36 protein-coding genes are annotated in these 41,474 nt (G+C 65.1%); 12 read left to right on the top strand and 24 right to left on the bottom strand.

What is annotated here, in order from left to right; all coding sequences use genetic code 11:
- The first annotated feature begins 196 nt into the window (after positions 1-196).
- Positions 197-901, top strand: a complete 705-nt coding sequence (locus tag FVW27_RS11670) for a queuosine precursor transporter (protein ID WP_167125337.1) — start codon at positions 197-199, stop codon at positions 899-901.
- 212 nt (positions 902-1,113) lie between these two features.
- Here FVW27_RS11670 and FVW27_RS11665 read toward each other — a convergent pair whose 3' ends face one another.
- The 3 genes from FVW27_RS11665 to xsc all read right to left on the bottom strand — a co-directional run bounded on the left by FVW27_RS11665 (position 1,114) and on the right by xsc (position 4,960).
- Entirely contained in the window at positions 1,114-1,908 is a 795-nt protein-coding gene (locus FVW27_RS11665; protein WP_167125335.1) for a GntR family transcriptional regulator, read from the bottom strand.
- Positions 1,909-2,121: 213 nt separating this feature from the next.
- On the bottom strand, positions 2,122-2,964 hold the full coding sequence (phnX, locus tag FVW27_RS11660; RefSeq protein WP_167125333.1) for a phosphonoacetaldehyde hydrolase: 843 nt from the start codon (positions 2,962-2,964) through the stop codon (positions 2,122-2,124).
- Positions 2,965-3,217: 253 nt separating this feature from the next.
- Positions 3,218-4,960: a sulfoacetaldehyde acetyltransferase gene (xsc, locus tag FVW27_RS11655; protein ID WP_167125331.1), complete on the bottom strand. Its 1,743-nt coding sequence runs from the start codon at positions 4,958-4,960 to the stop codon at positions 3,218-3,220.
- A 310-nt stretch (positions 4,961-5,270) separates the two neighbouring features.
- On the opposite strand from xsc, the gene FVW27_RS11650 reads away from it, so the two are divergent.
- The 7 genes from FVW27_RS11650 to FVW27_RS11620 all read left to right on the top strand — a co-directional run bounded on the left by FVW27_RS11650 (position 5,271) and on the right by FVW27_RS11620 (position 12,414).
- Complete coding sequence (locus tag FVW27_RS11650; RefSeq protein ID WP_167125329.1) at positions 5,271-6,650, top strand: aminotransferase family protein; 1,380 nt, start codon at positions 5,271-5,273, stop codon at positions 6,648-6,650.
- A 29-nt stretch (positions 6,651-6,679) separates the two neighbouring features.
- Positions 6,680-7,789 carry an alanine dehydrogenase gene (ald, locus tag FVW27_RS11645; protein ID WP_167125327.1) on the top strand — a complete coding sequence of 370 codons (1,110 nt, stop codon included), beginning with the start codon at positions 6,680-6,682 and terminating at the stop codon, positions 7,787-7,789.
- Between the two features lie 185 nt (positions 7,790-7,974).
- Positions 7,975-8,730 (top strand): ATP-binding cassette domain-containing protein, encoded by a 756-nt coding sequence (locus FVW27_RS11640; protein ID WP_167125325.1) that lies wholly within the window; start codon positions 7,975-7,977, stop codon positions 8,728-8,730.
- A gap of 76 nt (positions 8,731-8,806) precedes the next feature.
- The gene (locus tag FVW27_RS11635) at positions 8,807-9,871 is read left to right on the top strand and encodes an ABC transporter substrate-binding protein (RefSeq protein WP_167125323.1); all 1,065 of its coding nucleotides are present in this window, start codon (positions 8,807-8,809) and stop codon (positions 9,869-9,871) included.
- A 71-nt stretch (positions 9,872-9,942) separates the two neighbouring features.
- Positions 9,943-10,740 carry an ABC transporter permease gene (locus FVW27_RS11630; RefSeq protein WP_167125321.1) on the top strand — a complete coding sequence of 266 codons (798 nt, stop codon included), beginning with the start codon at positions 9,943-9,945 and terminating at the stop codon, positions 10,738-10,740.
- Positions 10,741-10,743: 3 nt separating this feature from the next.
- On the top strand, positions 10,744-11,622 hold the full coding sequence (locus FVW27_RS11625) for an ABC transporter permease (protein ID WP_167125319.1): 879 nt from the start codon (positions 10,744-10,746) through the stop codon (positions 11,620-11,622).
- Between the two features lie 42 nt (positions 11,623-11,664).
- Positions 11,665-12,414 (top strand): ABC transporter ATP-binding protein, encoded by a 750-nt coding sequence (locus FVW27_RS11620; protein ID WP_167125317.1) that lies wholly within the window; start codon positions 11,665-11,667, stop codon positions 12,412-12,414.
- 200 nt (positions 12,415-12,614) lie between these two features.
- Here FVW27_RS11620 and mgtE read toward each other — a convergent pair whose 3' ends face one another.
- Positions 12,615-14,012: a magnesium transporter gene (gene mgtE / locus FVW27_RS11615; protein WP_167125345.1), complete on the bottom strand. Its 1,398-nt coding sequence runs from the start codon at positions 14,010-14,012 to the stop codon at positions 12,615-12,617.
- 337 nt (positions 14,013-14,349) lie between these two features.
- Between mgtE and nadC the strand changes: the two genes are divergently transcribed.
- From nadC to nadB, 3 genes are all read left to right on the top strand, one after another.
- Positions 14,350-15,258, top strand: coding sequence for a carboxylating nicotinate-nucleotide diphosphorylase (gene nadC, locus FVW27_RS11610; RefSeq protein WP_167125316.1), 909 nt, complete (start codon positions 14,350-14,352; stop codon positions 15,256-15,258).
- Between the two features lies 1 nt (position 15,259).
- Positions 15,260-16,309, top strand: coding sequence for a quinolinate synthase NadA (nadA, locus tag FVW27_RS11605; RefSeq protein WP_167125314.1), 1,050 nt, complete (start codon positions 15,260-15,262; stop codon positions 16,307-16,309).
- Positions 16,310-16,620: 311 nt separating this feature from the next.
- Positions 16,621-18,213: an L-aspartate oxidase gene (nadB, locus tag FVW27_RS11600; RefSeq protein WP_167125312.1), complete on the top strand. Its 1,593-nt coding sequence runs from the start codon at positions 16,621-16,623 to the stop codon at positions 18,211-18,213.
- 114 nt (positions 18,214-18,327) lie between these two features.
- On the opposite strand, the gene larB is transcribed toward nadB, so the two are convergent.
- From larB to FVW27_RS11585, 3 genes are all read right to left on the bottom strand, one after another.
- Positions 18,328-19,080, bottom strand: coding sequence for a nickel pincer cofactor biosynthesis protein LarB (gene larB, locus FVW27_RS11595; protein WP_167125310.1), 753 nt, complete (start codon positions 19,078-19,080; stop codon positions 18,328-18,330).
- 319 nt (positions 19,081-19,399) lie between these two features.
- On the bottom strand, positions 19,400-20,956 hold the full coding sequence (larC, locus tag FVW27_RS11590; RefSeq protein WP_341806131.1) for a nickel pincer cofactor biosynthesis protein LarC: 1,557 nt from the start codon (positions 20,954-20,956) through the stop codon (positions 19,400-19,402).
- A gap of 200 nt (positions 20,957-21,156) precedes the next feature.
- Positions 21,157-22,359, bottom strand: coding sequence for an aldo/keto reductase (locus tag FVW27_RS11585; protein WP_167125308.1), 1,203 nt, complete (start codon positions 22,357-22,359; stop codon positions 21,157-21,159).
- Positions 22,360-22,679: 320 nt separating this feature from the next.
- Between FVW27_RS11585 and FVW27_RS11580 the strand changes: the two genes are divergently transcribed.
- Positions 22,680-23,558 (top strand): AraC family transcriptional regulator, encoded by an 879-nt coding sequence (locus tag FVW27_RS11580; protein WP_167125306.1) that lies wholly within the window; start codon positions 22,680-22,682, stop codon positions 23,556-23,558.
- 127 nt (positions 23,559-23,685) lie between these two features.
- Here FVW27_RS11580 and FVW27_RS11575 read toward each other — a convergent pair whose 3' ends face one another.
- The 17 genes from FVW27_RS11575 to FVW27_RS11495 form a co-directional block, all read right to left on the bottom strand.
- Positions 23,686-24,108 carry a DUF4079 family protein gene (locus FVW27_RS11575; protein ID WP_167125304.1) on the bottom strand — a complete coding sequence of 141 codons (423 nt, stop codon included), beginning with the start codon at positions 24,106-24,108 and terminating at the stop codon, positions 23,686-23,688.
- A gap of 47 nt (positions 24,109-24,155) precedes the next feature.
- Positions 24,156-25,241, bottom strand: coding sequence for a UbiA family prenyltransferase (locus tag FVW27_RS11570; protein ID WP_167125302.1), 1,086 nt, complete (start codon positions 25,239-25,241; stop codon positions 24,156-24,158).
- Positions 25,242-25,255: 14 nt separating this feature from the next.
- The gene (coxB, locus tag FVW27_RS11565; protein WP_167125300.1) at positions 25,256-26,473 is read right to left on the bottom strand and encodes a cytochrome c oxidase subunit II; all 1,218 of its coding nucleotides are present in this window, start codon (positions 26,471-26,473) and stop codon (positions 25,256-25,258) included.
- A 6-nt stretch (positions 26,474-26,479) separates the two neighbouring features.
- Positions 26,480-26,842, bottom strand: a complete 363-nt coding sequence (locus FVW27_RS11560; protein ID WP_167125298.1) for a cytochrome C oxidase subunit IV family protein — start codon at positions 26,840-26,842, stop codon at positions 26,480-26,482.
- A 10-nt stretch (positions 26,843-26,852) separates the two neighbouring features.
- Positions 26,853-27,449, bottom strand: coding sequence for a cytochrome c oxidase subunit 3 family protein (locus FVW27_RS11555; RefSeq protein WP_167125296.1), 597 nt, complete (start codon positions 27,447-27,449; stop codon positions 26,853-26,855).
- A complete protein-coding gene (gene ctaD / locus FVW27_RS11550; protein WP_167125294.1) occupies positions 27,442-29,067 on the bottom strand; it encodes a cytochrome c oxidase subunit I in 1,626 nt (541 codons plus the stop codon). Before ctaD ends, FVW27_RS11555 begins: the two co-directional genes overlap by 8 nt.
- Positions 29,068-29,158: 91 nt before the next feature.
- Positions 29,159-30,169: an SCO family protein gene (locus FVW27_RS11545; RefSeq protein ID WP_243838384.1), complete on the bottom strand. Its 1,011-nt coding sequence runs from the start codon at positions 30,167-30,169 to the stop codon at positions 29,159-29,161.
- Between the two features lie 256 nt (positions 30,170-30,425).
- A complete protein-coding gene (locus FVW27_RS11540; protein ID WP_167125292.1) occupies positions 30,426-30,734 on the bottom strand; it encodes a c-type cytochrome in 309 nt (102 codons plus the stop codon).
- Positions 30,735-30,804: 70 nt separating this feature from the next.
- Positions 30,805-31,131: a c-type cytochrome gene (locus FVW27_RS11535; protein WP_167125290.1), complete on the bottom strand. Its 327-nt coding sequence runs from the start codon at positions 31,129-31,131 to the stop codon at positions 30,805-30,807.
- Between the two features lie 257 nt (positions 31,132-31,388).
- On the bottom strand, positions 31,389-32,474 hold the full coding sequence (gene secF, locus FVW27_RS11530) for a protein translocase subunit SecF (RefSeq protein ID WP_167125288.1): 1,086 nt from the start codon (positions 32,472-32,474) through the stop codon (positions 31,389-31,391).
- A gap of 15 nt (positions 32,475-32,489) precedes the next feature.
- The gene (secD, locus tag FVW27_RS11525) at positions 32,490-34,088 is read right to left on the bottom strand and encodes a protein translocase subunit SecD (protein ID WP_167125286.1); all 1,599 of its coding nucleotides are present in this window, start codon (positions 34,086-34,088) and stop codon (positions 32,490-32,492) included.
- A 125-nt stretch (positions 34,089-34,213) separates the two neighbouring features.
- A complete protein-coding gene (gene yajC, locus FVW27_RS11520; protein ID WP_167125284.1) occupies positions 34,214-34,615 on the bottom strand; it encodes a preprotein translocase subunit YajC in 402 nt (133 codons plus the stop codon).
- Positions 34,616-34,833: 218 nt separating this feature from the next.
- Complete coding sequence (locus tag FVW27_RS11515; RefSeq protein ID WP_167125282.1) at positions 34,834-36,756, bottom strand: cation:proton antiporter; 1,923 nt, start codon at positions 36,754-36,756, stop codon at positions 34,834-34,836.
- A 216-nt stretch (positions 36,757-36,972) separates the two neighbouring features.
- A complete protein-coding gene (locus FVW27_RS11510; RefSeq protein WP_243838383.1) occupies positions 36,973-37,818 on the bottom strand; it encodes a GltB/FmdC/FwdC-like GXGXG domain-containing protein in 846 nt (281 codons plus the stop codon).
- Entirely contained in the window at positions 37,815-38,924 is a 1,110-nt protein-coding gene (locus tag FVW27_RS11505; RefSeq protein WP_167125280.1) for a class II glutamine amidotransferase, read from the bottom strand. The genes FVW27_RS11510 and FVW27_RS11505 overlap by 4 nt, the downstream gene beginning before the upstream one ends.
- A gap of 354 nt (positions 38,925-39,278) precedes the next feature.
- Complete coding sequence (locus FVW27_RS11500) at positions 39,279-40,802, bottom strand: glutamate synthase-related protein (RefSeq protein WP_167125278.1); 1,524 nt, start codon at positions 40,800-40,802, stop codon at positions 39,279-39,281.
- A gap of 357 nt (positions 40,803-41,159) precedes the next feature.
- On the bottom strand, positions 41,160-41,474 hold a 315-nt coding region (locus FVW27_RS11495; protein ID WP_424991870.1), incomplete at its 5' end, for an alpha/beta hydrolase.

The raw sequence follows: 41,474 nt of genomic DNA, 5'->3' as shown, positions 1-41,474 counted from the left end.
ACCGCGCGCCGTGACCTGACCGCCCCCCTCGCGGCTTGACCCGGCGCGCGGCGTGGCGTAAGCCCCCCGTTCCGCCGCCCACCTCCCGCAGCCCGTACCCTCCGCCGCCTTACGCGCCGCCTTCCGGCCACCATTCGGCCACAATCCGACCTCGCGGGCTCGGTTCGCGGCCCATCTCGCTTTTCCGGAGTTCCGCATGAACGAACTGCTCTGGTTGTGCTTCGCCCTGTTCGACATGGGCATCACCGTACTCATGCACCGCCTGTTCGGCGCCGCCGGGCTGCATGCCCTCATCGTGCTCAACCTGATGGTGTGCAACATCCAGGTGCTGAAAACCGTGACCCTGTTCGGCATGACCACCACCCTCGGCAACATCGTGTACGCCGGGGTGTTCCTGGCCACCGACATGCTGGGCGAATTTCACGGCAAGGCAGAGGCGCGCAAGGGCGTGCTGCTCGGCTTCATCACCCTGCTGCTGGGCACGGCCTACATGCAGGCCTCGCTGTTGTATGCCCCGGCCCCTTCGGACTTCGCCCAGCCGCACCTGGAAGCCCTGTTCGGCCTGCTGCCGCGCCTGGCCGGGGCCAGCCTGCTGGCCTACCTGGTCTCGCAATACCACGACGTGTGGGCCTACCACTTCTGGATGCAGCGCACCGGAGGCCGCCACCTGTGGCTGCGCAACAATGCCAGCACCCTGGTCAGCCAGGTGCTCGATTCCTCGGTGTTCTGCCTGGCCGCCTTCACCGGGGTGTACCCGTTCGAGGTGGTGCTGGAGATCATGCTGACCACCTACCTGTTCAAGGCCGTGGTGGCCCTGCTGGACACCCCGTTCATCTACCTGGCCCGCCGCCTGCAGCGCGCACGCCCGGCGGACGCCCGCGCAGCCGCTGCGGCTGGATGAAAACCGGGCTACCGGCACTGCCTGCCCGCCAGCCGCCAGTGCTGCCACGGCATGGCGAGCGTCCATGGCACGCAATGCGCCGCCCCGCGTTCCAATGTGAAAAGGCCGGGCTCCTCAGGGAGTCCGGCCTTGTGTTTGTCTGTCCGCTGTGCGGTCGTGAACGGTCTCTCGTCCGCACGACCAGGCGGACCTTGCCGCCTGCTGATGCGGCCCTACCCGCCAGCACCGGAAGGGTCCACCAGGGTGCCAACAAGCGGCGCCTGCCCGGCGGTGCCATCCTTGTCGTACACGTACGCGCCAATGGCGCAGCGGAAGCGGTACTTGTCGCCCCGGTGCAGGGCGCGGCCGAATTCCACGGCCCGCCCCGTATCGGTGTAGACTACGCTCTCCACCCAGATGCACGGGCAGTTGTCGCCGATCTTCAGGTACTTGCGCTCATTCTCCGTGGGCATCACCGCCCCCAGTTCCTGCCGTGAATGCAAAAGGCGTATGCCGTAATCCTCGTGCAGCACCTTGTAGAGCGCGGTATCCAGCTTCTTTTCCAGAAAGTCCGGAACCATGTCCGTGGGCAGGATGGAGCGTTCAAGCACCAGCGGCACGCCGCTGGCCAGCATCAGCCGGTACAGGAAGATCACCGGCTGACTCACGGCAAGGTTCAGGTGGGCGGCCACCTCCGCATCGGCGAATTCTATGCCCGCCGCAATGGTCTTGTAATGCGGCTCCAGCCCGGCGTTGACGATGTCGTCGTAGTACGTGGTGATGCTTTCCAGCGAACGGGTGAGCACGGGGTTCTTTTCCGAAAGCAGGAACGTGCCCTTGCTGCGCTTGCGCACCACCATGTGGTCGTTGACCAGTTTGTCGATGGCCTGGCGCACGGTCATGCGATGCACACCGAACATGGCGGCCAGGTCGTTCTCGTTGGGAATCTTGTCCCCCGGCTGGTACACCTTGTTCCGTATCTGCTCCGAAAGCCATTCGTAGATGACGAGATACTTCGATTTAGCCATGTCCTTTCCGTGGCCGGGCACGGTGCAGACACCGTACCCCGCGTATTCCCCCTCATTTCGCTTGTTGCAGTCCGCAGGGGAGCAAACAGCCTCACCCGTCAGCAGCGGACACAGCCCGCGTACCACGGAAGCGTTCGCCAGGCCAGCCCCAGGGCGTATTTTGTCCGTTTTCATCCGGCATCCCCCGGCATGGCACGTCCGAGCGCGGCGGCCTCAGGTGGGATACGGCGCCTCGCCTCGGGCAAGGCGCGCCTCTATGGCTTCGATGACGGAAAAACAGTCGGCGATGGAATCCACCACATAGTGCGCCCCGGCCTCGCGCAGCCGAGCGGTGACCACGGCCATGCGCGCGGCCAGCTGATCAGGGGGCATGCGCGCGGCATCCGCCTCGGAAAGGCCCATGTCATTGCCGGTGCGCACCACGCCCACGGTCCACATGCCCGCGTTGCGCCCCTCGTGCATGTCGGCCACCGTGTCGCCGATCTTGACCATGGATTCCATGGGATGCACACCCAGCCGCATGGCGTTCAGATAGCACATCCACGGATACGGACGCCCGGCGGGCACCTCGGACGCATGCACCACCACGTCGGGGCTGTAGCCCTGGCGGGCCGCCTCGGGCACCAGCACTTCCATCATGGGGCCGGTGTAGCCGGTACACGAGCCAAGGCCCATGCCTCGGCCCCGCACCCGGTCCACGAATTCCCCAAGGCCGGGAACCGGCACGGCATGGGCGGCGATGGTTTGCAACATCAGCGGCTCCACGTCGCGGTACACGGCGTCCACCGCCACCTCGCCGGGCACATGCCCGTGCGCGGCGCGCCAGCGGGCCGCCACGCCATCCATGCCCAGCATGCGGCGCACGTGCTCGCGCTTTTCGGTGCCCATGGGTTCGCGAGCCTCGGACACGGTCACCTCTACTCCATGCAGGGCAAAGGCCTGCACGAAGACCGCCGCCGGCCCCAGGCAGCCGTGGTCCACGGCGGTGCCAGCCCAGTCCAGCACCACGGCCCGCACCGGGCCGTGGTACACGCGGGTACGAAGAAACGGCTTCATGTTCACCTGCCCACAGTTTTGAAAGGCTGGCAACCTTCCAGAGGAACAATACCGGCCAGAGGAACGGTACCGGCACCCCTGCAAGGATGCCGGTACACGCCCTGTAACCGAGGAAGGGGGAGTACCCGCCCTTCGGGTTTATCTCGAATGGCACTGGCGGCGCGCCGTTCCGGGCTTGGGCCATGGCCTGTCCGGGTTCATTGCTGCGCACCGTACGGTGCGCCGCCCATGCCGTATTACCCTGCTGGGGCGGCTACTTGGGGAAGTGCCGCTTGTCCAGGTGTTCGTACTTGGGCAGGTGCCGGGTGGGCAGGGCCAGGGCATCGCGCCGGAAGGGCGGAGCCAGGCGGGTGCCGTCGGTCATGATCTCGATGACGGCAGGCTTGCGGCTCTTGCGGGCAGCGTCCAGCGCGTCGGCCAGGTCGGCCTGGGTGTTCACCTTGTAGCCCGTGGCGCCCATGGCTTGCGCGATGGCCGCGTAGGAGTTGGACCAGATGTCCGCGCCAACGAAGCGGTTGTTGTAGAAGTCCACCTGGTTCTTCTTTTCCGCGCACCACGCCCCGTTGTTGTACACGGTGGCGATGACCGGCAGGTTGTACTGCACGGCGGTGGGCACCTCGAACAGGCTCATGCCCCACGCGCCGTCACCCACGATGGCCACCACCGTGTCCTCGGGGCAGGCCAGCTGCGCGCCAAGGCCCGCCTGATAGGCGAAACCGGTGTTGCCGAAGGTCAGCGTGGCCACCGAACGCTTGGCGTTGCGGAAGCGCAGGTAGCTGTTGGCCGTGGACGAGGTGTTGCCGATGTCGGTGGTGGCGATGGCGTTGTGCTCGGTGACGAAGCGGCCCACCACGTCCAGCGCCTTGCGCGGATGCATGCGGCCTTCCATCACCGGTTCGTCGGCGATGGCGGCGATTTCCTTGTACCAGTCCTCCAGTTCCGCCTTGACCATGCCGTACACGGCATCGTCGCGCTTGGGATTCGGCATGGCTTCTCGCACGCGGGCCAGCAGTTCCACGGCGGCGTCCTTGGCGTCGGCGCACAGGCCCACGGCCACGGGATGGGTCTTGGCGATGTGGCGGGGATTGATGTCGATCTGGACGATCTTGGCGGTCTTCGGGAAGTAGTTGATGTCGTACTGCGGCAACGTGCCGAAGTAGGACAGCCGGGTGCCGATGGCCAGGATGACGTCGGCCTGCTGCAGGATGCGCATGGCCGCCTTGGAACCCATGTACCCGATGGGGCCGGTCCACAGCGGGTGGTCGCAGGGGAAGGCGTCGTTGTGCAGGTAGGTGCAGGCCACGGGGGCATTCAGGTGTTCCGCCAGGGCCTTCACGGTTTCCAGCGCGTCGGAATCCACCACCCCGCGACCGGAGACGATGACCGGACGCTTGGCGGCCTTCAGTACTTCCACCGCCTCGCGGAACTGCTCCGGATTGCCGATGCCGCCAGGGGCCACGCGATACTGCGACGGGGTCAGAATGTCCTCGTCCAGTTCGCCGTAGAAGAAGTCGCGCGGGATATCCACCAGCACCGGGCCGCGTTCGGCGTAGGCGATGCGGAAGGCGGTGCGCAGGATGTCGGCGGCGCGCTTGGGGTGCGGCACGCGAAGTGATGCTTTCGTGATCGGCTTGAACATGTTCCAGGTGTCACATTCCTGAAAGCCGTCCCAACCCACAGAAATGCTGCCCGCGCTGGGCGAAATGAGCACCATGGGCGTGTGAGCCATGTTGGCAGTGGCCACCGCCGTGGCGTAGTTGGTGATGCCGGGGCCGTTCTGGCCGATGCAAACGCCCGCCCTGCCAGTCATTCTGGTAAAGGCGTCCTCCATGTGGCCTGCCGTCTGTTCGTGACGCACCGAAATGAAATCGATGCCCGCCGCCGGAAACAGGTCCAGCAGATCCATGAAAGCGGAGCCGAGAATGCCGCTGACATGGGTGACGCCTTCCTGCACCAGCACTTCCGCCATTGCTTCACTGGGGGTCATCTTGGGCATTTCAAAGCCTCCTCGGGGGCATGCCGTGCCGTCTTTGCCTGACAATGCACGGTGTTGAAGTAGTTTTACGCCGAGTTCCCGCCCGTCGTAAAAAACGCTTGACAGAAAAATAACAAAGCCTCATTTCTTTGTCTAGACAAAGCGAAAAAGAAGACCGCAATCTTCGAAGTTTCGCAAAATTTCCTGGAGGACCGCCCGGAACACTGCCCATTGACGGATCATATCCGCACTATTCCCGCCCGGAGGTACACTTCCTGCGGTCCGCATCACAGGTGCCATCATTTTTCCTGACAACCTCAAGGAGCAGGACATGAGCCCCAGTCTGAAGCATGACCCAGCGGCATACGCAGCGGCCGACATGGCCCACGTGTGGCATCACCTCGTCCAGCACCAGGCCCTCGCCGGAAAAGGCCCCATGATCGTGGTCGAAGGCGAAGGACTGAAGCTGCGGGACATCAACGGCAAGGAATACCTGGACGCCACCTCTGGCGGCGTGTGGTGCGTGAACGTGGGCTACGGCCGCGAACGCATCGCCAAGGCGGTGTACGAACAACTCAGGGCCATGCCCTACTACGCGGCCACTGCCGGCAACATTCCCTACATCGAATTCGCCCGTAAGCTGGTCTCTCACATGCCCGGCCTGTCGCGGGTATACCTTTCCAACAGCGGGTCCGAGGCCAACGAAAAGGCCTACAAGATGATCCGGGCGCTGGCCCACATTTCGGGCAACACCACCAAGAAGAAGATCCTGTTCCGCGCCCGCGACTACCATGGCACCACCCTGGGCGCCCTCAGTTCCACCGGTCAGGCGGAACGCAAGGAATGGTTCGGCCCGTTCGTCCCCGGCTTCGTCGAATTCCCCCATGCCTGCTGTTACCGCTGCGCCTTCGGCAAAACCTATCCCGGCTGCGACCTTGACTGTGTCAAGGCGGTCGACCGCATCATTCGCGAAGAAGGTCCGGAAACAGTCGGCGGCCTCATCGTCGAACCCATCACGGCGGGCGGCGGGGTCATTCCCCCGGTGGCCGAGTACTACACCGAACTTGCGGCGGTCTGTCGCAACCACGGCGTGCTGCTGATCATGGACGAAGTGGTCTGCGGCATGGGCCGCACCGGCACCATGCTCGGCTACCAGCACTACGGCGTCACGCCCGACATCGTGACCATGGCAAAGGGTGTGGCCAGCGCCTACATGCCCATCTCGGTCACCGTCACCACCGAAGACCTCTTCACATCCTTCCTGCACGACCCGGGCGACAAACTGGCCTACTTCCGTGACATCAGCACCTACGGCGGGTGCGCCGCCGGGTGCAGCGCCGCCCTGGAGAACATGGCCATCATCGAGGAGGAAAACCTGCTCGATAACGTCAGGGCCATGGGCGACTACCTGCTGGCGGGCCTGAAGGAACTGGGCAAGCTGCCTTATGTGGGGGACGTGCGAGGCAAGGGTCTGTTGTGTGGTGTGGAACTGGTGGAAGACAAGGCGAGCAGGAAACCCCTGCCCGAAGGCAAGGTCATCCAGGTGGTGGGCGAAATGGCGGCCAACGGCGTGCTGGTGGGCCGCACCAACCGCAGCCTGCCCGGCCACAACAACATCATCAATATCGCCCCGGCCTACGTGGTCACCCGGGATGACATCGACGTCATTCTCCGCGCCCTGCGCGCGGCCATGACCAAGGTGCTCGGTTGATACCCGCAATCACCTCACAGGAGCACCCCATGCAGGTCGGCATTCTGAAAGAGATCAAGGTACTGGAGAACCGCGTGGCCATGACGCCCGCGGGTGTGGTGGCCATGCGGTCGCACGGGCACTCGGTGCTGGTGCAGGCCGGTGCGGGCGAAGGCGCGGGCTTTGGCGATGACGAATACGTGGCCGCGGGCGCGGTCATGGCCGATGCGCGGACCATCTTTGCCGAATGCGGCATGGTCATGCACGTCAAGGAACCGCAGCCTTCGGAATACGGCATGCTGCGCAAGAATCAGATACTGTTCACCTACCTGCACCTGGCCGCCGACGAGGAACAGACCCACGCGCTGGTGGCCGCGCGCAGCGTGAACATCGCCTACGAAACCATCCAGAAGGCGGACGGCTCGTTGCCGCTGCTTACCCCCATGTCCGAGGTGGCGGGCCGCATGGCCATTCAGCAGGCCGCAAAATACCTGGAAATACCCACGGGGGGCATGGGCAAGCTGATGGGCGGCGTGCCCGGCGTGGAACCCGCCGTGGTGGTGGTCATCGGCGGGGGCACCGTGGGCATCAACGCGGCCAAGATGGCCTGCGGCCTTGGCGCAACGGTGTACCTGCTGGACAAGAACCTGGACCGGCTGCGCTACCTCAGCGACGTGATGCCCCCCAACTGTATCACCATGATGTCCGGCCCCTACGCCATCCGCAAGCTGCTGCCCCAAGCCGACGTGGTGGTGGGCGCGGTGCTGGTGCCCGGCGCCAAGGCGCCCCACCTGGTCACCCGCGAAGACCTGAAACAGATGCGCAGGGGCTCCATCCTGGTGGATGTGGCCATCGACCAGGGCGGCTGCTTCGAAACCTCCCGCCCGACCACCCATGCCGACCCGGTATACGTGGTGGACGGCGTGAGCCACTACTGCGTGGCCAACATACCCGGCGCGGTGGCCATGACCTCCACCGCCGCGCTGACCAACGCAACCCTTCCCTACGCCCTGACCATCGCGGACATGGGGTGGAAGGAAGCCTGCCGCCAGCACGCGGACATCCGCAAGGGGCTGAACGTGGTGGACGGCAAGATAACCTACCCGGCCGTGGCCGAAGCCTTCGGGCTGCCGCACGCGCCGGTTGAAGAGGTGTTGTAGTCGGGGCAATCCGGGCACGGCCGGTCCCCGCACGGGGGTCGGCCAGGTACGCCCCGCCCCCGGAAGCATGACGACGACGCGGAATCCGCCGCCCCTGTCAACGCGGCAGCCCGTTTCCTGCGCGCCCGCCCCCTCCCCCAAGGGCGGGCCGCAGGAGACGGCCACCCCGCCGATGGAGCGTACCCGTGCAAAACGCCGCCAGACCACGGAACAAGATCGAAGTATGCAATCTCACCAAGCGGTTCGGAGAACTGCTGGTGCTCAACGACATCTCCTTCTCGGTGGCCGAGGGCGAGTTCGTGGCCATCGTCGGCCCCACGGGCTGCGGCAAGACCACCTTCCTCAACACCCTGTCCTGCCTGCTGCCCGCATCGAGCGGACAGATCCTCATCGACGGCACCCCCGCCAACCCCAAGCGCCACAACATCTCCTACGTCTTCCAGGAACCCACCTGCCTGCCCTGGCGCACCGTGCGCGAAAACGTGGCCTACGGCATGGAGGTCAAGGGACGCCCCCGGAAGGAGATCGACGAGCGGCTCGACCATATCCTGGACATGGTGGGGCTGACCCAGTGCGCGAACCTATATCCCAACCAGATATCCGCCAGCATGCAGCAGCGCATCGCGGTTTCGCGCGCGTTCGCCGTTGACCCGGACCTGCTGCTGATGGACGAGCCGTACGGCCAACTGGACGTGAAGCTGCGGTTCTACCTGGAGGACGAACTGGTCAACCTGTGGCGCAAGCTGAAAAGCACGGTGCTGTTCATCACCCACAACATCGAGGAAGCGGTCTACGTTTCCGAGCGCATCCTGGTGCTGTCCAACAAGCCCACCCGCATCAAGGCGGAGGTGAAGGTGGACCTGCCCCGCCCGCGCGACTTCATGGACCCGGAATTCGTGCGCATCCGTGAACACGTCACGGACCTCATCAGATGGTGGTAACCCCCCAAGGGGACACGCAATGGCAAGAACATACGCCCAGACAGTCTACCGTAACCTGCTTCAAGGAGGTCTGACCATGCTCCAGATGAAACGTTGGGTTGGATTTGCGGCTGCCGTGATGGCTCTTCTTGCCATGGCGGTGACGGCCCTTGCCGCCGAGGTGAAGCCCCTGGACACCACCTGGCAGGCCGAGCACGAAACCTTCGTGCCCTGGTACGCCAAGCAGCAAGGCTGGGACAAGGCCGCCGGTTTCGACTTCAAGCTGCACATGTTTGATTCGGGCATGGCCCAGATCGAGGCCCTGCCCGCCAAACAGTGGGTCGTGGGCGGCACGGGCGGCGTGCCCATGATGTTCGGCGCGCTGCGCCAGAACGCCTACCTCATCGCCATCGCCAACGATGAGTCGGTGACCAATGCGGTGCTGGTGCGCCCGGACAGCCCCATCCTGAAGACCAAGGGCTTCAACCCCAAGCACCCCGACGTGTTCGGCTCGCCTGAAAGCGTCAAGGGCAAGACCATCCTCGCCACCACCATCTCGTCCGGCCACTACGCCATGAGCCTGTGGCTGAAGTCGCTTGGCCTGACCGACAAGGACGTGACCATCAAGAACATGGACCCCGCCCAGTGCGTGGCCGCGTTCGAAAAGGGCATCGGCGACGCCGTGGTGCTGTGGGCCCCGCAAATGTACAACGGCCTCAAGAAGGGCTGGAAGGTTGCCTCCGACGTCAAGACGGCGGGCGGCTTCGTGCCCATCGTGCTCATCGGCGACAAGGAATACTGTGACAAGAACCCCGAAGAAGTGGCGCGTTTCCTCAAGGTGTACTTCCAGGGCATCGACGCGCTGCGTGCCGAAGGCGTGAAGCTGGCCCCCGAATACACCCGTTTCCTGAAGTGGGCCGGGCTGAACATGACCGAAGAAGAAGCAAAGATGGACCTGGAACTGCACCCGGTGTTCACCTTGCAGGAACAGCTGAAGATGTTCGATGCCTCCACCGGTGAAAGCCAGGTGCAGGCATGGCAGAAGGACCTGGTGAAGTTCTTTACCGAACTCGGCAAGCTGAAGCCTGCTGAAGGCGAGAAGCTGCTGACCGGCTACTACATCACCGACAAGTTCCTGAAGCTCGTGCCCACCGTGAAGTAACCGTTTCCGCACGGCGCCCGCCCGCGCGGGGCGGGCGCCGCTCCCCTCCACCGCCGACACCGGAGGCATGCATGACCGCATATCGCGAGGTTGTCGTAAGAACGCCGCTGGCGCTGAAAATACTGCCCATCGTCAGCGTGGCCACGTTCTTCATCGCATGGGAGATCGTCGTGCGCACCGGGGTCGTGCCGGACACCATGCTGGCCGCGCCCACCACCGTGACGCAACTGCTGTTCGACAAGTTCACCAACATGGACCCCGACGGCGCCCTGCTGCACCAGCACGCCTGGGTCAGCATCCAGGAGGCCTTCGGCGGCTATTTCCTGGCCCTGGCCGTGGGGCTGCCGCTGGGGCTGGCCATGGGCTGGTTCAACGTGGCCGAGGGCCTTGCGCGGCCCATCTTCGAGATCATCCGGCCCATTCCCCCCGTGGCGTGGATACCCCTGACCATCTTCTGGTTCGGCATCGGGCTGCCCGGCAAGATATTCATCATCTGGCTGGGGGGGCTGGTTCCGTGCGTCATCAACGCCTACGTGGGGGTCAAGATGACCAATCCCACGCTCATCCAGATGGCCCGCACCTACGGGGCCAGCGACTGGCAGATTTTCAGGCAGCTGTGCATCCCTTCCGCCCTGCCCATGGTCTTCGGCGCCCTGCAGATCGCGCTGGCCTGCTGCTGGACCAACCTTGTCGCGGCGGAACTGCTGGCCGCCGACGCGGGCCTGGGGTTCATGATCACCATGGGCCGTCGCCTGGCCATGCCCGAAATGGTGGTGCTGGGCATGTTCATGGTGGGGCTGACCGGCGCCTTCATCGGCGTGATCATCGACAGGGTGGAAAAGCGGCTGCTGGCCGGAATCAGGAGGTAGACCATGTCGCAGGAAGCCACGTGCAGCGCCGCAAGCTCTTCCATCGCCAACGAGACCGTGGGGCAGGTGGTGGACCGCGGCCCCATCAGCCTGGGGCGCATCCTCACCAACCGCTGGTTCCTTCATACCGTGTCCATCGTAGCGTTCTTCTGGTTGTGGGACTGGCTGGCCCGCTCCAACGTGCTGGGCGCGGGCAGCAGCGTCCTGGCCCGCCCGCATGAAGTGCTGGAACAGCTGGCGGTGCTCACCCGCGAGGAACTGGCGGAACTGACCCTTTGGGGCCACGTGTGGGCCAGCACCCAGCGCGTGGTGATAGGCTTTTCCATCGCCGCCGCCATCGCCGTTCCGCTGGGGCTGTTCATGGCGCTGAACCGCTACGTCAACGCCATCGTCAAGCCCCTGTTCGACCTGCTGAAGCCCATGCCGCCCATCTCGTGGATATCCATATCCATCCTGTGGTTCGGCATCGGCGAAACGTCCAAGGTGTTCATCATCGTGCTGGGCACCTTCGTGCCGTGCCTGCTCAACGCCTACAACGGCGTGCGCCTGGTGGAGCCGGAACTGTACGATGTGGTGCGCATGCTGGGCGGCAAGCGGCGCGACGAGATATTGCACGTCTGTTTTCCCGCCTCGTTCCCGGCCATCTTCGCTGGGCTGCAGATATCGCTCAGCATCGCCTGGACCTGCGTGCTGGCGGCGGAACTGGTCAGCGCCCGTTCGGGCATGGGGTACATCATCGTGCAGGGCATGAACCTGTCGCAACCGGCCATGGTCATCGGCGGCATGGCGGTCATCGCGGCGGCGGCGTGGGGCACCACGCTGCTGGTCACCGCGCTGGAACGCAAGCTGTGTCCGTGGAAGCGCAAGATCGTGGGCCTGTAGCCCCACCGCCGGAACCCCAGCCCCAAAGGAAGGGACGACGCCGTGATCGAATGCCGCAACGTGAGCAAGACCTTCATCCAGAAGGGCAGTCAGGAAGTCCCGGTGCTCGAGGACGTGAGCATCGACGTGCAGGCCAACGAATTCGTGGTCATCCTCGGCCCCGGCCAGAGCGGCAAGAGCACGCTGCTGCGCATCATCGCCGGACTGGAAACGCCCACCACCGGCACCGTCATCCTTGACGGCGAGCCAGTGACCGGGCCGGGGGCCGACCGGGGCCTGGTGTTCCAGGGGTACATGCTGTTTCCGTGGAAGACAGTGCTCGGCAACGTGGAAATGGGGCCGAAGCTATGCGGCCTGCCCAGGGACGAAGCCCGCGACATCGCCATGCACTACATCGACCTGGTGGGGCTGAACGGCTTTGAAAAGCACTACCCGCATCAGCTTTCCGGCGGCATGAAGCAGCGCGTGGGCATTGCCCGCGCCTACGCCAACAAGCCACGGGTGATGCTGCTGGATGAACCCTTCGGCCAGTTGGACGCCCAGACGCGCATCTTCATGGAACAGGAAACAGAGCGCATCTGGCAGACCGACAAGCGCACCGTCCTTTTCGTGACCAACAACACCGACGAGGCGCTGTTTCTGGCCGACCGGATCGTGACCATCGAGGGCAAGCTGCCCGGACGGGTGCAGCGCACCTACACCGTGGACCTGCCCCGCCCTCGCGACCTGACGGGCAAGCACTTTCTGGAGATGCGCCGCGAGATCATAGACGCCTCGGTGCTCACCCTGTAGCCCGCGCGACGGCGGGCTGCCGCACCGAACGGCCAAGGGCCGGTCCCACCATGGGGGACCGGCCCTTCTTGTTTGCAGTAGAGCAATGCCTTGCAACAACGCTAAAGGGGATCACGGCACACAGGCAAACGGATGACGACCGCAGCGCGCAGGATTCCGTCCGCAGGGTGCCCACGCTCCTAAGCCACGCGACACGTCCCCTAAAACAATACCAGCGTCGCCAGCCCCAGAAAGATGAAAAAACCCGCACCGTCGGTGATGGCCGTCAGAAAGATGCTGGACGCCTGCGCCGGGTCACGCCCCACGGCCCGCAAAATGAGCGGAATGGACGCACCGGCCAGCGCGCCCAGCAGCATGTCCAGCAGCAGCGCCAGCGACATCACCGAGGCCAGCTTCCACGACCCGGCAAACGCCCACACCGCGCACAGCACCAGCAACGCGACAATGGCCCCGCTGGACAGGCCTATCTTGGCCTCGCGCAGCACGGCCCACCATGCCTTGCGCCGGTCGAACCGCTCCACCGCCAACTGCCGGATCATCACGGCCAGCGCCTGCTGCCCGGTGTTGCCCGCCTGGTTGGCCACCATGGGCATCAGCACGGCCAGCACCGCCATCTGGGCGATGGACCCTTCGAACATGTACACCACGGACGCCGACACCGCCGAATTCAGCATGTTGATGACCAGCCACGGCAGACGCTTCAGCACCGATTCGTGCCACGGCGTGTCCACGGTTTCGTCCGTGCCCGCGCCCACCATGCCCAGCATGTCCTCGGACGCCTCGTCATGGATGATGTCGATGATGTCGTCGTGGGTGACCACGCCCAGCAGGCGGCCTTCGTAGTCCACCACGGGCATGGCCATGAAGTTGTAGTGGCCCAGCAGGTGCGCCACCTCTTCCTTGTCCTGGTCGAACAGCACGGAAATCAGGCCCTGGCCGCGCACCTCGTCCCGCAGCCTGGTGCCGGGCTTGCACAGCATGATGTCGCGCAGCGAAAGCACGCCCACCAGCCGATCCTGCTCGTCCACGACATAGGCGTAGTAGGGAATTTCCTTGTCTTCGATCTCGGCGCGGATTTGCAGGATGGCCTGGTCGGCGGTCAGGCCGTGGTCGAGGATGATCACCTCGGTGTTCATGACCCCGCCCGCCGTGTCCGGGTCGAAGCCCATGAGGTGGCGGATTTCCTCGGCGTCCTCGGTTTCCAGGCTGCTCAGCAGGACGTCGCGGTGGTCCTCGTCCAGTTCGTCCAGCACGTCCGCCGCGTCGTCGGGCGACATTTCGGACAGGATCTGGGCGGCCACGTCGGCGTCGAGGTTTTCCAGCAGATCGACGCGCACATGCTCGTCAAGCTCGGCCAGTGCGTCGGCGGCATCCTCGGCGGGCAGGTGGCGCAGCACGCACACCTGCCGTTCCAGCGAAAGATTCTCCAGGTGGTCGGCAACGTCTGCGGGGTGGGCGAACTCGGCGTCTTCGCCGGGCGTGGCGGGGTCGCGGCATTCCTCGGGCAGCACGATGGTGCGGCAGGCGTCCCCATCGTCGCGGGGGACGCCATCCACGCACTCGTGCCCGCGCTCTTGCCCGTGTTCCTGCCCGGCCATGAAATACCCTTGTCCCTGTTCTGTGAAGCACATGATGCGCATGAAATGCGCGAAGGCGTGAAATGCGCACGAATGGAGATTATGCCCGGATCTGCCCGTGCGGCGTTGGCGAGCATGCCACGCACATGCCCGTTCCGTGTGGCGACGCGGCGTCGTCGGCTTGACGAAAGCGGGGCAGCCTCCTACTACACGGCATGCGCCCCGGTCGCAGCACCTCGTGGCATGCCTCGTGGTGCACCCCGTATCGCGCATCATATGGCGCCGGCAAGACACCACGCGGCGCAGGCTCGGCGCGGGGCACCCTGCGTGTATCATCTAGCCAGTGACGGCACAATCCATGTCATCGCATATCGTACCGGATTTCGACGCCTTCTTCGCGGGGCAGCCCCGCGAGCACCTGCTGGCCGCCATAGACCTGGCCCTGCTGGAAGACGGCCCCGACCTGACCAGCGACGCCGTGTTCGGCCCCGTGGACCGGCTGGCCGCCCAGATCGTGGCCAAGCAGCAGACCCTGGTGGCCGGGCTGTCCATTGCTCCGCTGGTGATGGAGCGTTGCGCCGCCCTGCTGGAAAGTCCGGTGGTGGGCGGCTGGACGTGGACACCGCACACCGCCGACGGCGACGAACTGCCCCCCGGCTCCATCGCCGCCGACATCGAAGGCCCGGCGCGGCTGGTGCTGAAGGCGGAACGGGTCATCCTGAACTTCGTCTGCCACCTGTCCGGCATCGCCAACCTTACCCGCCGCTACGCGCGCGAACTGGACGGCACCGCCACCCGCCTGCTGGATACGCGCAAGACACTGCCGGGGCTGCGCTTTCCTGAAAAGTACGCGGTGCTGGTGGGCGGCGGGCAAAACCACCGCCGCACCCTGGCCGAAATGCTGATGCTGAAGGACAACCACATCGACGCGGCCGGGTCCATCACCGCCGCCGTGGCGGCGCTGCGCGCGGCCTACGCGCCCTGCCCGCCCATAGAGGTGGAATGCCGCACCCCGGACGAAGTGCGCGAGGCCGTGACCTGCAAGGTGGACCGCATCATGCTGGACAACATGGACCTTGCGCTCCTGCGCGAGTCGCTTGCATTGGTGCCCCCCGGCATCGAAACAGAGGCCAGCGGCGGCGTCACCCTGGAAACGTTGCGGCAACTGGCCGAGGCATCCCCCCACGGGCCGGATTTCGTCTCCGTGGGCAGGCTTACCCACTCCGCCCCGGTGGCGGACTTCAGCATGCGCATACGCAAGGCATGACATGACCGTACAACCTTCCCAGAAAGAGCGCATCGCCGCGTTGCGCGTCGCGCTCGGCCCCAACCTGACCATCATGGGCCACCACTACCAGCACGAATCGGTCATCCGGCACACCGACCTGCGTGGCGATTCGCTGGAACTGGCCCGCCGCGTGGCCGACACGGACGCCGCGAGCATCGTGTTCTGCGGGGTGTACTTCATGGCGGAATCCGCCGCCCTGCTGGCGCGGCCCGGCCAGAAGGTGTACCTGCCGGAGCATTCCGCCAACTGCGTCATGGCGCAAATGGCCCCGGCGGAACGGGTGGACGCGGTGCTGCGCGCCCTGGAAGCCGATGGGCGCAAGGTGGTGCCGCTGGCCTACGTGAACACCTCGCTGGCCGTAAAGGCCGTGGTGGGGCGGCACGGCGGCGCGGTGTGCACATCCGCCAACGCCCGCACCATGCTGGAATGGACCCGCGCACAGGGTGACGCCGTGCTGTTTCTTCCGGACAAGAACCTGGCTCGCAACACCGCGAACCTGCTGGGCATTCCCGACGGCAAGCGGCATATGCTGGACGTGCGGGCCGCCAATTTCGGCGCCGACGTGCTGACCGACTCGGCCCGCCGGGCGGAACTGCTGATCTGGCCCGGCTGTTGCGCCATCCACGCCCGGTTCAACCTGCGCCAGATGGAAACCGCCCGCGCCGCGCATCCCGGCTGCCGCATCGTGGTGCATCCGGAATGTTCGCCAGAGGTGGTCAACGCCGCCGATGCCGCCGGTTCCACCACCACCATCATCCGCTTTGCCGACGAGGCCCCGGACGGCTCCACCGTCATCGTGGGTACGGAAATCAACCTCGTGCAGCGGCTGGCCCGCCAGCACGCCGGGCGCCTGACCGTGCTGCCCCTGCTGGAAAGCGCCTGTTCGCACATGGCCCGCGTGACCGAGCCCAAACTGCTGCGCACCCTGGAGGGCGTGGCGGCGGGCACGGAAGCCCCGGTCACCGTGCCCATGGACCTGCACGAACCCGCCAAGGCTGCCCTGCAACGCATGCTGGACGCCTGCGCCTGAGCGGGCGTAAAGAGATGAACAGCGGCCCGCGCGATGCCCGCCGATACACGGGGGCCGCGCGGGCCGACAAGCATCCTGCGTCCGGCCCGTCAGGCCTGACTGGCCTGACTGGCCTGACTGCCCGGCTGGCCTGACTGGCTGGTTTGGACCAAGCCGCTTTGGTTCAGATTGATTTGACCCAGGCCTGAAATGTTTTTCCCCGCCCGCGCCAGCCGTCCCTTTCGCCCCGGAGCATACCTGGCAGCCGGAAGGCCCGACGCACGAGCACCGCACCACATCCCCCCACGCTGCCACTTCGCAAGGGACGCGCCATGAACAATTCCACCTACCGTCTGCACACTCCGGTACTGGTCATCGGCTCGGGCATCGCCGGGTGCACCACCGCGCTCACCCTGGCCGACCAGGGCATGGAAGTGACGCTCATCAACAGCGGCCAGCAACTGGACAGCGGCAATTCCGCCCTGGCTCAGGGCGGCATCGTGTTCCGCGCTGGCGACGGCGACCCACGCCAGTTGGAAACAGACATCCTCATCGCCGGGCACCGCCACAACCACCTGCGCGCGGTGCGCCACATCGCGCGCAGCGGCCCAAAGGCCGTGCAGGACATCCTTGTGGACCGGCTGCACATCCCCTTCGCCAAAGGGCGCACCCCCGAATGCGAATGGGACCTGACCATGGAAGGCGGCCACGGGGCGCACCGCATCCTGCACTGCGCCGACTACACCGGGCGGGCCATCATGGACGGGCTGATGGCGGCGGTGAACGACGCCCCCAACATCCGCGTGCTGTCGGAACGCACTGCCGTCGACCTGCTGACCAGCCACCACCACGCCCGCAACAACGAATTCCGCTACCAGCTCAACAACCAGTGCGTGGGCGCCTACGTCTTCAACGAGCAGTTGCGCCGGGTGGAAACCATCCTTGCGGACATCACCGTGCTGGCCACCGGCGGCATAGGGCAGGTGTACCTGCACACCACCAACAGCCCGGCCTGCATCGGATCCGGCATCGCCATGGCCAGCCGCGCCTTCGTGCGTACCGAAAACCTGGAATACGTGCAGTTCCACCCCACCGCCCTGCTGCACCGCAGTTCGCGCCGGTTCCTGGTCACAGAGGCCATGCGCGGCGAAGGCGGGCGGCTGGTGAACGGCAGCGGCGAACATTTCATGGAACGCTACGACCCCCGCGCCGACCTTGCCCCGCGCGACATCGTGGCCCGGTCCATCGTGGAGGAAATGCTGCGCAACGGCGAGGAATGCGTGTACCTGGACGCCCGCCACATGGAACAGGACCCCTCGGAACGCTTCCCCACCATCTTCGCCCGGTGCATGGAACTGGGCATCGACATCCGGCGCGACCTGATCCCCGTGGTGCCCGCCGCGCACTACTTCTGCGGCGGCATCCTTACCGACCTGACGGGCCGCACCACTCTGGAGCGGCTGTACAGCGTGGGCGAATGCAGTTGCACCGGCGTGCACGGCGCCAACCGTCTGGCCTCCACATCGCTGCTGGAAGCGCTGCTGTGGGGCCGCGCCGCCGCAGAGGACATCGCCAAACGCTCCGGCGCCCAGCGCAGCCTTGGCAAGCGCCTGCGCGACTCCATCCCCGACTGGCAGTCCTCCGGCGACGAACGCAACGACGACCCGGCCCTCATCGCGCAGGACTGGGCCACCATCCGCCACACCATGTGGAACTACGTGGGCATCACCCGCACCCGCAGCCGTCTGCAACGCGCCTTCGAAGACCTGCGCGACCTGTCGCGGCATCTGCACGACTTCTACAAGCGCACCCCGCTCTCCAAGCCGCTCGTGGACCTGTTCCACGGTTGCCAGACCGCGTACATGGTGACCATGGCCGCGCTGCGGAACAAGCAGAGCCTGGGGTGTCACTACCGGGTGGATTAGAGAGGGCGTTTTTTGTCAGCCTCCGGCGGGCAGGGGGTAGCACCCCCTGCACCCCCGTTCAAACGAGAAGGGCTGCCCATTGGGCAGCCCTTCTCGTTGTGGTGCAAGCAGCACCTACGCAAACAGGTTGTTGATGCGGCACGCGGCGCAGGCCGCACCGAACCCGTTGTCGATATTGACCACGGTGATGCCGCTGGCGCACGAGGTGAGCATGCCGAGCAGCGCGGACAGCCCGGCGAAGTTGGCCCCATAGCCCACCGAGGTGGGAACGGCGATGAGCGGCTGTGAGACAAGGCCGCCCACCACGCTGGTGAGGGCCCCTTCCATGCCCGCCACCACGATGAGCACGCGGGCCTTGCGCAGCTCGTCCAGCCGGTCGAACAGCCGGTGCACGCCCGCCACGCCCACGTCGGAAATTACCCACGCCCTGCTGCCCAGCATCTCGCAGGTCACGCGGGCCTCTTCGGCCACGGGCAGATCCGAGGTGCCTGCGGTGATGATGCCGATCTCGCCGGGCTTGAAGGCCAGTTCGCCGTGCAGCATGGTCAGGGTGCGGCCAAGGGGGTTGTAGGTGGCCTCCGGGCAGGCGGCCAGCACGTGCTCCGCCATTTCCGGCGAAACACGGGTAGCCAGCACGTGGCTGACCCCGCGCAGCCGGGTGAAAATCTCCGCCACCTGCTCGGGCGTCTTGCCCGCGCCGTAGACCACCTCCGGAAAGCCGTTGCGCAGCTTGCGGTGCAGGTCGAAGCGGGTGTGTCCCATTTCAAGGTACGGCAAGTCGCGCAGTTGCGACATGCCCTTGTCCACATCGATGGTGCCCGCGCGGATGCCTTCCAGCAGGTCGCGCAGGGCGTCTGTCCTGTCCATGTCGTCGTCCGTCGTTGCGGCGCGCCGCGTGGGCACTGCCGGTATCATTGTCAAAAGCTGTTCTTGAGGGGCTGTTTCAAAATTAGGATTTTCGTTTGTTGGCAAGAAAAACGAGCCTGCCATGAGGGAATGCCGCAGCCGTTATGCAAGTCTTCGAGCATTACGGATGAGGACCGCAACGCGCACTCTTCTCGTATTTGACTGAGCCTTCGCCGTTAGGTGAGCGCGTAGCGCGAATCTTAACGGATAAGGACAGCAGCGCTATGGCTGGCGATGTTTGACGATGCCAACGGGCGAAAGGACAATTTGGAAACAGCCCCTAGCGGGCCTTGCCGATGGCAAGATACACATCGGCCAGCGGGATGGAATGCTTACGCGCCAGCGCCTTGCAGTCTTCCAGTTCCGGCTTGGCGCGCAGCACCTCGCCGTCCAGCAGGGCCAGCTTCATGGTTACAGGCCCCAGCGGGGTTTCCAGCCGCTCGAAGCGCGTTTCCAGCACCAGCTTGTCGATGGGCACGCTCTTGATGCCCAGCGTGGTGGTGTGCCGGAACAGCAGCCGGGCGAAGCGCTCCTGCTCGTTCTGGGCGCAGAGCAGCGAAACGCAGGTGGCGGGCCGCCCCTTCTTCATCATGATGGGCGTGAAATGCACGTCCATGGCGCCTGCGTCCATCAGTTGCTCCATGGCCACGGCCAGTTGCTCTGCGGTCATGTCGTCGATGTTGCATTGCAGCAGGCGCGCGGGTTCCGTGGGCAGCGGTGCTGCGATTCCGGATGTGGCACCGGATGTGGCGAAAGACGCCGCAGAGGACGCCCCGCCAGCCGCAAGGGCCGCGTGGGTCTCGTCAACCTCGGCCACGTGTACCCGCAGCAGGTTGGGCAATTCGGTATCCCGGTGGCCGATGCCGTAGCCGGTGCGCTGCACGGCCATGCGCGGCGCGGCGGTGAACCGGGTCACCAGCGTGGCCAGAATGGCCGCGCCCGTTGGGGTGGTTGTCTCGTGCGGGGTGGCCCCGCGCGTGGTGGGAATGCCGGACAGAATCTCCGACGTGGCAGGGGCAGGCACGGGCATCAGCCCGTGGGCGCAACGCACGAAGCCGCCGCCCAGTTCCACGGGCGAGGCCCAGGCCGCGTCCACGCCAAGGCGATGGTAACAGATGGCCGCGCCCACGATGTCCACGATGGAATCGGTGGCCCCCACCTCGTGAAAATGCACTTCGTCCACCGGCTTGCCATGCACCTTGGCCTCGGCCTCGGCCAGCTTGCGGAACATGGCCAGACTGGTGCGCTGCACCGGCTCCGGCAGCGTGCTGGCAGTGATGATGGCCTCTATGTCCGGCAGGTTGCGGTGCGGCGGGTGATGGTGGCCGTGGGTGTGCTGGTGCGCGTGTGCATGGCCATGCTCGCGGGCATGCTCGTGGTTATGGTCATGCTCATGGGCATGTTCGTGGTCATGGGCATGATCGTGCGCGGCATGCTGCGCCGCGTCGTGCGGGTGGGCGTGATGATGCCCGTGATGATGATCATGGTGATCTCCATGCTGATGGTCACCATGTTCATGGTGCGCATGGTGATGCCCATGCCCGTGGTCATGATGCTCATGATGATCGAGCTCATGACCATGGGCGTGGAGGTGTTCACCGCTCTGCTCGCAGTCCTGTCCGGCAGCAGGGCCTTCGTGTGCCAGCACCACGTCCACGCGCAGGCCCGCAATGCCCTTGCGCATGCCGGGCGTCACCCGCAGTTCGAACTCGTGGTCCAGCCCCAGCTTCGAAAGTTCGGCCCGCAGGTAGTCGGGCTCCACGCCAAGGGACAGCAGCGCGGCAAGGTGCATGTCGCCGCTCATGCCCGCGAAGCAATCGTAGAACAGTATCTTCACGCCGGGTATCCCTCTGGTTGCGTACGCCATCGCTGCCCGCACGGAACGGGCGGTGAGCACGTGTTGCGCATCGATATCCGGACCTGATGTCTGTCCGGGGTCCATTGCATATCCGCCGAAAGCATATCCGGGGCCGGGGCGGATGGTCCACCCCGGCCTGCCGGGTTCATTCGATCCGGTGAACTCCGTCCTGCTCGCTCTTACGCGGTGCGGCGCAGAAGCTGCCGCCCCGCTTCCTGCAACTGGGCAAAGTCCGGCCCTTCCAGTTCGGCGGCCAGTTCGGCCAGCACTTCCGGAATGGCGATGTTTTGCGGACAGTTTTCCATGCACTGGCCGCAGGCCACGCACTGCGAGGCGTAACCGGGGCCCTCGCTGCCGATCTCGCCGCTCATGCGCAGGGCGTACATGAACTTGCCTTCCTGAATGTTCCCGAACATGTGCATCTTGTTGTAGGTTTCGAAGCACATGGGAATGGAAACACCCATGGGGCACGGCATGCAGTAGCCGCAGCCGGTACAGCGCACCTTCATCAGTTCGCGGTACTTGGCGCTGGCGCGGGCCACCAGTTCCAATTCCCGGGCGGTCATGGATCCGGCCTCTGCGGAACCGGCAATGGCCAGGTTCTCGGTGATGTGGGCTTCCTCGTTCATGCCGGACAATACCAGCGTTACTTCCGGATGGTTCAACACCCAGCGCAGCGCCCATTCCACCGGGGTGCGCCGCACGGGCGACTCGTCCCAGATGGCCTGCACGGCGGGCGGCGCAGTGATCAGCCCCAGGTTGCCGCCACGCAGCGGCTCCATGATGATCACGCCAATCCCCTTGCCCGCGGCGTAACGCAGCCCATCGGTGCCCGCCTGATAGGTCTCGTCCAGGTAGTTGTACTGGATCTGGCAGAACTCCCAGGCGTAAGCGTCGATGATGCGCTTGAAGTCTTCCGCCAGACCATGGAACGAAAACCCGATGTTGGCGATGCGCCCGTCGTCCTTGGCTGTTTCCAGAAATTCCAGCACGCCAAGCCCGTGCACAGTGTCCCACAGGGGACCGTTCAGCGCGTGCACCAGATAGTAGTCGATGCAATCGACGCCAAGGCGTTCAAGCTGCGCGTTCAGGTAGCGGTCCATGTCGGGGCGAGTCTTCAGCAGCCATGAGGGCAGCTTGGTGGCCACTTTCACCTTCTCGCGGTAGCCGTCGCGCAGGGCCTTGCCGAGCACGATTTCGCTTTCGCCGTGGTGGTACGGCCACGCCGTGTCCAGGTAGTTGACTCCGCCATCGATGGCGCTGCGGATCTGGGCAATGGCGCGGGCCTCGTCCACCTTGCCGTCCTGCATGGGCAGGCGCATGCAGCCGAAACCCAGCGCGGACAGCGTGTCACCGTTCTTGGGCATGGTTCTGTACAGCACGTCTCGCTCCTTCAATGCCGGGCGCGGTGCGCCCGTTCACGGTTACACGGCCTTTGCGGTACCCCTCGTCCGTAAGGAATCGTGAGGTGTCGTGCGGAAAGGGCCGCCGCTGCCGCCATCCGGGCCGCGTTCCGCCGGGTGCAACCAGCGAATGCGGGGGATGTTCGATGCTCCGTGAATAAACGGACCATGCCCTGGTGAGAAGGCACATTCCTGCCAATCTCTTGCCTGATCCTGCAACACATAGCAGAAACGCATCAAAGCTGTTACGTTCCCAAAATCGTCGCGCGGCGCAGACCGCACGCCGAACGGGAGACTACATGTCTGAAATAGCAGAACTCATGAGCAGACTGGCCATCAGCGAGGGCAAGACCGAAACCGGCCTGCCCGGAGTTGGGCTGTACAGAACCTCCGGTTCCATCCACCGCACGCCGCTGCTGTACCAGCAGGGGCTGATCATTCTCGGCCAGGGGGCCAAGCTCGTGCACTTTGGCGGGCGAGTCTACCAGTACGATCAGGACCACTACCTGGCCCTCAGCGTGCCCATTGCCGCAGAATGCGAGGCCGTGGCCACGCCGGAAAAGCCGTTGCTGTCCCTGGTCGTGGACATTGACCTTGGCGTGCTCAACGAAATCATAGGTCAGATAGAAGACCGTATCGACTACCGGTCCCTGACGCAAGGGTGCACCCACCAGGGGCTGTTCCTGGCCAAGGCCGATGCGGCGTTCAAGAACACGGTGCAGCGCCTGCTGATGGCGTTGTCCTGCCCGCTGGAAGCGCAGGTACTGGGTCCGGGGCTGGTGCGCGAACTGCTATTCCGGGTGCTGTGCGGAGAAAACGCGGCGGCCCTGCACGCGCTGGCCACCAAGAATACCAACATGTCGCGCATCGAAAAGGCGCTGAAGCAGATCCACGGCAACTTTTCCGAGCCGTTCAACGTGGACCAGTTGGCGGGCTTCGTGAACATGAGCCCGTCCACCTTCCACAGGGCCTTCAAGGACGTCACCGCGTTTTCGCCCATCCAGTACCTGAAACGGGTGCGCCTGAACAAGGCGCGCAGCCTGCTGCGCGAGGATGGCGTGCGCGCCAGCGAGGCGGCCCGCATGGTGGGTTATGAAAGCGTTTCGCAGTTCAGCCGGGAATTTCGCCGTTACTTCGGCATCAGCCCCAGCCACGCGGGCGGGGTGAACGGGGAATGATCCGCCCGCCCACTGCGTCCCCTCCCCCACGCCCCGGCAGGGCTGCCCATGCCACACTAAAAATGCCCGGCGGCGGCAGTGGTTGCCACTGCCGCCGCCGGGCGCAAAGATTCGGAACAATCCCGGGCTACAGCAGATAAACGCGCACCACCATGATGCCGGTCCACAATTGCCACAGGGCCAGCACCACCAGCAGCAGGTTGTTGACGCCATGCACCAGCGGCAACAGCTTGCGGCGTTTCTTCACCACGTCCATGCGCTGGCCGGTGAAGTAGCCCACCGCGCACAGCGGCACCATCAGCAGCCCCACCCAGGCATGCGCGCCGGTAATGAACATGCTTGACCACGCCAGCCGGGCCACGGCCAGCCCCAGCAGCGACCCCGCCGCCCATACGCCAAGGGCCACGGTGCCCCATTTGACGTGCGGCTTCCACGGAAAGACCACCTTGCGCCCCATGTGCGAGGCCTGAAAACGTATCCAGCCGAAATACATGGCGTACAGACCGATGAGCGTGGCGACGAATTGCAGAACGGGGTGAATCCAGACCATGACGGCTCCCGGTGCGAATGTGGAGGAGGGGGGTATGTTTCTTATGCTTAGAATAAAGGCAGCATCCGGTCCAGCAGCAACAGCAGCATCAGCGCTGGCATGGCTGCGTCGGCGGCACGCAGGGCGACGACATCACGCCGGGCCATGCAGGTGAAGGGCAGCGCCTGTACTGTGTCCGCGCCTGCGGTCACACCCGCCGTATCAGGCGCCGCGTCTCCCCCCGCAGTTCCTGCCGTCTGCGCCAACACCGATATCCCCAGCAGTGCCACGCCCAGCAGGACCACCCCGGCACGCACCAGCGGGGCATGCAGCAAGGGAAACACGGGCAGCATCAGCACGGCCACGGCGTAGGCGTGGTACCACACCCGCAACAACCCGGCGTAGCGCGCGGCGGCAAACTGGGCGGGGGGCACGGGCAGCCCGGCCCGTTGGTAGTGGATGCGTTCGCGCTGGGCGCGCAGCCAGAAGTGGGGCACCTGCCACAGCACGTACACCCCGTACAGCAGGATGGCCACGGGGTCACGCGGATCGCCACCCGCCGCCATCCAACCCAGCAGGGGCGGCATGGCGCCCACAAGCGCACCCGGCAGCAAGGCGAACGAGGTCACGCGCTTCAGCGGGGTGTACGCGCCGTTGTAGACCACGGCGATGCCCACGCCCACCAGAAGCAGCAGCCCACCAGACACCGGAGAGCCTGACATCGGCGAACCGGCGCCGGGCACGGCATCGTACGGAAGGTTCCCGGCCATTCCGGGTGCCAGCACCGTGGCCAGTTCTCCGGCAGCATGCAGGCAGCCCAGAGCCGCCGCGAACAGCAGCGCGCCAATGCCGGTAGCCGCCCATGACACCATGCGCCCGGTTGGCAGCGGTCGTACCGCCGTACGGGGCAACAGCGCGTCGGTGTCCCGTTCCTGCACCTGATTCCACGCCGAACAGGCGGCAGCCAGCAGCATGGCCCCGGCCACCACCCAGATGAACGCGAGCGCGGGATTGCCCCCGGCCTGCCCGGCACCACCGATCTTGCGGGCAAAAGGCAGCGGTACGGCCAGCAGAAAGCCGAACGCCGTGGCGGCCCCCACCATCAGGGTAACGTTCAGGCGCAGCAACAGGCGCAGGTCATGCAGGCTGGGCATACGGCTCGTGTGCATCAATGTGCGTGTTCGCCAAGAGACTTGATGTATTCCACCATGCTTCCCAGCTGCTCCGGCGTCAGATGCTCGTACGGCGGCATCATGGGGTCGTACCCCTTCACCGTGCCCAAGGACGGCGCATTGGCGATCTTGGCGCGCAGATACGCCTCGTCGGCGGTGACCTGCTGTTCCTTGCCGTCACGCAGCACGGTTGTGGGCGCGTTCCACAATCCCTTCAGGCTCGGCCCCGCGATGATCGAGCCGTCGGTGGAATGGCACGAAATGCAGCCCTCGGCTTCCATCAGCCGCCTGCCTTCCTCGCGGCCCACCTCGTTGCCGTGCATCAGCCAGGCCAGCATCTGTTCCATGTCCTCGTTCGGCACCATGCCTTCCGTGGACGGCATGATGGGGTCGTAGCCCACCACCACCTCACCGTTGGGGTCGGTGAAGGCGCGGCGCAGATACCCTTCGTCGGCGAACACCTTGCGCTTGCTGCCGTCCGGCAGGGCCACCTCGCGCTCTGCCCCGTACAGGTCCTTGAAGGTGGGGCCGACGCCCGGCGTTCCGTCCAGCGAATGGCACGAAATACAGCCGTGGGTTTCCATCAGCGCCCTGCCCTTTCCACCGGGCGTTTCGGTGCTGGCCAGCCAGGTATCGAAGGCGGCCTTGTCCACCACCTTCACCGTGGTGATCATGTTGGCGTGCTTCAGGCCGCAGTATTCGGCGCACAACAGGTCGTACTCTCCGGGGCGGTCGGCCTTGAACCAGGCATAGGTTTCCATGCCGGGCACGGTGTCCATCTTGATGCGGAAGGCGGGCACGTACAGGCTGTGGATCACGTCCACGCTGGTCATGCGCAGCTTCACCGGGGTGTCCACCGGCACCACCAGCACGCTGTTCCGCTTGCCGCCCGGGTATTCGAACACCCACGACCACATGCGGGCGGTCACCTTCACCTCCATGGCACCCTCGGGCACGGTGCGCAGGGCCTTGTAGCCCTCCCATCCGTAGTAGAACAGCCCCATGACGAGGATGGAAGGAATAAGCGTCCAGGCGATTTCGGCGGGTACGTTGCCGGATATCTGTGCGGGCACGGGATGGCGCGATTCGCGGTAGTGCCACACGAACCACAGCATGGCTGCGGTGATGGCCAGCAACACGAACACCGAGAACCCGAAGATGATGTAGAACGCCAGGTCCACCTGCTGCACGGGCGTCAACGATTGCGGATACATGGGAACCTACCTGTAGGCCACGTCGAAGAAGGTGAACCCGATGGCGATGGCAAGGATGAAGAAGGCCGTGAACACCATCAGCCGAATGACCCTGCCCTCGTAGCGCAGGTGCATGAACCACAGGATGACCAATCCCGCCTTGGTGGTGGCCACGGTCAACGCCACCACCACGTTCAGGAAGCCGAAGTCGAAACTGGTGACGCTCACGGTGATGGCGGTCAGCACCATCAGTGCCGCCCACACCAGCATGTTGGTGCGCACCGGGACGGCGTGGTGCCCTGCGTCATGCCCTGCGTCGTGCACGGCATTGGGTCCTGCATCGGGTCCGGTATCGGGTCCGGTATCGTACTTGATATCGTGTCCGGTCATGCTGCCCCCCTCAGACCACAAGATAGAAAAGCGGAAACAGGTAGATCCACACCAGGTCCACCAGGTGCCAGTACAGGCCGCCGTTTTCCAGGAACACGAAGTGCTCCGGGGTCACCCGGCCCGCGCGCATCAGGCGCCAGCCATACAGCAGCACGGCGCCGCCGATGATCACGTGGATGCCGTGCAGCCCGGTCATCAGGTAGTACAGGTTGAAGAACACCATCTCGCCGGGCGGCAGGGCCAGCAGGCCGGGGCTGTTGGGGTAGATGCCGTGGCCGATCTTGGCGCTCCACTCGAAGAACTTGTTCACCAGGAACACCCCGGCCATGGCCACGGTCAGCAATACCAGCCGTTGCGAAAGCAGCACCTTGCCGCGTTGCAGCGCGCTGATGGCCAGGGCCATGCACAACGAACTGGAAATGAGCACGATGGTGTTGGCCGTGCCGAAGATGCGGCTCAGGTCCTTGCCCGCGGCATGGAATTCCGCCGGGTAACGGTGCAGGTACACGGCATAGAGCAGGAACAGCCCGCCGAACAGCAGCACTTCCGTGAACAGGAACAGCCACATGCCGATCTTGGCGCCTTCGTAGTCGCGGTGCTCATGCATCGGGCTTCACCCCCGTGTAGTCGTAGGGACCATGGGTGACCACGGGTTCGGCCTCGAAATTGTGGTGCGGCGGCGGCGAAGGCACCATCCATTCAAGCGTGGCAGCGCCCCACGGATTGCGGCCCACGGGCTTGCCGTGGCGGATGCCCCGCCAGAGGTTCCAGAACATCAGCAGCAGTCCCGTCGCCAGCACCCACGACCCCATGGTGGAGATGAAGTGCCCCTCGGCATACTTGGGCAGATAGTCGTAGTAACGGCGCGGCATGCCCTGCAACCCGATGATGAACATGGGGAAATACAGGATGTTGAAGCCAACGAAGGCAATCAGGCACGACCAGTTGGCAATGCGCTTGTCGTACATCCTGCCGTAGATCTTGGGGAACCAGTAGTGCATGGCCCCGAACAGCCCGAAGCCGAGCCCCCCGAAGATCACGTAATGGAAGTGCGCCACCACGAAGTAGGTGTCGTGCACATGCACGTCGGTGCCAGCGGAGCCCAGCACGAGGCCGGTCAGGCCACCGATGGAGAACAGGAAGATGAACGCCAGCGCGTACCACAGGGGCGGTTCCACACGGATGGAGCCCTTGTACAGCGTGGACACCCAGTTGAAGACCTTGATGGCCGAGGGAATGGCCACCACGAAGGTCAGGAACGAGAAAACCATCACCGCCGTATCGCTCATGCCGCTGACGAACATGTGGTGCGCCCACACCAGCGACCCTGCGAAGGCAATGGCAAGGCTGGAAAAGGCGATCATCTTGTAGCCGAAAATGGGCTTGCGGGCGAACACCGGCAGGATTTCGGAAATCACGCCCATGGCGGGCAGGATCATGATGTACACGGCCGGGTGCGAGTAAATCCAGAACAGGTGCTGGTACAGGATGGGGTCGCCCCCGCGCGAGGGATCGAACAGCCCCACCCCCAGCACCCGCTCGGCAAAGATGAGCAGCACCGTGATGCCCAGCACCGGCGTGGCCAGCACCTGAATCCACCCGGTGGCGTACAGCGACCAGCAGAACAGCGGCAGGCGCGTCCAGGTCATGCCGGGGGCGCGCAGCCGGTGCAGGGTGGTGATGAAGTTCAGCCCGGTGAGAATGGACGAAAAACCCAGGATGAACACGGCAATGACGGCCACGTCCACGTTGGTGGTGGTCACCGCGCTGAAGGGCACGTAGAAGGTCCAGCCGGTATCGGGAGCGCCCTTGCCGGTGACCAGCGAGACGACGGCCAGCACCGCACCGGTGACGTACAGCCACCACGAAAAGATGTTCAACCGGGGAAAGGACACGTCCTCCGCCCCGATCTGGATGGGCAGGAAGATGTTGCCGAACGCGGCGGGAATGCTGGGAATGACCACCAGGAAGATCATCACCACCCCGTGCAGGGTGAACAGCGCGTTGTAGGTCTGCGGCCCCATGATGGTACGGCCCGGCGCGATGAGTTCCAGCCGGATCAGGAAGCCGAGTGTCAGCCCCACCAGAAACATGGCGACGATGCAGTACAGGTACAGCATGCCGATGCGCTTGTGGTCGGTGCTGAATATCCACGAGGCAATCCCGCCCTTCGTGCCGGGCAGCGGCTGGAAGAAGTTCGGGTGGTCGTGCGCGTCTGCGCTCATGCGATGGTCTCCTGTGTCTGGTACGGGCAGTGAACCGGGAAAAGGACGGATAACGGAAACGATGGCGGGCGCGAGAAGACGAAATGACGGCCTAGGCCTGGGGAGCCCCCGGCTTCGGCGGGTCTGACGGGGGCGAGCCGTCCGGGTGAGTTCCATCAGGCGGCGTGCCTGACGGGGGAGTGTCAGAAGGCGGCGAACTTTCCGGGCCCTTGCGTTCCTTCCTGCGCGGGCCGCCCCGAACCAGCACGAACAGCAGCACCGCGGCGCCGAACAGGATGATGGCCCCGGCTATGCGCATGAAATCGAACACGTAGCGCCGCCCTTCCGGGTCGTAGGTGAAGCAGTACGACAGCACTCGCTTTACCGACAGGCCAATGGTGCCGTGCGAGGCTTCCGTGACGGCCATGGTCAGGTCGAAGGGCATGAAGTTCTGGCCGTACAGGTAGCGCACCACCTTGCCCCCCGGCGCGGTGACCACCAGCACCACGGGATGGATGAAGTCGCGCCCCTGCCGGGTGAACCGGAAGCCGATGGCCTCCATGAACCTGTTGATGGACGCAAGGTCGCCGGACAGGAAACGCCAGCCGTCTTCCGGGTAGGCAAAATTCATGGCCGCGAAATAGTTCTGCTTCTTGCGGGTGGCCAGTTGCGGGGTGTCCGTTTCGTCAAAACTCACGGACAGCACGCGGTACTCCTTGCCCGCCTGCAGCGACATTTGCGGCAGGACCCGCGCCAGCGAGCTTTGCAGCATGTTGCACACGGTGGGACAGGAATAATAGATGGGCGCGATGATCACCGGCACGTCCATCAGGGTGCGCGGGTCGATGGGCTTGCCCGACTCGTCGCGCAGCAGGATGCCCTCGGGGATGATCTCGCCGAGGCGTTCGTCCACCCCCGCAAGGGGGGTCTGTGCGGACGGGTCTGTCGCCGTAGCCTGGCCGGGCTGGCCCAGCTTGCCCGTGGTGGGCGGCGGCACCGGGTGCACGTGCTCCGCCGGGGGCTGGCCGGTATCGGCTGCGCCGTGGCCCTGATGGGGGGCGTCACCGCCAGGGGTACTTGCCGTAGCGGACGGCATGGCATGCCCTGCATGGTCGGCGGGCATGGCGCCGACATCATGTCCCGCATGGGCATCGTGCCCGGCATGGGCTGTGCCGCCCCCGCCATCCGTGACGGAAGGCGCATCATCGGCGGCGGCAAGCAGGGCCGGTGGCAGAACGGGGGACGGAACGGCAGTGGAAACCGCCGCCCGTCCCTCCGTGGCGGACACAACGGACAAACCAATCAACAAGGCCGTGGCGACGAACGCGCGTACACCGGCAACCGTCGCGGAGTGAAAGCGTACGCGCATCGCCATGCACCTACAGCTTGGACATGTAGTCGGCCATGGCCTTCATTTCCTCGTCGGAATAGCGCTTGACGAGGTTAGTCATGACGGCCTTCTTCTCGCCGCCGTAACTGCCATCGGCATAACCCTTCAGCTTCTTGAACAGTTCGTCGGCCTTCTGGCCCTTCACGGCATGGCCCACGCCCATGGCCTGCTTGGAGCCGTCGGCCCCGTGGCAACCCACGCACGACTTGTACAGGGCGGCGCCGTCGGCGGCCATGGCGGCGGAAATGCCAAAGGCAAGGGCGGCACAGATGCTCATGACCACAAGAATGCGTTTCATGCGAATTCTCCTGTTCTGGTGAAGCCTGGTTTCACCGGATCATCGCGCGGAGCACTCCGCGTTGACCGGTCTAGAAGGAGGCCATGTGCGCGGCCAAAGCACGCATGTCCTCGTCCGAAAGTTTTTTGGCGATGCCCGCCATGACGGCCTTTTTCGAACCGCCATAGCTGCCATCCGCATAGCCCTTGAGCTTGCCGTACAGGGCGTCTGCGGTCTGGCCCTTCAGGGGGCGGGCCGCCCCCAGGGCAGCCTTGCCGCCGTCCTCGCCGTGGCAGCCCGCGCACTGGGCATACAACCCCGCGCCATCGGCGGCCAGGGCGGCGTTGGGGGCCGTCGGAATCCAACCCGTACAGGCCAGCAACGCGCCCAGAACCGTACCTACCACGATTGCCTTCATGTCACCTCCACGGGGCAAAAACGATTCCAAGTACCTGTAGGATAACGCCTGATGGCAAAAAAAAGCAACCGCCTTCGCGCATTGGCCGCCCCCCCCCCCCGCGCCACGGCTTTGCCCCTTTCGCGGCATATGCCGCAACCCTTGCGCAATCCTTACGCGGTTCTTACGCAATCGGCGGCTATTGAGGATGATAACATGAAAAACGGGCGGCACTCGCGCACCGCCCGTCCATTTCAGTCCATGCCGGAACAGACCGTCTACACGGCCCCTTCCTGTCCGACGCGCGGCGCGGGTTCCTTTTCCTCCTCGGGCATGCCGAAGTGCAGCAGCACCGGGCTTGCCACGAAAATGGACGACAGGATGCCCACGAACACGCCCACCAGCATGGTCAGCGCAAAGTCGTGGATGACCCCGCCGCCCAGCACGAACAGCGCCAGGATGACCAACAGCGTGGTGCCGCCCGTCAGGATGGTGCGGCTGAGCGTCTGGTTGATGCTGGTGTTGATGATCTGCGCATAGGTCCATTCCTTGCGGTGGGTGCGCAGCGTTTCGCGGATGCGGTCGTAGACGATGATGGTGTCGTTCAGCGAGTAGCCCACCAGGGTCAGGATGGCCGCCACGATGTTCAGGTCCACTTCCTTGTTCAGCAGGGACAGCACGCCCAGGGTGATCAGCACGTCATGCACCAGGGCCACGATGGCCCCAAGGGCGAAGTTGAGCCGCAGCTTCCAGCACAGCACCATGGTGAGCACCAGCGAAAACGGCACCAGCCACAGCTTGGGCACGCCGATGAGACCCAGCAGGTACATGCCGCCCGCCAGGGTGCCGGCCATGACGGCGGACGCCATCCAGCGGCGCTCGAACCGACCGGAGATGTAGATGGCGATGAGCAGCACCGCGTAGTACAGCGCCTCCACCGCCTTGCTCTTAAGGTCGGCGCCCACCTTGGGGCCAACCATTTCCAGCCGCTGCACCACGAACGTGGCGTCCTTGATGTTGGCGGTCAGCGCCTCGGTGACGGCCGCGCGAAGAACCTCCGCCGACTCGTCGGTATGCGACATGCGGATGAGGTACTCGGTTTCGCCCTCGCCGAAGCGCTGCACGGCAAGGCCGGGCAGGCTGGCGCCCGAAAGGCTCTTCTTCAGGGTGTCGTCGGCCACGGGCCGGTCGAACTTGACCTGCACGATGGCCCCGCCCGCGAAGTCGATGCCGTAGGTCAGCCCGCCCTTGAAGACGATGGAGAGCAGCCCCACGAGGATGAGCGCGATGGAAATCACATACGCCTTGTGGCGCATGCCCACGAAATCGACATTGGTATCATGCCGGATGAACGAGAAACCCATTGTGGCTCTCCTCCGCTATATGCTGAGGCGTTTGTCGCCCGAACCGCCCTTCCAGGCCTGGAAGACCACGCGCGAGACGAAGATGGCGGTGAACATGGACGCGATGATGCCCAGCGACAGCGTGACGGCAAAGCCGCGCACCGGGCCGGTGCCGAACTGGTACAGAATGGCCGCCGCGATGATGGTGGTCAGGTTCGAGTCGGTGATGGCCAGCGTGGCGCGGTCGAAGCCCTCGTTGATGGCCGAAAGCACCGTGTGCCCCTTGCGCAGTTCCTCGCGGATGCGCTCGTAGATCAGCACGTTGGCGTCCACGGCCATGCCAAGGGTCAGCACTATGCCCGCAAGGCCCGGCAAGGTAAGGGTGGCGCCAAAAGCCGCCATGCCCGCCAGGATGAGCAGCACGGTGAAGCACAGCATGACGTTGGCGATGAGGCCGGACATGCCGTAGTACACCACCATGAAGAGCATTACCACGACGCCGCCGACAACGGCGGCCATGATGCCCTTGTCGATGGATTCCTGGCCCAGCGAAGGGCCGACGGTGCGTTCCTCGAGCACGCTCACCGGCGCAGGCAGCGAACCCGCGCGCAGCACGATGGCCAGGTCCTGCGCCTCCGCCGTGGAGAACTTGCCGGTGATGCTGGCGCGACCGCCGCCGATCTTTTCCTGGATGACCGGCGCGGAGTAGACCTTGCCGTCCAGCACGATGGCCAGGCGCTTGCGCACGTTTTCCTGGGTGATGCGTTCGAACATGGCCGCGCCGCGGCTGTTGAAGGTCAGCATCACGTAGGCCTGGTTGAAATTGTCGAAGCCGGGGCGCGCATCGGCCACATATTCGCCGGTAAGCACGGCTTCCTTGTCCACCACCACGGGGGTTTCGGCCTGACTGCCGTCAGCCCCGCGCCGGATCATGGGCCGCACCTCGGTGCCGGGCGGCAGGATGCCGCGGGCGGCCTTTTCCGCGTCCACGTCATCGCGCACGATGTGGAATTCCAGGTGGGCCGTCTGGCCGATGATCTGGATGGCGCGCTGGGTGTCGTGCAGGCCGGGCAACTGGATCTGGATGCGGTTGTCCTGCTGCTTGCGAATGTCCGGTTCGGCCACGCCGAACTGGTCGATGCGGTTGCGGATGGTCTTGACCGCCTGCTCCAGCGCCATATCGCTGATGGTCTTGCGATATTCCGGCTTCATGGTGGCCACGTAGCGCAACTGCCCGTCATCGGTGGTCTGCGGCGCGGCAACGCTGAGCTGCGGGAACTGCTTGGCCAGCAGTTCGCCCAGCACCTCGCGCTGCTCGGCCTTGGCCAGCACGAACTCTATGCGGTCGCCGGGCAGCACGCGGGGGCGCAGCACGAAGGCGTCCTTGTCGCGCGCCATGGTGCGGATGTCCTGGCCCATCTGGGTCAGCGAGTTTTCCACGGCCTTGTCCACGTCGACGCCGAGCGTCAGGTGGATGCCGCCCATGAGGTCAAGCCCGAGGCTGATGGTGCTGTCGGGCAGAAAACGGCCCAACGGCGAAGACTTGATGCCCGGCAGGCTCGGCAGCACGTAGGCCGCGCCGAACAGCAGCACGGCCAGCACCACGGCGAGTCTCCAGCGGAAACCCTCTTTCATTGCGACTCCTGGAGTTGCGGTATGTCACGCGGGTGCGGCGCGCGGCCGCATTCACGGCAAAAAGGCAAGCAGGCGCCAGCCAGGATGACGGCGCGCGTGCTTGCCCCATGCCGAGGGAGACAGGGCTACTTCTGCCCGTCCTTCCCTTCTTCCTTCTTGTCCGCGTCCTTGGCAGCCTTCTTGTCGGCAGGCTTCCTTTCTTCCTTCTTCGCCTTGGGGTCGATGACCGCGCTGACGAAGGAACGGCCCACGCGGATCTTGGTTTCGCCAAGGTCGAGCACCAGCACGTCGTCCTGCACTTCGAACACGCGGGCGTAGATGCCGCCGGCGGTCACCACGTTGTCGCCCTTCTTGATGGACTCCAGCATGGCCTTGTGTTCCTTGGCCTTCTTCTGCTGGGGACGAATCAGGAGAAAGTAGAAAATGGCGAACATGAGAATCAGCGGCACGAAAGACGCGATGGGGTTGGCCCCGCCGCCCGCCGACTGACCCGCGCCCATGGCGTACGCCACGTTGGTCCAGAGCATGATGCCTCCTTGAAGGTTACGCCCCCGCTGGGAGGGCGTTATGGTCGCAAAACGTGACTTACCTACCTGCCGTGGCCTTTTTTTTCAACGCTTTTCTGGCCGCCGGACCGCGTGGCCGGTGCGGCGCGCGCGCCGGAAGGCAGACGGCGACAGGCATGCCCTGCCTGGCAGAAGCTGGCTGCGAAAATGCACCAGCCTTCCGGATGGCACGTAAGGTATCAGCAGAAGTCGTGGCGGATGCGCCTGCGCTCGGCCTCCACCTGCTCGTCGGTGGCGCCCAGTTCGCGCAGAAGGAAGGTGGACAGCGACAGGGCCACCGCCCCCTCGCCGGAAAAGACCACCTCGGCCCCGCCCGCGCGCAGGGCCTCTGCCTCGCGCAGGTAGGTGGTGTGGATGAGGATGCGCACATTGGGGTTCACCGCCCGGGCCACCTCGATGATGTCGCGTGCGGGGGCCGTCACCGTGGAGATGATCAGCGCCTCCGCCTCTTCCAGGCCCGCATGGCGCAGTATCTCGGCCTGGGTGGCGTCGCCGTGCACGGCGTGCAGGGGCCGCAGGGGGTGTTCGACATGGCCCCCCTGATCGGCCGAGCCGTCGATACAGCCGGAATCGTCACCGCTGGCAGCGTCGGTGCCCGCTTTGCCAGCCGCGCCCGCCATGCTGCCCGCGCCCGCCATGCTGCCCGGACCCGCCATGTTGTCCGGACCCGCCATGTTGCCCGGGCCCTCGGCCTGCGCTTTCAGGGGGGCCGCCTCAAGCACGGCCTGCTCATGCAGTTCGCGCACGGTGTCGATGTTCATCTCCACCACCGCCACGTCCATGTCGTTGTCGCGCAGGATGCGGGCGATGGCCCGCCCCACCGGGCCGTAGCCGATCAGCACCACGCGGTGCGCATCATCGACCGGACCCGGCACGGGACCATCCCCGGCAGCCGGACGCGCCACGCCAATGCCCCGACGCGCCAGTGCCTTCATCAGGGGATCGATCCCCTTGTACAACATGGGGTTGAGGGTGATGGACACCACCGCTGCCACCACAAGGGCGTTGCCCGCCTCTGGCGGCAGCACGCCCAGCGCCGTGCCCAGCGAGGCGAGAATGAACGAAAACTCGCCGATCTGGGCCAGTGCCACGGCCACGGAAACGGCCTTGCGCAGGGGGTGCCCCAGCACCAGCACCACCAGCAGCGCGGCCAGCGGCTTGCCCAGCAGCACGATGGCCAGGGTGACCAGCATCAGCGGCCAGCCGGTGGCCAGCGAGGCGGGGTCGAACAGCATGCCAACGGACACGAAGAACAGCACCGCAAAGGCATCGCGCATGGGCAGCGCCTCTGCCGCCGCGCGGGCACTGAACTCGGACTGCCCCACAACCATGCCCGCAAGAAAGGCCCCCAACGCCATGGACGCGCCGAAGAACTCCGCCGCCCCCACGGCAATGCCCAGTGCCAGCACCAGCACGGCCAGGGTGAACAGGTCGCGCGTGCCGGTACGGGCCACGTAGGACAGCAGCAGCGGAATCACCCGCTGGCCGGCCACCAGGGTGAACACCACCAGGGCGCCCAGTTTCAGGGTGGTGGTGCCCAGCGTGCCCCACACCGATACAGGAGCGCCAGACGCTGAAGCGGGCGGAAACAACGCGGGCAGCAGCACCAGCACAAGGATGGTGAACAGGTCCTCCACCACCAGCCAGCCGATGGCCACATGGCCCACGGGGGTGTGCATGGCCCGGTTGTCGGCCAGCACGCGGGTAAGCACCACGGTGCTGGCCACGGAAATGGCCATGCCGAACACGGCCCCCGCCGTCCACGACCAGCCGAAGAAATGCGTGGCCAGCATGCCCAGCACGGTGGCAGCGGCTATCTGCACGATGGCCCCCGGCACGGCCACGGAGCGCACGGCCATCAGATCCTTGAGATGAAAATGCAGCCCCACCCCGAACATCAGCAGAATGACGCCCAACTCGGCGAACTGGGTGGCCGTGTCCGCATCGGCCACGAAACCCGGCGAATACGGCCCCACCACCATGCCCGCCAGCAGGTAGCCCACGATGGGCGACAGGCGCAGTTTCTGGGTGATGAAACCAAGGGCAAGCGCGGCGGTAAGGCCGCCCGCCAGGGTCAGGATGAGATCGATGTTGTGAGGCATGCAGGGCTCCGGTCGGGGTGAAGGCGCGGCGCGCGGGGCGGCACCGGAAACGCGGAAATGCGGACCAATGTGATAATATGCGTACTCCGGGCATGTCGTGCAACCCCCGACATGCCCGAAATGACGAAGCGCAACATGAAAGGCCCCGGAACATTCATGCTCCGGGGCCTTCACGCATTCCGTCATGTCGCCATTCCGGCGGGTTGACGATGCGGGCTAATTGGTCCCCACGTACATGTTGCCGTAGGGGCGGTGCGAAAAGGGACGGATCTTCACGAACGGCTCGGACAGGATGGCCACGGCCAGCGCCTCGGCATCGGCGGGTTCCGTGCCATCGGCCCCGAACTCGCCCGCGAATTCTGCCGCAAAGTCGGCAATATGCCCGCGCAGGAACTCCAGGTCCGCCTCGTCCAGCGGTTCCATGGAAAGGCCCGGTCCAAGCTGGTATTCCGGCACCCGACCGCGCAGATAGATGACCCCGCCGTGCATGCCGGTGCCCAGATTGCGCCCGGTGATGGGCGCATCGGCCATGCCGGAATGCATGCCCAACAAAATGATGGCCCCGCCCGCCATGTATTCGCCCAGAAAGTCGCCCGCCTTGCCGCCCACCACGATCACCGGCACGCGGTCCATGTAGGCCTTCATGTGGATGCCCACGCGGTAGCCCACGTCGCCGCGCACCAGGATGCGCCCGTCGCGCATGGCGTAGCCCAGCACGTCGCCCGCCATGCCGTGGATGACGATGCGCCCGCCGTCCATGGTGTTGCCCACGCCGTCCTGCGCGTTGCCGTGCACATGGATGGTGGGGCCGCGCATGAACGCGCCCAGGTCCTGCCCCGGCACGCCGCGCACGGTGAAGCGCACGTCTCCCTCCACGGCGGTGGCGATGTAGCGCTGCCCGCGCACCTGCACCACCTCGATGTCGGTGACGCCGTGCTCCATCGCGGCGCGGATGTGTTCATTGAGCTGGCGGTAGTAGACGCCGGTGGCGTCGATGACGCACCGCTCGCCCTCGCGCTGCACGCAGAAGCCCTTATCGTCGCACATCACATCGGCGCTCATGCTGCACCCCCCTGCGGCAGGTAATCAACAATCACGGGCTGGCCCGCCTTGGGCGCCCAGACCCGGTCAAGGTCGCGGCACACTTCGCGGATGGAGCTTTCCTCGCTGGACATGAACACCCGGTCGCCCTGTTCGGCCACCACCAGCGGGCGCAGCTTGACCCGGTCGTTGAGGCCCATCATGCCGTTGGAATCCGTCACCAGAATGGCGAACGGACCGTTGAGCAGGGCCGGGCCGTAGACCATGCGCAGGGCCTTGAAGGCCTCTCGCTCGGCCTCGGGCATGCGGTCCACCTCGTCCCAGAACGGCGGCGCGAACACCCAACTGGCCTCGCGCTTGGTCAGGCCGTGCTTGCGGATCAAAAGATCGATCAGATAGGCCACCACCTCGGTGTCGGTCATCAGGGTGCACTCGTAGCCGTGCTGGCACAGGTAGCGCTTGTTGATGCCGTAGGACGAGATTTCGCCGTTGTGCACGATGGCCCAGTCCAGCAACGTGAACGGATGCGCCCCGCCCCACCAGCCGGGCGTGTTGGTGGGAAAGCGGTTGTGCCCGGTCCACATGTGGGCATGGTATTCGTCCAGCCGGAAGAAATCGGCTATGTCCTCCGGAAAGCCCACGCCCTTGAAGGCGCCCATGTCCTTGCCGCTGGAAAACACGAACACGCCGGGCACCTTGGTGTTGATGTGCATCACCGTGCCCACCATGTAGTCGGCCTCGTCCCCGGTGGCCCATGCAGGCCGGTTGGACTTGGGCGTGACAAAGAAGCGCCAGACCACGGGCGGGTTCTTCACGCTGGCCACCTTACGGGTGGGGATGGGCTCGGAATGGCGGATGTCGTGGAACTGCTTGATGACGCCCTCGGCCCGTTCCAACGCGTCGCGGTCGTCGCACATCAGGTGGAAGGCGTACCAGTCCGCCCGGTCAGGATAGATGCCGTAGGCCGCAAAGCCGCCGCCAAGGCCGTTGCCCCGGTCGTGCATGGTGCACATGGCCGCGATGGGTTCCGACCCCGGTATGAGCCGCCGCGCCCGGTCGATGACGCCGAACACGCCGCAGCCGGAAATATCCTTATCGAAATGCCAGAAATCGCGTGGAGCCTGCATGGCCTTTCTCCGTGGTGTCCGACCTGGCGGGAGCAATCCCGCATAGCCGGTGCGTGCATATTCCATCGTGCTGACGGGTTACGCCAACTTGAAGTTTTTCTTTAACTCTTCTTTTCCATCGGTCCCGGCACACCCCCGGCGGCGGGTAGCGCTGAGGCGCCAGCACTCTGTCTTTACCCGCCCGGAGCTACCGAAACCTGTGCGCAGTTGCGGTCAGGAAAGGGCCAGAGCGTGCGGCAAGGGCAAGGAAAACCGTTTTTTTTGCGGAGGGAGTGTACTCTTGCTGTACTCGACCGGAGCAAAAAAACGGTTTGACGCCACCATTGCCCACGAAATGGTCGTTTCCGACCGCAACTACAGACCGGCGTGCTTGATGCCCAGGACATTCAGCTCCACCTCGTTCAGCCCCACGCCCCGCAGCTTGTCGCGGTTGCCGCGCAGGCTTTCGATGGAGTTCAGCCCCATGCCGCCCAGCATTTCCTGAATCTCGTGGCCCCAGGCGCGGACCAGATTGGTCATGCGCTGCGCGGCCACGTCCGGGTTCTGGCGCTTCTTGAGCTGCGCGGCATTGGTGGCGATACCCCATGGGCACTTGCCGGTGTAGCAACGTCCACACAGGGTGCAGCCCACGGCCACCAGTGCGGCGGTGCCGATGTACACGGCGTCGGCCCCCAGGGCGATGGCTTTCACCACGTCGGCACTGCACCGCACGCCCCCGGCCACCACCAGCGAGGCATGGTTGCGGATGCCTTCGTCGCGCAGGCGGTTATCCACCGAGGCAAGGGCCAGTTCGATGGGAATGCCCACGTTGTCGCGGATCATGGTGGGGGCAGCGCCCGTGCCGCCCCGGAACCCGTCGATGACCACGATATCCGCCCCGGCGCGCACGATGCCGGAGGCGATGGCCGGGGCGTTGTGCACGGCGGCGATCTTCACGGCAACGGGCACCCGGTAGCGGGTGGATTCCTTGATGGCGTAGATGAGCTGGAGCAGGTCTTCTATGGAATAGATGTCGTGGTGCGGCGCGGGCGAAATGGCGTCGGAGCCTTGCGGCACCATGCGGGTGCGCGAGACTTCCTCATCGATCTTCTCGCCCGGCAGGTGCCCGCCTATGCCCGGCTTGGCGCCCTGCCCCACCTTGATTTCCACGGCGGCCCCGGCGTTCAGGTAGTCCTTGTGCACGCCGAACCGGCCGGATGCCACCTGCACGATGGTGTTGGCCCCGTACTGGTACAGGTCCGGGTGCAGGCCCCCTTCGCCGGTGTTGTAACAGATGCCGAGCTGCGTGGCGGCGCGGGCCATGGCCACGTGCAGGTTGAAGTTGATGGCACCGAACGACATGGCCGCGAACATGATGGGGTATTCCAGCTGCAGTTGCGGCGGCAGGGGCTGCTTCAGGCGCGGACCTTCCGGGGTGTGGATGAAGTCCACGGCGTCGGGCTTGGCACCCAGAAAGGTGCGCAATTCCATGGGCTCGCGCAGCGGGTCGATGGAGGGGTTGGTCACCTGGCTGGCGTCCAGCAGCATGTTGTCCCAGTAGATGGGCTTGGGCTGCGGATTGCCCATGCCGGACAACAGCACCCCGCCCGTGTCGGCCTGCTTGAAGATGTGCTTGATGTACGTGGACGTCCACAGCGAGTTGTCGCGGAAATCCGAGGGCTTCTTGCGGATGGTCAGGCAACTGGTGGGGCACATGGCCGCGCAGCGGTGGCAGCCCACGCAGCGGGCGCTGTCATGCACCACGAACTGGCGCGCCTCGTCCCAGAAATGAGCCTCGTACGAACACTGGCGCACGCAGACTTCACAGTTGATGCACCGGGCTCGCTCACGCTCGATGACGAAGTCATTGAAATGCTGACTGATGGGCTTCACATGCACGCTGGTAACCTCGGCTTGGCGAACCTGTGGGAATACTGCCGGGAACGGCGGACCGGTTCGCCCCCTGCATAGCATGCTTCCGTGTGCGTGTCCGGTGTGTCCGGTGGAAATCGGAACAAACCACAGCATGCCTCATGCGGCAAAGGGCCGGGGAAGCGGCAGCGCAATCCCCGCGGAGCGTCCGGCATGATCAGAATTTAACGTTTCCGTGCAAAATCGTCAATCCCGCCACCTTTCCTGGTCAGGATTGACCAACCACACAGCTGAAACAGTGCAATTGTTGCAGAATATTAGCTTGTGAAATTATGCCTTTTGTAAAAAACGGAAAAAAATGCGAAAAATAACATTTTTGTACCATCAAAATAACCCACGCACAAAGTCGCGCACCGCCCCGCTCACCCGGTCGCGGCACTCCATATGGGTGGTGATGACATGGTGCCCGGCGCGCCGGTCCACGATGTCGAACAGCTTCAGGGTCACGTCGGGCGAGGCCACGTGGGCGGCAATGTGCAGGGCATTGGAGTAGTGCACGGTGGCATCGCCCCGGGCCTGCATGACCAGCAGCGGGGCCGTCACCCGGCCCAGCCCCCTGCGCACGCCGGCGGCCCCCACGATAAGGCTGTGCAACTGCGGCAGGGCCGTGGCCTCTTCGTAGCCGCGCCACGGGGCCAC

The sequence above is a fragment of the Nitratidesulfovibrio liaohensis genome (genome assembly GCF_011682075.1).
Lineage (GTDB): Bacteria > Desulfobacterota > Desulfovibrionia > Desulfovibrionales > Desulfovibrionaceae > Cupidesulfovibrio > Cupidesulfovibrio liaohensis.
This window is presented reverse-complemented; position numbering and strand designations above follow the sequence as displayed.

What these genes read in the sequence shown, in the direction of transcription:
- FVW27_RS11670 (WP_167125337.1), top strand. Translation starts at nt 197, where the DNA reads ATGAACGAACTGCTCTGGTTGTGCTTCGCCCTGTTCGACATGGGCATC.
- FVW27_RS11665 (WP_167125335.1), bottom strand. Translation starts at nt 1,908, where the DNA reads ATGGCTAAATCGAAGTATCTCGTCATCTACGAATGGCTTTCGGAGCAG.
- phnX (WP_167125333.1), bottom strand. Translation starts at nt 2,964, where the DNA reads ATGAAGCCGTTTCTTCGTACCCGCGTGTACCACGGCCCGGTGCGGGCC.
- xsc (WP_167125331.1), bottom strand. Translation starts at nt 4,960, where the DNA reads ATGCCCAAGATGACCCCCAGTGAAGCAATGGCGGAAGTGCTGGTGCAG.
- FVW27_RS11650 (WP_167125329.1), top strand. Translation starts at nt 5,271, where the DNA reads ATGAGCCCCAGTCTGAAGCATGACCCAGCGGCATACGCAGCGGCCGAC.
- ald (WP_167125327.1), top strand. Translation starts at nt 6,680, where the DNA reads ATGCAGGTCGGCATTCTGAAAGAGATCAAGGTACTGGAGAACCGCGTG.
- FVW27_RS11635 (WP_167125323.1), top strand. Translation starts at nt 8,807, where the DNA reads ATGCTCCAGATGAAACGTTGGGTTGGATTTGCGGCTGCCGTGATGGCT.
- FVW27_RS11630 (WP_167125321.1), top strand. Translation starts at nt 9,943, where the DNA reads ATGACCGCATATCGCGAGGTTGTCGTAAGAACGCCGCTGGCGCTGAAA.
- FVW27_RS11625 (WP_167125319.1), top strand. Translation starts at nt 10,744, where the DNA reads ATGTCGCAGGAAGCCACGTGCAGCGCCGCAAGCTCTTCCATCGCCAAC.
- mgtE (WP_167125345.1), bottom strand. Translation starts at nt 14,012, where the DNA reads ATGGCCGGGCAGGAACACGGGCAAGAGCGCGGGCACGAGTGCGTGGAT.
- nadC (WP_167125316.1), top strand. Translation starts at nt 14,350, where the DNA reads ATGTCATCGCATATCGTACCGGATTTCGACGCCTTCTTCGCGGGGCAG.
- nadA (WP_167125314.1), top strand. Translation starts at nt 15,260, where the DNA reads ATGACCGTACAACCTTCCCAGAAAGAGCGCATCGCCGCGTTGCGCGTC.
- nadB (WP_167125312.1), top strand. Translation starts at nt 16,621, where the DNA reads ATGAACAATTCCACCTACCGTCTGCACACTCCGGTACTGGTCATCGGC.
- larB (WP_167125310.1), bottom strand. Translation starts at nt 19,080, where the DNA reads ATGGACAGGACAGACGCCCTGCGCGACCTGCTGGAAGGCATCCGCGCG.
- FVW27_RS11580 (WP_167125306.1), top strand. Translation starts at nt 22,680, where the DNA reads ATGTCTGAAATAGCAGAACTCATGAGCAGACTGGCCATCAGCGAGGGC.
- FVW27_RS11575 (WP_167125304.1), bottom strand. Translation starts at nt 24,108, where the DNA reads ATGGTCTGGATTCACCCCGTTCTGCAATTCGTCGCCACGCTCATCGGT.
- FVW27_RS11570 (WP_167125302.1), bottom strand. Translation starts at nt 25,241, where the DNA reads ATGCCCAGCCTGCATGACCTGCGCCTGTTGCTGCGCCTGAACGTTACC.
- coxB (WP_167125300.1), bottom strand. Translation starts at nt 26,473, where the DNA reads ATGTATCCGCAATCGTTGACGCCCGTGCAGCAGGTGGACCTGGCGTTC.
- FVW27_RS11560 (WP_167125298.1), bottom strand. Translation starts at nt 26,842, where the DNA reads ATGACCGGACACGATATCAAGTACGATACCGGACCCGATACCGGACCC.
- FVW27_RS11555 (WP_167125296.1), bottom strand. Translation starts at nt 27,449, where the DNA reads ATGCATGAGCACCGCGACTACGAAGGCGCCAAGATCGGCATGTGGCTG.
- ctaD (WP_167125294.1), bottom strand. Translation starts at nt 29,067, where the DNA reads ATGAGCGCAGACGCGCACGACCACCCGAACTTCTTCCAGCCGCTGCCC.
- FVW27_RS11545 (WP_243838384.1), bottom strand. Translation starts at nt 30,169, where the DNA reads ATGCCCGCCGACCATGCAGGGCATGCCATGCCGTCCGCTACGGCAAGT.
- FVW27_RS11540 (WP_167125292.1), bottom strand. Translation starts at nt 30,734, where the DNA reads ATGAAACGCATTCTTGTGGTCATGAGCATCTGTGCCGCCCTTGCCTTT.
- FVW27_RS11535 (WP_167125290.1), bottom strand. Translation starts at nt 31,131, where the DNA reads ATGAAGGCAATCGTGGTAGGTACGGTTCTGGGCGCGTTGCTGGCCTGT.
- secF (WP_167125288.1), bottom strand. Translation starts at nt 32,474, where the DNA reads ATGGGTTTCTCGTTCATCCGGCATGATACCAATGTCGATTTCGTGGGC.
- secD (WP_167125286.1), bottom strand. Translation starts at nt 34,088, where the DNA reads ATGAAAGAGGGTTTCCGCTGGAGACTCGCCGTGGTGCTGGCCGTGCTG.
- yajC (WP_167125284.1), bottom strand. Translation starts at nt 34,615, where the DNA reads ATGCTCTGGACCAACGTGGCGTACGCCATGGGCGCGGGTCAGTCGGCG.
- FVW27_RS11515 (WP_167125282.1), bottom strand. Translation starts at nt 36,756, where the DNA reads ATGCCTCACAACATCGATCTCATCCTGACCCTGGCGGGCGGCCTTACC.
- FVW27_RS11510 (WP_243838383.1), bottom strand. Translation starts at nt 37,818, where the DNA reads ATGAGCGCCGATGTGATGTGCGACGATAAGGGCTTCTGCGTGCAGCGC.
- FVW27_RS11505 (WP_167125280.1), bottom strand. Translation starts at nt 38,924, where the DNA reads ATGCAGGCTCCACGCGATTTCTGGCATTTCGATAAGGATATTTCCGGC.